At 71.0% G+C, this 54,707-nt stretch carries 46 protein-coding genes (1 of these 46 running past the window's edge); 11 read left to right on the top strand and 35 right to left on the bottom strand.

What is annotated here, in order from left to right; all coding sequences use genetic code 11:
- The 6 genes from ABD691_RS02680 to ABD691_RS02655 form a co-directional block, all read right to left on the bottom strand.
- A partial coding sequence (locus ABD691_RS02680; RefSeq protein ID WP_344677714.1) for an adenosylhomocysteinase occupies positions 1–1,031 on the bottom strand: 1,031 nt, incomplete at its 3' end.
- A 56-nt stretch (positions 1,032–1,087) separates the two neighbouring features.
- On the bottom strand, positions 1,088–4,657 hold the full coding sequence (metH, locus tag ABD691_RS02675; RefSeq protein ID WP_344677713.1) for a methionine synthase: 3,570 nt from the start codon (positions 4,655–4,657) through the stop codon (positions 1,088–1,090).
- Positions 4,658–4,705: 48 nt separating this feature from the next.
- A complete protein-coding gene (locus ABD691_RS02670) occupies positions 4,706–5,686 on the bottom strand; it encodes a carbohydrate kinase family protein (RefSeq protein ID WP_344677712.1) in 981 nt (326 codons plus the stop codon).
- 240 nt (positions 5,687–5,926) lie between these two features.
- Positions 5,927–7,126: a methionine adenosyltransferase gene (gene metK, locus ABD691_RS02665; protein ID WP_344677711.1), complete on the bottom strand. Its 1,200-nt coding sequence runs from the start codon at positions 7,124–7,126 to the stop codon at positions 5,927–5,929.
- Between the two features lie 59 nt (positions 7,127–7,185).
- A complete protein-coding gene (locus ABD691_RS02660; RefSeq protein WP_344677710.1) occupies positions 7,186–8,892 on the bottom strand; it encodes a glycine/sarcosine N-methyltransferase in 1,707 nt (568 codons plus the stop codon).
- Positions 8,893–9,762: 870 nt separating this feature from the next.
- A complete protein-coding gene (locus tag ABD691_RS02655; RefSeq protein ID WP_344677709.1) occupies positions 9,763–11,460 on the bottom strand; it encodes an AMP-binding protein in 1,698 nt (565 codons plus the stop codon).
- A 236-nt stretch (positions 11,461–11,696) separates the two neighbouring features.
- Here ABD691_RS02655 and ABD691_RS02650 point away from each other — a divergent pair, with 236 nt between their 5' ends.
- Both ABD691_RS02650 and ABD691_RS02645 read left to right on the top strand, forming a co-directional pair.
- On the top strand, positions 11,697–13,532 hold the full coding sequence (locus ABD691_RS02650) for a glycoside hydrolase family 2 protein (RefSeq protein WP_344677708.1): 1,836 nt from the start codon (positions 11,697–11,699) through the stop codon (positions 13,530–13,532).
- 59 nt (positions 13,533–13,591) lie between these two features.
- The gene (locus ABD691_RS02645) at positions 13,592–14,590 is read left to right on the top strand and encodes an aldose 1-epimerase family protein (protein WP_344677707.1); all 999 of its coding nucleotides are present in this window, start codon (positions 13,592–13,594) and stop codon (positions 14,588–14,590) included.
- On the opposite strand, the gene ABD691_RS02640 is transcribed toward ABD691_RS02645, so the two are convergent.
- Positions 14,572–15,402, bottom strand: a complete 831-nt coding sequence (locus ABD691_RS02640; protein WP_344677706.1) for an endonuclease/exonuclease/phosphatase family protein — start codon at positions 15,400–15,402, stop codon at positions 14,572–14,574. The genes ABD691_RS02645 and ABD691_RS02640 overlap by 19 nt on opposite strands.
- Before the next feature lie 85 nt (positions 15,403–15,487).
- On the opposite strand from ABD691_RS02640, the gene ABD691_RS02635 reads away from it, so the two are divergent.
- The 3 genes from ABD691_RS02635 (at position 15,488) to ABD691_RS02625 (ending at position 18,129) form a co-directional block, all read left to right on the top strand.
- Complete coding sequence (locus tag ABD691_RS02635; RefSeq protein ID WP_344677705.1) at positions 15,488–16,324, top strand: alpha/beta fold hydrolase; 837 nt, start codon at positions 15,488–15,490, stop codon at positions 16,322–16,324.
- 88 nt (positions 16,325–16,412) lie between these two features.
- Complete coding sequence (locus tag ABD691_RS02630) at positions 16,413–17,462, top strand: exonuclease domain-containing protein (RefSeq protein ID WP_344677704.1); 1,050 nt, start codon at positions 16,413–16,415, stop codon at positions 17,460–17,462.
- A gap of 13 nt (positions 17,463–17,475) precedes the next feature.
- A complete protein-coding gene (locus tag ABD691_RS02625) occupies positions 17,476–18,129 on the top strand; it encodes a DUF6218 family protein (protein WP_344677703.1) in 654 nt (217 codons plus the stop codon).
- Positions 18,130–18,132: 3 nt separating this feature from the next.
- On the opposite strand, the gene ABD691_RS02620 is transcribed toward ABD691_RS02625, so the two are convergent.
- The 16 genes from ABD691_RS02620 to ABD691_RS02545 form a co-directional block, all read right to left on the bottom strand.
- Entirely contained in the window at positions 18,133–18,978 is an 846-nt protein-coding gene (locus ABD691_RS02620) for an alpha/beta hydrolase (protein WP_344677725.1), read from the bottom strand.
- A 161-nt stretch (positions 18,979–19,139) separates the two neighbouring features.
- Positions 19,140–19,565, bottom strand: coding sequence for a protein-tyrosine phosphatase family protein (locus ABD691_RS02615; protein ID WP_425564944.1), 426 nt, complete (start codon positions 19,563–19,565; stop codon positions 19,140–19,142).
- Between the two features lie 24 nt (positions 19,566–19,589).
- Entirely contained in the window at positions 19,590–20,237 is a 648-nt protein-coding gene (locus tag ABD691_RS02610) for a LuxR C-terminal-related transcriptional regulator (RefSeq protein WP_344677702.1), read from the bottom strand.
- A 42-nt stretch (positions 20,238–20,279) separates the two neighbouring features.
- Complete coding sequence (locus ABD691_RS02605) at positions 20,280–20,888, bottom strand: sensor histidine kinase (RefSeq protein WP_344677701.1); 609 nt, start codon at positions 20,886–20,888, stop codon at positions 20,280–20,282.
- Positions 20,889–20,991: 103 nt separating this feature from the next.
- Positions 20,992–22,137 carry a glycosyltransferase gene (locus ABD691_RS02600; RefSeq protein WP_344677700.1) on the bottom strand — a complete coding sequence of 382 codons (1,146 nt, stop codon included), beginning with the start codon at positions 22,135–22,137 and terminating at the stop codon, positions 20,992–20,994.
- The gene (locus tag ABD691_RS02595; RefSeq protein WP_344677699.1) at positions 22,134–22,811 is read right to left on the bottom strand and encodes a LuxR C-terminal-related transcriptional regulator; all 678 of its coding nucleotides are present in this window, start codon (positions 22,809–22,811) and stop codon (positions 22,134–22,136) included. Before ABD691_RS02595 ends, ABD691_RS02600 begins: the two co-directional genes overlap by 4 nt.
- Positions 22,812–22,906: 95 nt before the next feature.
- Positions 22,907–24,223 (bottom strand): glycosyltransferase family 2 protein, encoded by a 1,317-nt coding sequence (locus ABD691_RS02590; protein WP_344677698.1) that lies wholly within the window; start codon positions 24,221–24,223, stop codon positions 22,907–22,909.
- Positions 24,223–25,374 (bottom strand): glycosyl hydrolase family 18 protein, encoded by a 1,152-nt coding sequence (locus tag ABD691_RS02585; RefSeq protein WP_344677697.1) that lies wholly within the window; start codon positions 25,372–25,374, stop codon positions 24,223–24,225. Before ABD691_RS02585 ends, ABD691_RS02590 begins: the two co-directional genes overlap by 1 nt.
- Before the next feature lie 9 nt (positions 25,375–25,383).
- Entirely contained in the window at positions 25,384–26,361 is a 978-nt protein-coding gene (locus ABD691_RS02580; RefSeq protein ID WP_344677696.1) for an NAD-dependent epimerase/dehydratase family protein, read from the bottom strand.
- Positions 26,358–27,446, bottom strand: a complete 1,089-nt coding sequence (locus tag ABD691_RS02575) for a glycosyltransferase (RefSeq protein WP_344677695.1) — start codon at positions 27,444–27,446, stop codon at positions 26,358–26,360. Before ABD691_RS02575 ends, ABD691_RS02580 begins: the two co-directional genes overlap by 4 nt.
- On the bottom strand, positions 27,443–28,768 hold the full coding sequence (locus ABD691_RS02570; protein WP_344677694.1) for a sugar transferase: 1,326 nt from the start codon (positions 28,766–28,768) through the stop codon (positions 27,443–27,445). The genes ABD691_RS02575 and ABD691_RS02570 overlap by 4 nt, the downstream gene beginning before the upstream one ends.
- Before the next feature lie 77 nt (positions 28,769–28,845).
- Positions 28,846–30,087 carry an NAD(P)-binding domain-containing protein gene (locus tag ABD691_RS02565; RefSeq protein WP_344677693.1) on the bottom strand — a complete coding sequence of 414 codons (1,242 nt, stop codon included), beginning with the start codon at positions 30,085–30,087 and terminating at the stop codon, positions 28,846–28,848.
- Entirely contained in the window at positions 30,087–31,319 is a 1,233-nt protein-coding gene (locus ABD691_RS02560) for a carboxylate--amine ligase (protein WP_344677692.1), read from the bottom strand. Before ABD691_RS02560 ends, ABD691_RS02565 begins: the two co-directional genes overlap by 1 nt.
- A 14-nt stretch (positions 31,320–31,333) precedes the next feature.
- The gene (locus ABD691_RS02555) at positions 31,334–32,674 is read right to left on the bottom strand and encodes a nucleotide sugar dehydrogenase (RefSeq protein ID WP_344677691.1); all 1,341 of its coding nucleotides are present in this window, start codon (positions 32,672–32,674) and stop codon (positions 31,334–31,336) included.
- A gap of 187 nt (positions 32,675–32,861) precedes the next feature.
- On the bottom strand, positions 32,862–33,584 hold the full coding sequence (locus ABD691_RS02550) for a polysaccharide deacetylase family protein (RefSeq protein WP_344677690.1): 723 nt from the start codon (positions 33,582–33,584) through the stop codon (positions 32,862–32,864).
- A 126-nt stretch (positions 33,585–33,710) separates the two neighbouring features.
- The gene (locus ABD691_RS02545; protein WP_344677689.1) at positions 33,711–34,037 is read right to left on the bottom strand and encodes a hypothetical protein; all 327 of its coding nucleotides are present in this window, start codon (positions 34,035–34,037) and stop codon (positions 33,711–33,713) included.
- A 187-nt stretch (positions 34,038–34,224) separates the two neighbouring features.
- On the opposite strand from ABD691_RS02545, the gene ABD691_RS02540 reads away from it, so the two are divergent.
- Positions 34,225–35,034 (top strand): ArsR/SmtB family transcription factor, encoded by an 810-nt coding sequence (locus ABD691_RS02540; RefSeq protein ID WP_344677688.1) that lies wholly within the window; start codon positions 34,225–34,227, stop codon positions 35,032–35,034.
- Between the two features lie 66 nt (positions 35,035–35,100).
- Here the strand turns inward: ABD691_RS02540 and ABD691_RS02535 are convergent, their stop codons facing one another.
- The 3 genes from ABD691_RS02535 to ABD691_RS02525 form a co-directional block, all read right to left on the bottom strand.
- Positions 35,101–36,165: a 2-oxoacid:ferredoxin oxidoreductase subunit beta gene (locus ABD691_RS02535; RefSeq protein WP_344677687.1), complete on the bottom strand. Its 1,065-nt coding sequence runs from the start codon at positions 36,163–36,165 to the stop codon at positions 35,101–35,103.
- Positions 36,162–37,997, bottom strand: coding sequence for a 2-oxoacid:acceptor oxidoreductase subunit alpha (locus tag ABD691_RS02530; RefSeq protein WP_425564946.1), 1,836 nt, complete (start codon positions 37,995–37,997; stop codon positions 36,162–36,164). Before ABD691_RS02530 ends, ABD691_RS02535 begins: the two co-directional genes overlap by 4 nt.
- Positions 37,998–38,193: 196 nt before the next feature.
- Positions 38,194–39,549, bottom strand: coding sequence for a cytochrome P450 (locus ABD691_RS02525; RefSeq protein ID WP_344677685.1), 1,356 nt, complete (start codon positions 39,547–39,549; stop codon positions 38,194–38,196).
- Positions 39,550–39,731: 182 nt separating this feature from the next.
- Between ABD691_RS02525 and ABD691_RS02520 the strand changes: the two genes are divergently transcribed.
- Positions 39,732–40,685, top strand: a complete 954-nt coding sequence (locus ABD691_RS02520; protein WP_344677684.1) for an alpha/beta hydrolase — start codon at positions 39,732–39,734, stop codon at positions 40,683–40,685.
- Between the two features lie 126 nt (positions 40,686–40,811).
- Complete coding sequence (locus ABD691_RS02515) at positions 40,812–41,114, top strand: YciI family protein (RefSeq protein WP_344677683.1); 303 nt, start codon at positions 40,812–40,814, stop codon at positions 41,112–41,114.
- Between the two features lie 91 nt (positions 41,115–41,205).
- Here the strand turns inward: ABD691_RS02515 and ABD691_RS02510 are convergent, their stop codons facing one another.
- Positions 41,206–41,592, bottom strand: coding sequence for a hypothetical protein (locus tag ABD691_RS02510; protein ID WP_344677682.1), 387 nt, complete (start codon positions 41,590–41,592; stop codon positions 41,206–41,208).
- 48 nt (positions 41,593–41,640) lie between these two features.
- Here ABD691_RS02510 and ABD691_RS02505 point away from each other — a divergent pair, with 48 nt between their 5' ends.
- The 3 genes from ABD691_RS02505 (at position 41,641) to ABD691_RS02495 (ending at position 46,398) form a co-directional block, all read left to right on the top strand.
- Complete coding sequence (locus tag ABD691_RS02505) at positions 41,641–42,321, top strand: nitroreductase family protein (protein ID WP_425564943.1); 681 nt, start codon at positions 41,641–41,643, stop codon at positions 42,319–42,321.
- 70 nt (positions 42,322–42,391) lie between these two features.
- Positions 42,392–43,075, top strand: coding sequence for a FadR/GntR family transcriptional regulator (locus ABD691_RS02500; protein ID WP_344677722.1), 684 nt, complete (start codon positions 42,392–42,394; stop codon positions 43,073–43,075).
- 452 nt (positions 43,076–43,527) lie between these two features.
- Positions 43,528–46,398: a M48 family metallopeptidase gene (locus ABD691_RS02495; RefSeq protein ID WP_344677681.1), complete on the top strand. Its 2,871-nt coding sequence runs from the start codon at positions 43,528–43,530 to the stop codon at positions 46,396–46,398.
- A gap of 9 nt (positions 46,399–46,407) precedes the next feature.
- Here ABD691_RS02495 and ABD691_RS02490 read toward each other — a convergent pair whose 3' ends face one another.
- From ABD691_RS02490 to ABD691_RS02455, 8 genes are all read right to left on the bottom strand, one after another.
- On the bottom strand, positions 46,408–47,385 hold the full coding sequence (locus ABD691_RS02490; RefSeq protein ID WP_344677680.1) for an aldo/keto reductase: 978 nt from the start codon (positions 47,383–47,385) through the stop codon (positions 46,408–46,410).
- A 5-nt stretch (positions 47,386–47,390) separates the two neighbouring features.
- The gene (locus ABD691_RS02485; protein ID WP_344677679.1) at positions 47,391–48,383 is read right to left on the bottom strand and encodes a pirin family protein; all 993 of its coding nucleotides are present in this window, start codon (positions 48,381–48,383) and stop codon (positions 47,391–47,393) included.
- Positions 48,384–48,453: 70 nt separating this feature from the next.
- Positions 48,454–49,650, bottom strand: a complete 1,197-nt coding sequence (fahA, locus tag ABD691_RS02480; RefSeq protein ID WP_344677678.1) for a fumarylacetoacetase — start codon at positions 49,648–49,650, stop codon at positions 48,454–48,456.
- A 3-nt stretch (positions 49,651–49,653) separates the two neighbouring features.
- On the bottom strand, positions 49,654–50,499 hold the full coding sequence (locus ABD691_RS02475; protein ID WP_344677677.1) for a hypothetical protein: 846 nt from the start codon (positions 50,497–50,499) through the stop codon (positions 49,654–49,656).
- Positions 50,496–51,695, bottom strand: coding sequence for a homogentisate 1,2-dioxygenase (locus ABD691_RS02470; protein ID WP_344677676.1), 1,200 nt, complete (start codon positions 51,693–51,695; stop codon positions 50,496–50,498). The genes ABD691_RS02475 and ABD691_RS02470 overlap by 4 nt, the downstream gene beginning before the upstream one ends.
- Positions 51,696–51,726: 31 nt before the next feature.
- Entirely contained in the window at positions 51,727–53,073 is a 1,347-nt protein-coding gene (locus ABD691_RS02465; RefSeq protein ID WP_344677675.1) for an MFS transporter, read from the bottom strand.
- A 22-nt stretch (positions 53,074–53,095) separates the two neighbouring features.
- Positions 53,096–53,254, bottom strand: coding sequence for a hypothetical protein (locus ABD691_RS02460; RefSeq protein ID WP_344677674.1), 159 nt, complete (start codon positions 53,252–53,254; stop codon positions 53,096–53,098).
- Positions 53,251–54,707, bottom strand: the 3' portion of a protein-coding gene (locus ABD691_RS02455) for an FAD-dependent oxidoreductase (protein WP_344677673.1). It continues 70 nt past the right edge of the window; the window shows 1,457 of its 1,527 coding nt (coding positions 71–1,527); its start codon lies off the right edge, out of view — the gene reads right to left on this strand; the stop codon is at positions 53,251–53,253. The genes ABD691_RS02460 and ABD691_RS02455 overlap by 4 nt, the downstream gene beginning before the upstream one ends.

The following is a 54,707-nucleotide window of genomic DNA, read 5'->3' as shown; positions in this document are numbered from 1 at the left end:
TGCTTCATCTTCGCCATGTGCTCGGCGGTGATGATGTTGAAGTTACCGGTGGTGGTCACGAAGATGTCGGCCTTGTCGACCACCTCCTCCAGGGTGGTGACCTCGTAGCCGTCCATCGCGGCCTGCAACGCGCAGATCGGGTCGATCTCGGTGATGATCACCCGCGCGCCCTGCCCCCGCAGCGACTCGGCCGAGCCCTTGCCGACATCCCCGTAGCCGGCCACCACCGCGACCTTGCCGCCGATGAGCACGTCGGTGGCCCGGTTGATGCCGTCGACCAGCGAGTGCCGGCACCCGTACTTGTTGTCGAACTTCGACTTGGTCACCGAGTCGTTGACGTTGATCGCCGGGAACAACAACTCCCCGGCCCTGGCCAGCTCATAGAGCCGGTGCACACCGGTCGTGGTCTCCTCGGTCACACCCTTGATCCCCGCGGCGATCTTGGTGAACCGGCCCGGGTTTTTCGCCAGGCTTTCCCGCAGGGTGGCCAGAACGACCTGGTACTCCTCCGGATCCTCCTCCGACGCCTGGGGCACCGCGCCGGCGGCTTCGAACTCCACACCCTTGTGCACCAGCAGCGTCGCGTCCCCACCATCATCGAGGATCATGTTCGGAGCCTGGTCCCCGAACTGGAACAGCTGATCAGTGCACCACCAGTACTCCTCGAGCGTTTCGCCCTTCCACGCAAACACCGGCACCCCCGCCGGCGCCTCCGGCGTCCCGCCCGGACCGACCACCACCGCGGCGGCGGCCTCGTCCTGGGTGGAGAAAATGTTGCACGAGACCCACCGGACCTCGGCACCCAACTCCACCAGCGTCTCGATCAGCACCGCCGTCTGCACCGTCATGTGCAGCGAACCCGCAATCCGCGCACCCCGAAGCGGCTTCGACGCCGAGTACTCCCGCCGGATCGACATCAAACCCGGCATCTCATGCTCAGCCAACCGGATCTGGTGCCGACCGGCCTCGGCCAGCTTCAGGTCGGCCACCGCGAACTCGATGCCATTGACCTGCTGCAGCTTCGCGCTCATGATTTCCTTTCTCGTTTCCCTGCACTCTCGTGGAGGTTTGGGCCGTTCGGGTTCGATCAGGTGCTGAAGTACTTGGCTTCCGGGTGGTGGCAGACGATCGCGTCGGTCGACTGCTCGGGGTGCAGCTGGAACTCCTCGGACAGCACCACCCCGATGCGCTCGCTCTCCAGCAGCTCGACGATCTTGGCACGGTCCTCGATCTCGGGGCACGCGCCGTAGCCGAAGGAGAAGCGGGCACCCCGGTAACCCAGCTTGAAGTACTCCAGCACATCGGTCGGGTCCTCATCGGCCGCCGACCCTCCACCGGAGAACTGGAGCTCCTTGCGGATCCTCCGGTGCCAGTACTCGGCGAGCGCCTCGGTGAGCTGCACGCCCATCCCGTGGATCTCCAAGTAGTCCCGATAGGCGTTCTTGGCGAACAACTCGTTGGCGTAATCAGCGATCGGCTGGCCCATGGTCACGAGCTGCATCGGCAGCACGTCCACCTGACCGGTCCGCTCCGCCCGCTCCCGCGAGCTGAAGAAGTCCGCCAGGCAGAGCCTGCGGTCCCGCTGCTGGCGCGGGAAGGTGAACCGGGTCCGCTCGGGCGCGTCCGGCTCCTCCTTGTCCAGCACGATCAGCGAGTTGCCTTCCGACACCACCGGGAAGTAGCCGTAGACGACCGCGGCGTGCTGCAGGATCCCGGCCGTGGCCAGCTCGTCGATCCAGTACCGCAGCCGCGGCCTGCCCTCGGACTCCACCAGCTCCTCGTAGGACGGACCCTCGCCCTTCTTCGCGCCGCGCAGACCCCACTGGCCGAAGAACGTCGCGCGCTCGTCCAGCAGAGCCAGGTAGTCGGCCACCGGAACGCCCTTGATGACCTTCGAGCCCCAGAACGGCGGTGTCGGCACCGGGCCTTCAGCGTCCACATCGGAGCGGGTCGTGTCGTCGTAGAGGTCCGGGATCTCGCCCTCGGCGGCCTTGCGCTTCTCGGCGATCCGCAGCGACCGCTCCCGGCGCGCCTTGCGCTCGGCCTTCTTCGCCTCCTCGGCCGCGTCCTCCTCCGGGTTCTCCCCGCGCTTGATGGACATCAGCCGGTCCATCAGGTGCAGACCCTCAAACGCGTCCTTCGCGTAGCGGACATCGCCCTGGTAGATCTCGTCCAGGTCGTTCTCCACATAGGACCTGGTGAGCGCGGCGCCGCCCAGCATCACCGGGTACTTGTCGGCGATCCCCCTGGAGTTCATCTCCTCCAGGTTCTCCTTCATGATCACCGTGGACTTCACCAGCAGGCCGGACATGCCGATCACGTCGACCTTGTGCTCCTCGGCCGCGTCCAGGATCGCGTTGATCGGCTGCTTGATCCCGATGTTCACCACGTCGTAGCCGTTGTTGGACACGATGATGTCGACCAGGTTCTTGCCGATGTCGTGGACATCGCCCTTGACCGTGGCCATCAGCAGCCTGCCCTTGCCGCCGGAGTCGTCCTTCTCCATGTGCGGCTCCAGGTGCGCCACCGCGGTCTTCATCACCTCGGCGGACTGGAGGACGAACGGCAGCTGCATCTGGCCCGAGCCGAACAGGTCACCCACGACCTTCATGCCCGCCAGCAGGTTCTCGTTGATGATCTGCAGCGGCGGCTTCTCGGCCATCGCCGCGTCGAGGTCGTCCTCCAGGCCGTTGCGCTCGCCGTCGACGATCCGCTTCTCCAGCCGCTCGAACAGCGGGAGCTTGGCCAGTTCCTCGGCGCGCGAGGCACTGCTGGACTTGGCGGTCTGACCCTCGAAGAGCTCCATGAGCTTCTGCAGCGGGTCGTAGTCCTCGGTCCGCCGGTTGTAGACCAGGTCCAGCGCGACCTTGCGGTGCTCCTCCTCGATCTTGTTCATCGGCAGGATCTTGGAGGCGTGCAGGATCGCGGTGTCCAGCCCGGCCTCCCGGCACTCGTGCAGGAAGACCGAGTTGAGGACCTGCCGCGCGGCAGGGTTCAGGCCGAACGACACGTTGGACAGGCCCAGCGTCGTCTTGACGTCGGGGTGCCGCTTCTTGAGCTCGCGGATGGCCTCGATGGTCTCGATGCCGTCCCGCCGGACCTCCTCCTGGCCGGTGGTGATCGGGAAGACCAGCGGGTCGATGATGATCGACGACTTGTCCAGGCCCCAGTCGCGGGTGATGTCGGCGATCAGCCGCTCGGCGACGTCGAGCTTCCAGTCCTTGGTCCGGGCCTGGCCCTCCTCGTCGATGCAGGTGACCACGACGGTCGCGCCGTGCTCGCGCACCATCTCCATCACCTGGGCGAACCGCGAGCCCGGGCCGCTGCCGTCCTCGTAGTTCACCGAGTTCACCGCGCACCGGCCGCCCAGCGCCTCCAGTCCGGCCTCGACCACCGCGGGCTCGGTGGAGTCCACCATGATCGGCAGCGTGGACGCGGTGGCCAGCCTGGTGGCCAGCTCGCGCATGTCGATCGTGCCGTCGCGGCCGACGTAGTCCACGCACAGGTCGAGCATGTGCGCGCCCTCGCGGGTCTGCGCCTTGGCGATCTCGACGCAGTCCTCGTAGCGGCCTTCGAGCATCGCGGTGCGGAACGCCTTCGAGCCGTTGGCGTTGGTCCGCTCGCCCACGTTGAGGATCGAGGCGTCCTGGTCGAACGGAACCGTCTGGTACATCGACGAGATCGCCGGGACGTGCTCGGGCGTGCGCTCGACCGGCGTCAGGCCGGAGACCGCCTCCGCCACGGCGCTGATGTGCCCGGTCGTCGTGCCGCAGCAACCGCCGACCAGCCGGGCGCCGAAGTTGTTGACGAAACCGACCAGAGCCTCGGCCAGTTCGTCGGCCTTGAGGGGGTACACGGCGCCGTTCGGGCCGAGTTCGGGCAGGCCGGCGTTGGGCATGACCGAGATCGGGATCCGGGAGTGCTGGGCCAGCACCCGCAGGTGCTCGCTCATCTCGGCCGGACCGGTCGCGCAGTTCATACCGATCATGTCGATGCCCAACGGCTCCAACGCCGTCAGCGCCGCACCGATCTCGGAACCCACCAGCATCGTGCCGGTCTGCTCCACCGTCACCTGCGCGATGATCGGCAACCACCGACCCGCCTGCTCCATCGCCCGCTTCGCCGCCACGATCGCGGACTTCGTCTGGAGCAGGTCCTGGGAGGTCTCCACGAGGATCACGTCGACGCCGCCGTCGAGCATGCCCAGGACCTGTTCCACGTACGCGTCGCGGAGGTCGGCGTAAGGGGCGTGGCCGAGGGTTGGGAGCTTCGTGCCCGGGCCCATCGAGCCGAGCACGAACCGCGGCCGGTCCGGCGTCGAGAACTCGTCGGCGACCTCCCGCGCCAGCCTGGTGCCCTTCTCGGCGAGGTCGCGGATCCGCTCGGGAATCCCGTACTCGCCGAGGTTGGCCAGGTTCGTGCCGAAGGTGTTGGTCTCGATCGCGTCCGAGCCCGCCTCCAGGAAGCCCCGGTACACCCCGGAGACCACGTCGGGCCGGGTCTCGTTGAGGATCTCGTTGCAGCCCTCGAGGTTCGCGAAGTCGTCCAGCGACAGGTCGTAGCCCTGCAACGCCGTACCCATGCCGCCGTCGGCGACGAGCACCCGCTCGCCCAGGGCCTTGAGGAACCCGCTGGGATCGTTCTGCCGGTCTGCCATGACGCCTCTTCTATCCTCGCCCTCTCTCCGCCAACTCTTCCGTCGCCGTCAGCTCAGCAGCGACCGGACCTCCGCCGCGGCCTCCTCGCCGTAGGCGCCGGCGAACCGCTCGACGAACCCGGAGCGCTCGACGGTGTACTCCTGCGGCCCGTCGGTCTCCAGCGAGACCGTGGCGAGCGTGCAGCCCAGCTGCACCGACCGCTCCAGGCTCAGCTCACCGGCCAGCCCGGCCAGGAAGCCCGCGCGCAGCGCGTCGCCGACGCCGGTCGGGTCGCCCTTGCGGGTCTCCTGCGGCGGGGCGACCTCGATGGTCGGCGCCGACTTCGACTCGATCTTGACACCCTTCGGGCCGAGTGAGGTCAGCCACAGGCCGACGCGGTCCAGCACCTCGTCGTGGCTCCAGCCGGTGTTCTGCAGCAGGAGGCTGTGCTCGTACTCGTTGGTGAACAGGTACTCGGCCCCCTCGACCAGCTTACGGATGCCCGCGCTGTCCCCGGTCATCCGAGCCAGCTGCTGGCCGGGGTCGGCGACGAACTTGTAGCCCCGCTCGCGGCACTCCTCGGAGTGGTTGATCATCGCCGCCGGGTCGTTCGGCGAGATGACCACGATGTCGAGTCCGCCGAGCCGGTCGGCGATCGGCTTGAGCTCGATCTCGCCTGCCTCGGCCATCGCACCCGCGTAGAACGACGCGATCTGGTTGAGGTCCTGGTCGGTCGTGCACAGGAACCGGGCGGTGTGCTTGGTGTCCGAGACCCGTACCGAGGCGGTGTCGACGCCGTGGCGCTCCAGCCAGGCGCGGTACTCGTCGAAGTCCTGGCCCACCGAGCCGACCAGCGTCGAGGTGACGCCCAGCTGTCCCAGGCCGAAGGTGATGTTGGCCGCGATGCCGCCGCGGCGCACCTGGAGGTCGTCCACCAGGAACGACAGCGAGACCTGCTCCAGCTGGTCGGCGATCAGCTGCTCGGCGAACCTACCGGGGTAGGCCATCAGGTGGTCAGTGGCGATCGAACCGGTGACCGCAATCCGCACTGCTTTACTCCTTCAGGTGTTGGTGGACGCCGCCCGCGCGGGCCGTCCTCGTCCGCTGCCCACCGTGGTCACCCCCTCCGCAAGGTGGGGTGCTCACCTCGTACCGGCAGTACTCGGCGAGCACCCCACACGTGCTCGGTCGCGGGGTCTTGCCCGTCCGCATCCGGACAGAGCAGTCAACCACTGTCGCGGGCCGTCGTGTCCAGCCTCCCGGACTGCGGGACGCGCCCGCGGACCGGGTCAGAGACCGGCTGCGCTCTTGAGAGCCTCGGCGCGGTCGGTGCGCTCCCACGGCAGGTCGACGTCGCTGCGGCCGAAGTGGCCGTAGGCGGCGGTCGGCGCGTAGATCGGCCGGAGCAGGTCCAGGTCGCGGATGATCGCGGCCGGGCGGAGGTCGAAGACCTCGTTGATCGCGGCCTGGATCTTGACCGGGTCGACGTTCTCGGTGCCGAAGGTCTCGACGAACAGGCCGACCGGGGCGGCCTTGCCGATCGCGTAGGCGACCTGCACCTCGATGCGGCTCGCCAGGCCCGCGGCCACGGCGTTCTTGGCGACCCAGCGGGTCGCGTAGGCCGCGGAGCGGTCCACCTTCGACGGGTCCTTGCCGGAGAACGCGCCACCACCGTGGCGGGCCATGCCGCCGTAGGTGTCGACGATGATCTTCCGGCCGGTCAGACCGGCGTCGCCCATCGGGCCACCGACGACGAAGCGGCCGGTCGGGTTGACCAGCAGCCGCAGGTCGGAGGTGTCCAGGCCGACTCGGCCGATCTCGGGGTCGATGACGTGCTGGCGGACGTCCTTGGCCAGCGTGTCGAGGTCGACGTCCTCGGCGTGCTGGCTGGACAGCACCACGGTGTCGAGCTTGACGGCCTGGTCGCCCGCGTACTCGATGGTCACCTGGGTCTTGCCGTCGGCCCGCAGGTACGGCAGCGTGCCGTTCTTGCGCACCTCGGTCAGCCGGCGCGACAACCGGTGCGCCAGCGTGATCGGCAACGGCGCCAGCTCGTCGGTGTCCGTGCACGCGTAGCCGAACATCAGACCCTGGTCACCAGCACCCTGCTTGGCGATCTCGTCGATGACACCCTCGACCCGGCTCTCGTGCGCCGTGTCCACGCCCTGGCCGATGTCGGGGGACTGCGCGCCGATGGCGATGTTCACGCCGCAGGACGAGCCGTCGAAGCCCTTGACCGAGGAGTCGTAGCCGATCTCCAGGATCTTCTCCCGGACGATCGTGGGGATGTCGGCGTAGGCGTCGGTGGTCACCTCGCCGGCCACGTGCACCTGGCCGGTCGTCACCATCGTCTCCACCGCGACGCGGCTGCGCGGGTCCTGCCGCAGCAGCTCGTCCAGGATGGAGTCGCTGATCGCGTCGCACATCTTGTCCGGGTGACCTTCGGTCACCGACTCACTCGTGAACAACCTGCGGTTGATCTCACTCACGGCTGAACCTCACCTCACTGCGGTATCGGGCTTCAATCCTTGCGTACGGACGGTCACTGTCAAGACTGCGCGTGGAAGATCCCCCACGCCAGGTTCCCGGCATTTCCGGCCTCGACCCAGCTGCGCAGGCCGGCCTTCATCCGGGTCCGGTAGGCCTCGCCGATGCGGTCCGCCAGCTCGTGCTCGCGGCTCTCCAGGACCTCCAGCACCCGGCCGTAGTGCACCGGCAGGTACTCGCTGAGGTCCTCGAACTGGACGGACTGGAGCCCGAGCCGGGCCAGCTCGCGGCGGTAGAAGCCGGGCGAGCCCATGGTGTCGAGGTGCAACCGGTCGAGGATCGGGCCGAGCGCGGACGGCGCGGCGCCGTCGGCGGCCATCGGGTCGGTGAAGACGAACGAACCCCCGCCCTTCAGCACGCGGGTCACCTCTTCCAGGACCCGCTCCCGGTCGCCGCTGTGCAGGATCGCATCCTGCGACCACACGACGTCGAACGCATTGTCCTGGTACGGGATGTCCTCGAACGAGCCGTCCTTGACCTCGATCAGCTCGTCGAGGCCGGCGGCGCGGTTGAACTCGACGTTGCGGGCGTTCTCCACCTCGCTGAGGTTCAGGCAGCAGACCTTGCAGCCGTAGGTCCTGGCCAGGTAGCGGGCCGCGCCGCCGTAGCCGGCGCCGATGTCGAGGATCCGGGTCTCCGGGGTGATCTCGATCTTGCCCGCCATCCGCTCGACGGTCCGCCGGGACGCGCTGTCGATGTCCTCGTCGGGCGTCTGGTAAAGGCCGACGTGAATGTCGTTGCCGCCCCAGACGTGGTAGTAGAAGTTGTCCGCGTCCTCGGAGTTGTAGTAATCCCGAGCGGTGGTCACCGCATTCGAGTACCCGGAGGCGAGCTGTTCTTCGGTGCGGTAGTTCTTCTCCGCGACGTGGATGAAGAAATCGGGCTCGGATTCCTTGTAGGTCTCCTGGAAATCGCCGTAGGTGTCGATTCGCTGGAATCCGACCTCGCGCATCAGACGACGCATGTAGTTCTTCCGCAGCGGATACATGTTGAGGAAGAACTCGGATTTGTCCGGGAACGTGTACTTGAACCGGGCGAGACCGTCGTCGATGTAGTCGGGCTCGGCCGAAACGTCCTCACCGGCGTAGTAGTACGTGTGCTTGCTGGAGAACCCGTTGTCCAGGATCGAGTCGTAGTTGCGCTGATCGATGATCAGCACGCCGTCGTGCTTGAGCATCGCGTAGAACTCGGCCAGCGCCTTGCGCCGGTCCCGTTCGGAGAACAGGTGGGTGAACGAGTTGCCGAGGCAGATGATCGCGTCGTACTCGCCGTGCACGTCGCGGTTCAGCCAGCGCCAGTCGGCGTGCACCACGCGCAGGATGTGGCCACCGTAGGTCAGCCCGTTGCTGAACGCCTTGGCCAGCATCTGGGGGCTGCCATCAGCGCTGACGGTCTCGAAGCCCTCTTCGAGCAGCCGCACCGAGTGGAATCCGGTCCCGGTGGCCACGTCCAGCACGGAGCGGACGCCGCGGGCCTTGAGCTGGTCGATGAAGAAGCTGCCCTCGCTTTCGTAGCGCTTCTTCCAGTCGATCAGTTCGTCCCACTTGTCGACGAATCCACCGACGTATTCGTGCGTGTAGTGATCGGATTCGCGCACTTCCAACGGATTGTCGCCGAACACCTGCTCTTCGCGTGCGACCAGATCGGCCGTGTCTTCGCCCGCTCCGGCGCCTTCACTTCGGGCAAGGTCGTCCACGCTCTTGGCCATACTTCACTCCCACCGTTCGCGTTGGTCATGCGCCGTGCACCGCCCGGGACCGCGCGAAATCCAGCCCCGAGCTCGTGTCGCGGTCGTGCCGGGACGCCCCCGGAATAGCGGCGTCCACCGCCGGTGTGGGCAGCCGAGAAACGCTCAGGCCGCGCGCAAACACCAGCTATCCGATCGGTCGGCACCTTTGTCGACCGGCTCCGACGCGTAATCCGTGCGTCGAGTAACCAAACTAGGCGAAGGAGATCGCAAAGCAAGCGTACGAACGTGTGACACTAATCACCGCAATGCGATGTTAGCGTGATTCCACCGATCACCCTGGGTGAATAAATGCGCTGTCACCAGCACTGATTCTCAACCATTTTGCCCGCGATAACGATCAGGCAAGTGCACGAAGTCACCGGATTGTGTATACTACGCGTACGCACTACTTACCACAAGAACTGCAAATTGCGCAACCGCGTTCGTCCACAAAAAATTTCTGCCCGGGCATCGCGGCGATCTCCGTTTTCTCTTTTTCGCCGGTTCAATCGGAACCGGGATGCCGGATGTTACGATGACCGCTCTCCGGCAGGGCCCACCGCACCCGGCGGTTCAGGGAGGCGAACCGTCCTCGCTGGTCAGCGCCTTGCGATCGGCGACGTGCGGGCCTCGGCGCACTCGTTCTGAACCGATTCGCCGCTGCCGGACCCGTTGGCCCGTTGGCACCGCACAATTCATCTCCTTCACGCCCACCGTTTACCCCGGCGGCCGGACGGTGAAACTCAGCACCCGTTCGGCCCGATCACCACGGGCCCCCGAACACGCACCCACGGCCACCACCGCGCTCACCCGGACCGGGCGCCGAGCCTCCTGGCCGGGTTGCCCGGCTCACTCCTTGAGCGACGGGAAGTCCTCTTCGCGGAACTCCGCCCCGTTCGTGGTCCCGTCCCGGCGAACCTCGCGGTGGCGCAGTTCGACCCGCCGGATCTTTCCGGAAATCGTCTTCGGCAGCTCCGCGAATTCAAGCCGCCGGACGCGCTTGTACGGCGCCAGGTGTTCCCGGGCGAACCGCAGGATCGACAGCGCCGTCTCCTCGGTGGGCGCGTGCTGCGCGGTCAGCACGACGTAGGCCTTCGGGACCGCGAGCCGGATCGGGTCCGGCGCGGGCACCACGGCCGCCTCCGCGACCGCCTCGTGTTCGAGCAGCACGCTCTCCAGCTCGAAGGGCGAGATCCGGTAGTCCGATGCCTTGAACACGTCGTCGGTGCGGCCGATGTAGGTGATGTAGCCGTCGTCGTCGCGGCTGCCGACGTCTCCGGTGTGGTAGTAGCCACCGCGCATCACCTCGGCGTTGCGCTCGGCGTCGTCGGCGTAGCCGGTCATCAGCCCGACCGGGCGGGGCAGCAGCGCCAGGCAGATCTCGCCCTCCCGGCTCGGCTCGCCGGTGACCGGGTCGAGCAGTTCGACCTCGAAGCCCGGCAGCGCGCGGCCCATCGAGCCGGGTTTGAGCGGCTGCCCCGGGGTGTTGGCCACCTGCACGCTGGTCTCGGTCTGGCCGAAGCCGTCGCGGATGGTCACCGACCACGCCCGGCGCACCTGCTCGATGATCTCCGGGTTGAGCGGCTCCCCCGCGCCGACCACCTTCGCTGGCGGGTTGCGCAGCACGGTCAGATCGGCCTGGATGAGCATCCGCCACACCGTCGGCGGCGCGCAGAAGCTGGTGATCCCGCTGCGCTGCATCTGCTCCAGCATCCGGGTCGCGTCGAAGCGCGCGTAGTTGTGGATGAACACCGTGGCCTCGGCGTTCCACGGGGCGAAGACGTTGCTCCACGCGTGCTTCGCCCATCCCGGCGAGGAGATGTTGAGGTGCACGTCGCCCGGTTCCAGCCCGATCCAGTACATCGTGGACAGATGCCCGACCGGGTAGGAGGCGTGGGTGTGCTCGACCAGCTTCGGCTGCGCGGTGGTCCCGGAGGTGAAGTACAGCAGCAGCGGATCGTCCGCCCTGGTCGGACCGTCCGGTTCGAAGTCCTCCGCCGCACCAGTGCTGTCCGAAAAGGACTCCCACCCCGGCACCGGGTCGCCGACCGCGACGCGCGTGTAGTCGCCCGCGACCTCGGCGAACTTCGCCGAGTCGGCCGAAGTGGTCACGACGTGGCGGGCGCGGCCCCGGTCGACGCGGTCGCGCAGGTCGGCGGGCGCCAGCAACGGGGTGGCCGGGATGACGACCGCGCCCAGCTTCATCGCCGCCAGGATCGTCTCCCACAGCTCGACCTGGTTGCCCAGCATCAGCACCAGCCGGTCGCCGCGCGCGACGCCGAGCCCGCGCAGCCAGTTGGCGACCTGGTTGGAGCGCCGGGTCAGGGCGCTGAACGACATCCGGGTCTCGCTGCCGTCCTCGCCGACGATCCACAGCGCGGTGCGGTCGCGGCGCTGCCCGATGGTGTCGAACCAGTCCAGGGCCCAGTTGAACCGGTCGAGGCGCGGCCACCGGAAGTCGCGGCGGGCGGTGTCGTAGTCCTCGCGGTGAGACAGCAGGAAGTCGCGGGCCTGCTGGAACGCGGCCGTGGACTCTGATGCGCTCAAGGCGGACCTCCGCGCCGAGGTGGACGTGGTGGAACAGACTCTACTTTGCGCGATGCGCGATTGCGACGCACTAGGCGCAACAGATCCGGATTCCCGTCCCGCACTGCCGGGTTGCGCCGAATGTGGGCGATGGCTTTACGTGTGAGCATGGTCACGAGTAAGCAAGTATGGATCGGTTCGCCGGCGCGGGGCGGGGTGTCCCGGCGCCGGCACGACGTCCGGTGGGAGGCCATCGCATGCGTCCGCACCCGTCCGTTCCCAGCCGGCTGACCGTCCTGCTCACCTCCTGCCTCGCGCTCGTGGCGCTGGGCCTGCCCGCCCACGCCGGGCCCGCGTGGGAACCGAAGGAGCCACCGTTGACCACGCCCTGGACCGCCGAGGTCGGCCCGGACAACGCACTTCCGGAGTACCCGCGCCCGCAGCTGGTCCGGCCGCGCTGGCAGAACCTCAACGGGCTCTGGGAGTACGCGGGCGCGGCCGAACCGCCGCAGGCCCCCACCGAGCAGATTCTCGTGCCCTACCCGCCGGAGTCCGGGCTGTCCGGGGTCCAGCGGCACGACGACCACATGCTGTACCGCCGGGAGTTCGCGGTTCCGCCGGATTGGGCCGGACAGCGGTTGCTGCTGCACTTCGGCGCCGTGGACCAGCGCGCGGAGGTCGTCGTCAACGGCGTGACCGTCGCGGTCCACGAAGGCGGCTACACCGCGTTCAGCGCGGACATCACCACCGCGCTCAAGCCCGGCGCCAGGCAGGAGCTGGTGGTGCGGGCCGAGGACCGCAACGACGCCGCCCCCTACCCCGTCGGCAAGCAGCGCAACGCACCCGGCGGGATCCTCTACACCGGCGCCTCCGGCATCTGGCAGACGGTGTGGATGGAGCCCGTTCCGGAGGAACACCTCTCGGCGCTGGACATCACCCCGGACGCCGCGACCGGGACCTTCGCGATCACGCCGCGCACCGGCAACTCCGACAAGCAGGTCGAGGTCGTCGTCAGCGACCGCGACGGCGCGGAGGTCGCCCGGCAGACCGGACCGGCCGGGCAGCAGATGCGGGTCGCCGTCCCGCAGCCGCGGTTGTGGTCCCCGTCCGATCCGCACCTCTACGACCTGCGCGTGCGGCTGCTCGACGCGGCGGGCGCGACCGTCGACGAGGTCACCAGCTACGCCGGAATGCGTTCGGTGGCGCTGGTCGGCGACGACCAGGGCAGGCCGCGCATCGCGCTCAACGGGCGGATCCTGTTCCAGCACGGCCCGCTCGACCAGGGCTACTGGCCGGACGGCATCTACACCGCACCGACCGACGAGGCGCTGCGCTTCGACATCGAGGCCGCCCAGCGGCTCGGCTTCAACATGATCCGCAAGCACGTCAAGGTCGAACCGGCCCGCTGGTACTACTGGGCCGACCGGCTCGGCCTGCTGGTGTGGCAGGACATGCCGTCGCTGCCGATCGACCTGGCCGACCCGCCCGGCTCCAACCCGCCGCCGTCGGAGGAGGCCAGGGCGCACTTCCGCACCGAGCTGACCGAGATGGTCGACCAGCTCCGCAGCGTCACCTCGATCGTGGCGTGGGTGCCGTTCAACGAGGGCTGGGGCGAGTTCGACACCGCCGAGATCGCCGCGCAGGTCCGCCGCGCGGACCCGTCCCGGCTGGTCGACGCCAACAGCGGGGTCAACTGCTGCTACTCGCTGCCCGACAGCGGCGCCGGTGACATCTACGACGACCACACCTACGTCGGTCCGGGCAAGCCCGCCGTCACCGCGCCGCGGGCGTCGGTCGACGGCGAGTACGGCGGCCTCGGGCTGGTCGAGCAGGGGCACCTGTGGCCCGGGCAGCCGCAGGCGTACGAGATGACCGACAGCCGCGAGCACCTGACCCGCCGCTACACCGAGGTCAGCCGGGAGCTGGCCGACGTGGTGCGGGCCAGCGGGCTCTCGGCGGCGATCTACACCCAGACCACCGATGTCGAGAACGAGGTCAACGGGTTCTTCACCTACGACCGCCAGATCCTCAAGCCCGACCTGGCGGCGGTGCGCGAGCACAACCTCGCCGTGATCGACGCCGGATCCCCCTGATCCGTCGTCCACAGCTCTGCCGTCCACAGCGGACGGAACACGGCCCCTGGAGGTACGCGATGGCGAAGTGGAGCAGGCGGACCGCGCTGGCGGCGGCGGCCGGTGCGACGGCGATCCCCGCGCTGCCCGCGGTCGCCGCTGCCCGGCCGGCGCGCGGCGGCGGCATCTACGAGATCTCCTCCGGACGGCACCGGGTGGTCGTCGACGGGATCGCCGCGACGCTGCTGTCCTGGCAGGTCGACGGCGCCGAGGTGCTGCTGACGCATCAGCCGGGCGAACTCGGCGAGGGCTACCAGGGCAAGACGATCCTGCCCTGGCCCAACCGCATCGAGAACGGGCAGTACACCTTCGGCGGAGAGGAGCTCCAGGTCCCGATCAACGAGCCGTCGCGCAGCGCCGCGCTGCACGGGCTGATGAGCTTCGTGGAGTGGTCACCGGTGCGGCACCGGCAGGACGGGGTGGCGCTGGAGTACCGGCTTCCGCCGCAGTACGGGTACCCGTTCTCGCTGGCCTTCCACATCGAGTACACAGTGGACAGGAACGGTGTGAGCAGCAGGCTCACCGCCCGGAACACCGGTGACACCGACGCGCCCTTCGGCACCGCCAACCACTCCTACGTCGCCGCCGCCCGGGGCACGATCGACTCGATCGGCTTCGAGCTGCCCGCCGACACCTACTACGTCACCGACGACAACCTGATCCCCACCGGAACCGAGCCGGTCGACGGGACCGACTACGACTTCCGCACCGCCCGCGAGCTCGGTTCGACCACGATGGACACGGCGTTCACCGGGCTGTCGCGCGGTTCCGACGGCAACGCGGTGGTCCGCTTCGAACGGCCCGGCGGTGCCGACGTGGAGCTCTGGGTCGACCGCACCCACGGATATCTCCAGGTCTACACCGACGACTCGCCGTCCACCGACCGACCGCCCAGAGCCGGCATCACCGTCGAGCCGATGACCTGCGCTCCCAACGCCTTCGTCACCGGTGACGGCCTGATCAGGCTGCGCCCCGGGCAGGTCCACGAGGGCGCCTGGGGCTACCGCGTCGCGAGCTGATCGGCCAGGTCGGCGACCACGGCCGCGTGGTCGGAGGGCCAGACGCCGTCGACCGGGCGGTCTCCCGCGAGCCGGACGTCCCGGACGTGGCCGAGGCCGCCGGGTCCGGGCAGGCCGACGTGGACGTAGTCGCACCGGCCGCGCGGCTCGAAGGTCTGCGCCGCGTAGGGGTTCGCCGGGTTCCAGGTCGCCCAGGGCAGCGCCGGGTCGGCGTACTCCCACGCGTCGACCAGCACCTGGCCGTGCGCGGCGGGAGCCGTCCGGTACCCGCCGAGCAGCCGCATCTCGTCGGAGTCGGGAAGCGCGTTGTAGTCGCCGGTGAGCACCGGCGGGAACGGCGTTCCGCCGGAGTGCGCGGCGACGAACCCGGCCAGCGCGCGGACCTGCTCGCACCGCACCGCGGACTCGTGCGGCACCGATGTCAGATGCGTGGTGAACAGGGGAATCCGGTGCCCGGGCGCGTCCACCGCGGCGTAGAGCGCCGTTCGCCCGTCGTCCTGGTCCCCCGGTTCCGGCAGCGGCAGGACCTCCCGGTCGGCGATCGGCCACCGGGACAGCACGGCCACCCCGACGTCGGCGTCCGGTTCGCCGCCGCGCCACCGCCACCTGTCCGGCGAGCCGAACGGCGCCCAGGTCCAGTGCATGCCGAGCCGTTCGGCGAACCATCCCGCGAGGTTCTGCCCGCCGCGGGCCCACACCTCCTGCAACCCCACCAGATCCGGGCGGAGCTCGGCCAGCACCGCCAGCATCGCGTCCCGCCGCTGCTCCCACGGACCGAACCGCCACCACGCGTTCCACGTCAGCACTCGCATCGCCGCCCCTTCCCGCCGACGCAATCGATCTTGCCAGCCGGGTGCGGGTGCTGACTTCGGCGTCGAGGGGTCATAGGGTTGCCCGGTGGCCGACTACATCCAGATCCCCACACCCGCCGGCAAGTTCGACGCGCTGACCGCCGGTCCCGAGGGCGGGCGGCCGGTGCTGCTGCTGCACGGTTTTCCGGAGGCCGGTGTCGAGTGGAGCGAGCAGCTGCCGGTGCTCGCGGGCGGCGGCTGCCACGCCGTCGCACCCGACCAGCGGGGGTACTCGCCGGGCGTGCGGCCGGAGCAGGTCGCCGACTACCGGATGGAGGAGCTGGTCGGCGACGTGCTGGCGATCGCCGAGCACTTCGGCTGGCAGCGGTTCGACCTGGTCGGCCACGACTGGGGTTCGGCGGTCGCCTGGGCGACGGCGGCGGCGCACCCCGACCGGGTCCGCACGCTGACCGCGGTGTCGGTTCCGCACCTGGACGCCTTCGGCAAGGCGCTGCGCGAGGACGAGGACCAAGCGCAGCGATCGGCCTACATGCAGGTCTTCCGCGGTTCCGGCGCGGAGAAGGCGCTGCTGGCCGACAACGCGCGCGGCCTGCGCCGGATCTACGAGCACAAGGTGCCCGACCACCACGTCGACGACTACGTGCAGCGGCTGACCGAGCCAGGCGCGCTGACCGCGGCGCTGAACTGGTACCGCGCCTCCCACCTCGGCGGGCGGATCGGTCCGGTCTCGGTGCCCACGCTCTACGTCTGGAGCACCGAGGACGTCGCGGTCGGCTCCACCGCCGCGTTCGCCACCGCCGAGCACGTCACCGGCGACTACCGGTTCGAGATGCTGGAGGACGTCTCGCACTGGATTCCCGAGGAGGCGCCGGAGATCATGAGCCGGCTCATCCTCGAACACCTGCTGGCGCACCAGGACTGAGGTAACGGATCCGCGGCGGGCGGCGAACACCACTTCGTCAAGCCCTCAACCGCCCATCCCACAACAGAATCAGCGAGGACCGGTCCCCGTGCGCCAACCACTTCCCGGGTCGCCGCGGCGCGGTCGTGCCGACGACAGCTCCTGGGTCGCGATCGACTTCGAACTGGCCAACGAGCACCACGCCAGCGCCTGTTCGGCGGGCCTCGTGGCCGTCGAGGGCGGAGTGGTGGTCGACCGCCGCTACACGACCATCCGGCCGCCGGAGGGATTGGACCACTTCAGCCCCTACGCGACGGCCAAGCACGGCATGACCTTCGCCGACGTCGCGAACGCACCGTCGCTGGCGGCAGTTCTTCCCGGGATCCTGGAGTTCATCGCCGGGAGGCCGTTGGTGGCGCACAACGCATCGGTCGAGCGCGCGGTTCTCGACAAGGGCTGCGCAGCCGTCGGGATCACCGTTCCCGATCTCGTGCTCTGCTGCACGCTCCGGATCGCCAAGCAGACCTGGCAACTTCCCGGCTACACGCTCGGCAGGGTCGCCGCGGCGGCGGGTTTAAAGCTCAAGGCCCACCACCACGCGTTGAACGATGCCGAGGCAGCCGCGCAGATCGCGTTGGCAGCGATGGAAAGCCACGGCCACAACAGCCTCGGCGAACTGGTCGCCGCGCTCGGCATCAAGTGGGACCGGACCGGCTCGCACCGGTCGGCGACCCTGCCGCGGGAGAAACCGCAGCCGCGGGCACCGCATCCGGCTGCGCGGTTCTTCCGCAAGACTCCGCGATCGGTTCCCGAACCGGACCGCACCTCCGACGCCTCGCATCCGCTTCACGGCCGGACCGTCTGCTTCACCGGACAGCTGACCGCGTTGTCCCGGGACGAGGCGTGGCGCGCGGTGGCGGCCTGCGGCGGTCAGGTCAAGGCGAATCTGACCAAGGCAACGGATTTCCTGGTGGTGGGAACGCAGGATCCGGACGTCCTGCGCGCTGGGGAGACCAAAAGCTCGACCCACCTCAGGGCCGAGCGGTACGGGACGCCGATCCTCGACGAGGCGGAGTTCCTCGCCCTCCTGCGACCGGCCACCGCTCCCGCCGAACAGCCTGGCAGCAGGCCAGCTTCCGCAACGGATCACCAACGCTGAAAAGGAGTCCCCAATGCTCGGTCATGCCGTGTTCGGGTCCGGCACCGGCAACGACGGCCGCGACAGCATCGCCGTGTGGCACGTCAGCATCGACTGCCGCAACGTCGGTGCGTGGATCTTCGCCTGCGAGGACGCGTTGCACGACAGCGCGACGGCGGCGCGGATCGTGGCCATCACCTCCGGGCGGGTCGTCGCAGGCTGGGACAACGAGGCCGCGCTCAGCAGGTTGGAGGAGATCCACCGGGTCGCCGGTGCCGCGGCCGGCACGCACGCGATCACCGTCCAGGAGCTGCTCGACGAGATCGCCGGGACCCGGGCCGAGTACCAGGCGCGGGTGCGGGAGGAGCAGGAGCGGAGCAGGACCGTGGCCGATCTCGCCTGGGCGGTGGAGCTGCCGGAAACCGCAGGCAGCGCCGGGGAACTCGCCCGGGCAGCGGGTTTGGCCGCACCGCCGGGAAGCTGCCCCGCGGCCGAGGACGCGCTGCTGACGTCGATGCTGCTGAACTGGTGCCTCCAGGCGTGGCAGGACACCACCGCCGCGCTCGGCCGCAAGTACCTCAGGGAGACCTTCGGAGAACCCCGCGAGCTGCCGGGGAAGTGGGAGGACGCCCTGCGCGCGGCGTACGCGGCCGGGCGGACGGCGCGGATGGCCGCGGTGTCCCGCTGACGGTCAGTCCAGGGCAGGGAGGTTGTCGGCGAGGAAGCCGACCATCTCCGCGCCGACGGCGTCGAACACCGACGGGTCGTGCCCACCGGGCAGGACGGTCACGACCGGGGTGTTCGAGTAGTCCTCGGCGAGCCGCATCGCGCCCTCCAGGAACGGGTCGACGTCACCGATCCACACCCCGACCGGGACGTTCCCGAGCAGGTCCAGGTGCCGCAGCGGGTCGGCGTCGTGCCAGTCCTCCTCGGTGGAGAACACGCCCTTCTCCCGCATGTGCTCCCAGTTCGCCGGGAGCGCGGGAGCCAGTTCGGCGACCGCCGCCAGCGGCTGCCCGGCCTGCTCGCGGCCGATCGCGTAGTTCAGCGCGCCGAAGCCGCCGGTCGATATCCCGGCGACGGCGAACGGGCGGCCCTCCTCGTCACCGAGACCGCGTTCCCGCAACCAGCCCGGGAGCTCGTCGGTGAGCATGCTCGACAGGTCGCCGTTGGCCGATCCGTCGTTCCAGTACGGGTTGTAACCACCGTCGACCGAGACCAGTCCGAACGGGGGAAGCACGCCGTCGCGGTGCCCGCGTTCGAGGGCGGCGAGGGTGTCGAACGGGATCGGGGTCGGTTCCACGCCGTCGCGGCCGTGCAGGTACAGCACCATCGGCAGCCGCTCGGCGGGGTCCGCGCCCGAGGGCCGGTAGGTCATCAGCCGGACGTCGGTCCCCCGGTGCTCGGAGTGCACGACCTCGTCCTGGACCACCGGCATCGCGTCGTCCACGACGGGAGCGGGCGGCGGCGGGACGGCCTCCGGAACCGCGCACCCCGCAAGCCCCAGCGCAGCCGCGGTCAGGCCGGCCGGAATCACGGTGCGCAACAGATTTCCCCAGAAAGCCACCCGGACAAGGTACCGAAAGGTCTGACCTATGCGGGCAACCTGGTTGCACAACGCACATCCGCTTCTGGAAGCGTATCCGCCCCGGGACCGCCCCACCGTGCTGGACGCGATCCCGGTACCCCAAACAACCCCTAGCCGAAGCGGGCGACGAAGCGGCGTTGCCAGGGCGTCTCGACGGCGTGCGCGGAGTAGTGCGCGCGGACGTACGCGACGGCCTCGTGCCCGGGCACGCCGTCGAGCACCGCCAGGCAGGCGAGCGCGGTGCCGGTGCGTCCGCGTCCGCCGGCGCAGGCCACCTCGACGCGCTCGTCCCCGGCCCGCTCCCACGCCTCGCGCAGCGCGGCGGCGAACGCCGGGCGGTCCTTCGGCAGCCAGAAGTCCGGCCACCGGACCCACCTGCTCTCCCACTCCACCTCCGGCGGGCGGCGGCCCAGCAGGTGGAGCGCGAACTCCGGACGTGCTCCCTCCGGGAGCGGATGCCGCAGCCCGCGCCCGCGCACGAGCCGCCCCGATGGCAGCGCCAGCACACCGGCCGCGGCCGGTTCCCAGGTCGTCACGATCCGCAACGTAGTGGATCACCTTCAGCGGACTGCCGACCGGTCCTCCGGGACCTCGATGAGGCTGTGGCGCAGCGCGAAGGACGCCGCCTCCAACCGCGAGTGCACGCCGAGCTTGGTCAGGATCGACTGCACGTGGCTGCGCACGGTCGCCGAGGACACGCCGAGGCACTTGGCCATCGAACGGGTCTGCGCTCCCTCGACGAGCAGTTCGAGGCACTGGCGCTCCCGCGCGGTCAGGTGCGATGCCAGCCTCCTGGCGTCGGTCGTGCCGCGCAGCTTCGGCGCGCGGGGGGCGGCCAGTTCGACCACCACCTCCCCGTTGAGCACCGCCCGGATCGCGGTGGCCAGCACGGTCAGCCCGCACATCTTGTTCACGTACCCGGCCGCGCCGCGGCCGAGCGCCTCGCGGATCCCGCGCACGTCGCCGTCGGCGGTCAGCACCACGACCTTGGTGCGGCAGGCGGTGAGATCACCGATCACCGACAGGCCGTCGCCGTCGGCGAAGTAGCGGTCCAGCAGGCACACGTCCGGCCGGTGGCGCCGCACGCAGTCGACCGTGCCCGCCGCGCTGGCCGCGGTGCCGACCACGTGGAAGTCGCGCTCCGGGAGCGCGCTGACCAGCGCGTCCACGAATATCTCGTGATCGTCCCCGAGCACCAGGTCGACCATCTTTCCTCCCCCTCGTCCGTGCCTCCGGTCCGGAGGCGTGTGCTAGCCGTCCGGCGCGAAGGTCAGCTCGACCCTCGTGCCTCCCCCGCGCGCCGTGCCGATGTGCAGCCGCGCACCGCACGCCCCGGCCAGGCCGCCGACGATGTCGAGCCCCAGCGAGGTCCGGCCGCGCGGACCCCGGCCGAAGCCGGGCCCGTCGTCGGTCACCGCGATGGTCACCGACTCGGTCCGCCGCACCGAGACCTCGACCGTTCCGCCGGGCCCGGCCGCCCGCGCGGCGTTGTCGACCAGGTTGGCCAGCATCCGCCACAGCGCGGTGCGGTCCGTGCGCATGGTGAACTCCTCCCCCGGCAGGAGCCGCACCCGCGCCGGTGCCGACAGGTCGGCCACCGACACCAGGTCGCCGACCAGGGCGCGCACCTCGAACACCTCCGGCAGTCCCGGCCGGACCTCGACCAGCTCGGTCAGCCGCGCCAGCTCGCGCTCCATCAGGTGCAGCCGGTCGCGGGCCGGTCCGGACAGCGGCACGTCGGCGTCCATCCCCTCCGCCAGGTAGGACAGCGTCGCCAGGCCGTGCCCGAGGTCGTGCAGCAGGCCCCGCACGTCCTGCCGTTCGAGACCGCCAGGTCTCCACACCAGTCCCCGTCGCACCCCAGCCCCCTTCCCGGACAACCCCTGTCATCCGGGATGTCGGGATGACGTTGAGTCTCGTTGCGACTCATGCACGGTGGGGATTTCGACTACTCCACGTGCATCACAGCGGCCAGCAACTTCCAGGCTCCTCGTCACGGTATGCGGCACGAAGCGTCTCCGCGAGCGCAGCCGCGTCGTGGTGGTGCTCGACCTTCGCGCGCGCCGCGGCGGCCATGCGCACGGCGTCGCCCGGCGCGTCCAGCAGGTGCCGGAGGGCGTCGGCCAGCAGTTCGGGACGCGCAGGCGGCGCGAGCAGTCCGGTCTCACCAGGAACGACGACGTCGCCCACCGCGTTGACCGCGGTCGCCACGACCGGGATGCCGCAGCGCATCGCCTCCACGACCGCCATCGGCAGTCCCTCGTAGCGGCTTGACATCGCGAAGACGTCGAAAGCTGGCAGCAGGGCGAGGGCGTCGGCCCGGTCGCCGGGGAAGACTAGGGGAACACCGGACCGCGCGGCGAATTCCCTTGCGCGGTCAGCGATCTCGCCGTCACCGATCCACACCCCGACGACGTCCGGGCGATCGACTTCCCGTAACGCCGCGACGAAGTCCTCCGGCGCCTTCTGGTACACGAGCCTGCCCACGGTGCCGATCACGGTCGCGTCCGGCGGCAGCCCCAGCGCGCGGCGGGCCGAATGCCGCGTCTGCGGGGTCAGCACCGGCGCGTCCTGCTCGACCGCGACGCCGATGGTGCGGATTCGCCGTGGTGGAAGCAGACCTCGGCGCAACGCTTCGACGGCGACGCCGGTTCCCACGCACAGCCCGACATCCGTGATGCGCCCGAGCCCGCGCTCGATGCCCACGTACGCGGCACGGCGCGGGGCGCGCTGGAACTCGTGGAACGGAAACCCGTGGTAGGTGTGGACGATCCGGGGCACCCGCGTGCGGTGCGCGGCGATTCGGCCCACCGCACCGGCTTTCGCGCAGTGCGTGTGCACGACATCGAAATTCCGTTGCGCGAAAAGGCGAATCAGGCGCCCCAGCGCCGCGAGGTCGTGGTGCGGCGCGATCGGCGCCCGCAGCCCGGGCACGACGACCGTCTCCAGCCCGGCGTCCTCGGCCTCGGCGAGCAGGCGGCCACCGCCGCCGGTGACGACGGTCGCCTCGTACCGGTCCGGATCCAGCGCGAGCGCCCCGCGCAGGGCCAGCGCCCCCGCACCGCCTTCCAGGCGGGTCACCACCGTGGCCACGCGCAGCGGCGTCACCGGCCCGACCTCGGATCCCGGACCCGCATCCCGGCGGCGGTGGCCACGCTGACCGCTTCGAGCTGGCTGTGCACGTGCAGCTTGGCCAGGATGCTGCGGGTGTGCGTGCGCACCGTTTCGGTGGAGATCTTGAGGTCCTCGGCGATCTGGCTGCCCCTGCGGCCGGACACCATGCCTTGCAGCACGTCGCGTTCGCGGTCGCTGAGCACGTCCAGCGGGCCCGAACGCTCGGTGGCCCGCACCGCGTCCTCACGAAGTTCGCCCAGGACCGCGCCGAGCAGTTCGGGCGGGAACCACGCGTGCCCCTCCCGCACCCCGCGCAACACCTCGGTGAGCTCGTCGACGCCGGACTCCTTCGACACCCACGCCGAGGCGCCCGCCCTGGCGGCCTCCACGGCCTGGTCCGGGTCGTGCTTGCCGGTCAGCACGACCACCCGCACGTCGGGGCGTTCCCGCTGGAGCCCGCGGATGAGCTCACCGGCGGCGGTGCCCGCGGGTTCCACGTCGATCGTGATGACGTCCGGCCGCAGCCTGCGCACCATCTCCGGCAGCCGCGGATCGGTGAGCTCGCAGCGCCCCACCACCCACAGATCGGGCACAGTGGACAACCGCACGCTCAGCGCTTCGGTGAGCATGAGGTGGTCGTCCACCATGAGCAGCCGCACGACGTTCACCCGTCCAACGATCCCGCCACCGATCCATCAAGTCCTCGTGCAAACGCAGGAGTTCGGCGTTCCTGCCGCCGGGGAGTTCCCGCCGCCGCGCGGGCTCAGCCCGCCCTGAGGTCGGGCCCCGGCCGCTCCAGCGCCTGCGGCGTCGCATCGACCTGCCTTCGGTCGGGGCTGCTCCACCGCCCGGTCCAGCCCCGCAGCCACGCCTGCGGCAGCGCGTAGAGCGCGATCACGGCGTCAACCACCCGCAGGAACAGGAACAGCGGAGCGAACAACAGGAATCTCGGCTGCCGCTGCATCACCGCGACCAGCACGGTGACCAGCAGGTCCGGCAGCACGATGCCGAAGCCGATCGATCCCAGCGTCAGGTACGCCGCGACCACGTCGTGGACCTCGGCCACGACCGGGAGGTCCTGCATGAACCCGAAGATCCTGGGCAGCACCAGCAGCAGCACCAGGAACGGCAGCAGCACCAGCATGATGCTGCTGGTCAGCAGTTCCAGCAGGATCAGCGCGAGCATCGCGGTGAACAGGTTCGCCCGCGGCGGGTGCAGGCGGACGGTCTGCCACAGCCCCAGCGACCAGCGCTTGCACTGCTTGACGTAGTCGCCGAAGGTGCCCGGCTCCTGGGTCTCGGCGATCGCCGACGGCGTGAACCCGACCTTGCCGAGCCGCTTCTGGTAGACCTCGAAGGTCATGTTGAAGTCCTCGATGACCAGCCCCGGCGGGTTCACCTCGATCGCGGGCAGCACCGCGGTCCGGTACAGGCTGGCGAAGCCGGGCACGATGTGGGTGGCGTTGAGCCGCCGCCAGGTCTGGCCGAACTTCAGCAGGTACTGGGTCATCGTGTAGATCCGCTGCCGGTGGAAGGCGACCGTGCGCCCCACCGGGGACTGCGCCCGCCCGCGGGTGGTCGACCGCACGCAGCCCGCGACCGCGACCACGCCGGGGTCGGCGAAAAGCGGCAGCGCCGCGCGGAAGTAACCGGGTTCGACGTGGGTGTCGGCGTCGAGCAGCATCACGACCTCGAACCGCTCCACCAGGCGGAACCGGCGGATCGCCTGCTGCAGCGCCCCGGCCTTGCCGATGTTGGTGGGCGTGGTGATCACGTGCACGCCGCACCTGCGGGCGAGCTCCACCGTCCGGTCGGTCGAACCGTCGGAGACCACGTGCACGTTCCGCCTCGGCACCAGCGAGGTGATCGCGTTGAGGCTGTCGACGATCACCTTCTCCTCGTTGTGCGCCGGGATGAGCACCGCGACGTCGTCGACGCCCAGGTGCACCGGCGCCGGTGCCGCCCGCCGCGCCCACCAGCGGCGGGTGGTGCTGTCGAGCAGCCTCAGCAGTCCTATCAGGCCCCACAGCGTGAAGTTCGCGCCGAAGACCACGATCGCCAGCACCCACCACGGAATCATCAGGCCCTCCCCCGGGATCTGCTCGCAGGCAGGCTGTTGCGCAGTTCGGGCCAGGTCCCGGCGTCCTCGTAGCCGTACATCCACAGGTAGACCCCGCGGATCCCGCTCCCGCGCGCCGCCTCGAACTTCGCCTTGGAACTCACCGAGTTCTCGAACCACACCTCGTGCGGGCGTCCCTGCGCGTCGGTGTAGCGGAACCACGGCGACTGGGTCGCCGGGTCGTAGGCGGTCTGCGCCCGGTGCTCGGTGGCCAGCCGGAACGCCTGCAACCACGTCACCGACGTCGCGTTGCCGCCGGACCAGTCGTAGCCGTAGAGCGGGATCCCGAGCACGATGCGGTCGCGGGGGATCGCGGTCGTGGCGTAGCGCAGCACGTCGCGGACCCAGCCGACCGGCGCGACCGGTCCCGGCGGCGAGGTCGCCCAGTGGTAGTCGTAGGCCATCAGCCGGACCTGGTCGGCGACCCGGCCGATCGCGACGTAGTCCTGGGCGACGTTGCGCTCGTCGTAGCCCGCGTCGGTGGTCTTGGCGAAAACCGCCACGGAGAGCCGTTTCCCGGACCCGTGCAGGGCGGTTCCCAGCTCGGTCACGAAGCGGGTGAACACCTCGCGGTCGCCCGCCTTGAGGTTCTCGTAGTCGATGTCGATGCCGTCGTAGTTCTCCCGCTTGACCAGCTCGACGATCTCGATGACGTGCCGCCGCATCTTCTCCGGGTCGTGCAGCATCCGCGCGACCGGCTCGTAGGACCACTCGCCGTTGGTGATGTTGGCCAGCGAGGGCACGATCGGGATCTTGGCCTCGCGCAGCCGTTGCAGGTGGCCCGCGACCTCGGTGGCCTGCACCGGCGAGTACTGGATGGTCAGCCTGCTGTCCTCGCCGAGCCCGTACATCCACGGCGAGACCTCGTTGACCGCCTCGTCGTTGCGCACCACGGTCGACGTGCCGTTGGCGAGGTTCCAGAACGGCAGCGACGCCACCACCAGCGGGCCCGGCGGTTCCGGGCCGCTCTGCCTGGGGATCGCCATCACCACGACCAGCAGCAGCGCCGAGGCGATCAGCACCAGGAACCAGATCGAGCCGCCCGTCCTGCCGAGCACGCCACCGGTGCGGCGCTTGCCGCGGCGGGATTCCCCCTCAGCTCTCTTCCACATCTGCCGGCCTCACTCCGCGACGGTCGCCGAGACCTGTCTGGCCCGGGTCTGCTCGATCACGACGGCACGGATGATGTCGTCGAGGGTGTGCACCGGCTCGAACCCGATCAGCTCCCGGGCCCGCGCGCAGTCCGGAACCCGGCGCTGCATGTCCTCGTAGCCCGGCCCGTAGGCGCGTTCGTAGGGCACCCGGACGATGCCGCTCGACGATCCGGTCATCGCGATGATCCGGGTGGCCAGCTCCTCGATCGACACCTGCTCGGAGCTGCCCAGGTTCACCGCCCGCCCCCGCGCCCGGTCCAGGCCGACCAGCCGGACCAGCGCGGGGACCACGTCGGCGACGTGGCAGAAGCAGCGCACCTGCCCGCCGGTGCCGAACACGGTCAGCGGCCTGCCCTGCAACGCCTGGTTGACCAGCCGCGGGATGACCATGCCGTAGCGGCCGGTCTGGCGCGGCCCCACGGTGTTGAACAGCCGCACGATCACCGCCCGCAGCCCGGACTCCCGCGCGTAGGCGTGGGTCAGGCTCTCGTCGATCGCCTTGGCCTCCGAGTAGGTCCAGCGCGACATCAGCGGCGAGCCGACCAGCCGGTCGTCGCTCTCGGTGAGCCCGACCTTCGGGTTCTTGCCGTAGATCTCGCTGGTGGAGGCGACCAGCAGCCGCGCGTCGTGCCGCACGGCCGCGGCCAGCACGTTCTCGGTGCCGTGGATGTTGGTCAGCAGGCTGTCCAGCGTCCGCTCCTGGATCACGAACGCGCCGACCGCGGCGGCCATGTGGAACACGGTGTCCACATCGGACACCAGCTCGTCCACCAGGTCGCGGTCCAGGATGGTGCCGCGCACCAGCCGGAAGCCGTCCGCGGGCAGGTTCTCCGGGCTGCCGGTGCTCAGGTCGTCGACGCCGACGACGGTGTGCCCGCCCGCCAGCAGGTGTTCGACCAGGTGCGAGCCGATGAACCCGGCCGCACCGGTGACCAGCGCTCTCATCGCCGTGCCTCCTGGAGTCGCGGGTACAGGTCGTCGATCCGCCCGGTCACCGCCTCGATCCCGTAGCGGTCCCGGACCTCGGGCACGTCGGCGCGCCCGCGGCCCTCGGCCACCTCGCGGGCGATCTCCGCGCGCAGCGCCTCGGCGTCACCCGCGACCTGGCGGGCTCGCGGGGTGCTGATCCCGTCCATCGCCGGGCAGGTCGTGTAGAGCGCGGGAATCCCGTTGGCCAGCGCCTCCAGCACCGAGAGCCCGAAGGTCTCCTGCTCGGAGGACGCCACGAACAGGTCCATCGCCGACAGCATCGCGGCCACGTCGTGGCGTTCCCCGGCGAAGACCACGTGGTCGGCCACGCCGTGCGCCTCGGCCAGCGCCTCCAGCCGCTCGCGCTCGGCGCCACCGCCGACGACCAGCAGCTTGGTCCGCTGGTCCAGCAGCGGTGCGATCGCGTCGATCACGAGGTGGAAGCGCTTGTTGGCGTCAAGCCTGCCGAGCACGCCGGCGACGAAGGCGTTGGACGGGATTCCGTGCTCGCCCCGCACCCGCAGCCGCGCGGCCGGGTCGAAGCGGACCCGGCCGAAGTCCACGCCGTTGGGGATCACGGTGATCTTGCGCGGCCGCACGCCCCAGTCCACCAGCCGCCGCGCCACGGTGTCCGACACCGCGATGGTGGCGTCCGAGCACAGGTCGGTGCCCAGGTACAGGGCGCGCACGCCCAGCGTCATGCGGCGCCGCTCCAGGTGCGTCTCGCCGATGGAGTGTTCGGTCGCCACAACGGTTTTCGTGCCCGCGAGGCGGGCGGCGAGCCGGCCGTAGACGCACGCCCGGTACAGGTGCGTGTGCACCACGTCGTAGCGGTCGTCGCGGATCAGGTCCCGCAGCCGGAGCACGGCACCGACCTGGGTGTTGCTGGTCATGCCGAGGTCGCGGACGCGGACGCCGTCATCGCGGATCATGGCCGCGACGTCGCCCGGGTTGTAGAGCGAGACCACGTCGGCGTCGTGGCGGGTGTGCTGGAGTATCGATCGCAGCTGGAGTTCGGCGCCGCCGACGCCGAGCCCGGTGATCACGTGCAGAACCTTCACCGTCGGCCTCCCATCGCCTCGGGATCTGTTTCACCAGCGGCGCCCGCCGCCCGGCGGGCGGGCCCCGGCCTGCGCCGCCGCGGGTTCCCGGGCCGCGCCCGGCCCGCTCGGACGCACTCCCCGGTCACGATCGCGGCCGTGCGGGCCACGATCACCAGGTCCATCCACAGCGACCAGTACTCGACGTACTGGTTGTCGAACCGCGCCCGGTCCGGGATCGAGGTGTCGCCGTGCAGCCCGTGCACCTGCGCCCAGCCCGTCATGCCCCCGGTCATGCGGTGCCTGTCGGCGTAGTGCGGTATCTCCTCGGCGAACCGGGCGGCGTAGCAGGGGCGTTCCGGCCGCGGGCCCACCAGCGACATCTCCCCGCGCAGCACGTTGAGCAGCTGCGGGAGCTCGTCGAGGTGGGTGGCGCGCAGCCACCGCGCCAGGGCGGTGCACTCCCCCGGCGCGACCGCCCACCGCTGCCCCGGATCGACCAGCGTGCGCAGCTTGATCACCCGCGCCCGCCGGTCGGTGCGGGTCACCCGCCACTGCCGGAACAGCGCTCCGCCGCGCGACAGACCGCCGAACACCAGCACCAGCGGGACGGCGACCAGGCCCAGCAGCAGGCACGCCGCCAGGTCGAACACCCGCTTTCCCAGTGCTGCCAGCGGATTCGCCCGCCGGAGCGGGAGCAGCGGGATCCCCCACAGGTCGTCCAGGCACCCACGCGGCAGCGCCAGCCCGAGCTCGGGCAGGTTCGGCACCACCCACACGTCGGCGCGCAGCGCCCGGACGGCGGTCACCAGCTCCGCGCTTCCGGGCGAGCAGATCAGCACCCGGTCCACCCGGTGCTCCGAGATCACCTCGGGCAGCTCGGCGACACCTCCGAGCGGCGCGGGCCCGGTCGCCGCGTCGTCGACGAAGCCCACCACCCGCAGCCCGAACTCCGGGTGTTCGCGGGTGATCCTCGCCAGCTGGTCCGCGGTTTCGCCGCCGCCGACGATCAGCGCCCGCTCGCACAGCCTGCCGCGCCGGTGCGCGATCCGCAGCAACGCGAACGCCGAACCGCGCACCACCACCAGCGCGCCGCTGGTGAGCACGCCCAGCAGCACAGCCCGCCCCGGAGGCGTCCACGGAAGCACGACCACGACCGCCGCCATCGCGGTCAGCGTCATCCGCGGCGCCTGGTCCCACACCCGCAGCGACACCCGCATCCGGTGCAGGCCCTGGCCGGACAGCAGGCACAGGACCACCGCTGCGCAGCCCAGCGCCGGGAGCAGCGCGTCCCCGGCCAGCACCGCGGCCACGACCAGCGCGACCGCGTCAGCCGCGGGCATCAGGACAGTCCGGACAGCACCACGGGGCGCCGGCACTGCGGCGGACCCGCGGTGCCCGGAAGGCAGGCTGGCCACGCTCATCTGCGCGCGCCTCCCACCGCTGCCAGCGGGCGGCGGGGCCGCGATGCGGCGATCCGCGCCGCCGCCGAGCGCACCGCGTAGTCGGCGCCGTAGACGAAGCGCATGACCGGCCCGTGCTCGGGCGCGACCACCGCTCCCATGAAGAACAGCCCCGGGACCGAGGACTGGAAGTCCCGGCCCACCCGCGGTGTTCCGGCCAGCGTCGCCACCTCCGACCGCAGCCGCGAACCCAGGAACGGCAGCCGCGCCAGGCTCGGCGGGTACCCGGTCGCGCCGATGACGTGGTCGGCGGTGAACTCGCGCGGGCCGTGCCCGTTGGCGCGCACCCCGAGCCGCGCCCGGCCGCCGTCCGGCTCGGCCCAGTCGATGCCGTGCTCCAGGTGCACCGGGAACCTGCCCTCGACCCGCTCGCGCAGCCACCACGCGCCCGCCGGGCCCAGCGCGGTGCGGGCGCGGTACACCCGGGTCTGCTCGGGCAGGTGCCGGAACCACTTCGGGTGCTCGGAGTAGAACCAGGTCGACAACCCGGACCCGAGTCCCGCTTCCGGTTCCCGCATCCGGCGCAGCAACGGCCGGTCGGGCGTCAGCGGTCGCCCGTTCCAGGCCAGTGCGGACGAACGGACCAGCAGCCGGGGCCGCGCACCCTGCTCGTGCAGCAGCGCGGCCGTTTCCAGCGCCGACTGGCCCCTGCCGACCACCAGCACGTCGCGGCCGGCGAACACCCCGAGATCGCCGTACTGCGAGCTGTGCGTGCACAGTTCCGGAGGGAGCTCGGAGAGCACGCGCGGCAGGTGCGCGAAGTGCTCCACCCCGGCCGCGACCACGACGCTGGCTGCCTCGACCAGGGACCCGTCCTCGAGGGTCACCTCGAAGTTCTCGCCGTTGCGGCGGACGTCGGACACCAGCCGCTCGTCGACCTCCAGGCCGAGGTCCTGCCGGAACCAGTCGCCGTAGGCGATGAAGTCCGCCAGCGACACCGGCACTCCGTAGTCGGCGTAGTCGCGGCCGGTGTCCCGGCAGAAGTTGCGCAGCGTGTGCGTGCGCTTCGGGTCCGACAGGTTCGACGCGAAGCCCTGCGACTTCAGGTACATGCCCTTCGGCATCGCGTTGCGCCACAGGCCCATCGGCACCCCGAACTGCCGGTAGGACACCCCGGCCGCCCGCAGGTGGGCGGCCAGCGAAAGCCCGTACGGCCCGGCGCCGACCACGGCTACCTGAACCACGTCGTGCTCGGTCATCATCGACTCTCCTTCCCCGCCCGCAGCGGCAGTTTCCGCAACGGGCGGCCCGCCGCCCGTGCGCCCATCCACAAACACATCAACGCGAACGGCACGAGGTCGTCCGCGGCGAACCAGGCGGTCTCGCCGACCGCGCGCATCGACCTCGCCCACGTCAGCGGATCGAGTTCGCCGTCACGCCAGTAGCGCAGGGCGGCGATCGGGTCGTAGTTCTCGACCAGGAAGCGCCGGCCGGGCACCGCCTCGCCCGGCGGCACCGGCTGGCCGGTCAGGTCCAGGTACGCCGCCAGCGCGACGTCCACCCCCGCCGTGTCGGTGAAAAGCCGGAACTGCGCCCCCAGACGCGGGTTGAAGTCCAGCAGCTTGTACTGGGAATCCCTTGCGTCCCAACGGAAATCCAGGTCCACGATGCCACGGAAGCCGATCCGGTGCAGCAGCTGCTCCGCCTGGCCCCGCAGCTGCGCGTTCTCCGCCCAGCGGCCGAGGCTGGTCAGCCCGGCGTGCGCCGGGTAGGAACGCTCCTTGAGCCCGACGAACGCGGCCCGGCACCGGGAGTCCCGGTCGCAGTAACCGTGGAAGAACCAGTCGTGGTCGCGCCCGCCCGGCAGGTACTCCTGGAGCAGCAGGCTCGCACCGGCGCCGAGCCGGTACACCTCGGCGAGGTCCTGTCCGTTGTGGACGATGGTGGTGCTGCGCAGCTCGCCGCCCTTGCGCCACGGCGTCGCGAGCTTGGCGACGAGCGGAAATCCCGTCCCCGCCGCGAACTCCTCGGCCTGCGCGAGGGTGTCCACCATCGCCGCCTCGGCGCACGGCACCCCGAGCTCGCGGCACATCCGGTGCATCGAGTACTTGCCCGCCACGGTTCTGGGCAGGTGCCGCGGCGGATCGGGGAAGTGGAACCACTCCCGCAGCGCCGCGCCGTGCTCGGCCAGGAAGATCGCCCCGGCGTCGTCGGTCGGGAACAGCACCGAGACCCGGCCGATCCGCTCCGCGACGCGCCGCAGCCCGCGCAGGACCTCGTCCACGTCGTCCGGGTCGGGCCGCCACACCCAGTGCCCGCGCAGGTAGCGCGAATGCGCCGCCGGCGCGTACGCGTGCTCCTGCACCGCGTAGACCGGAACGCCCACCCGGCCGAGCCCGCGGATCACCCCGAGGCCGCCGTGGTGCATGACGTTGGGGTCCAGCTTGAACACCACCGCCGGAACCGACGTGTCGAACCCGTTGCCGCCCATCGGGCACCTCCCCGTCACACGAACTTCCGGTGCGGGGCCTGGTCGAACTGGTAGGTGGCGTCGAGGACCAGCGGGCACAGGGACGCCCAGCCGTAGTCGAACCCGGGGTGCAGGGTGTGCATCAGGACGAGGTCCCAGTCCGGTCCGCCGGGCTTGCTGCGCAACGAGCTGCCGTCGGCCAGCCGGACCTCCGGGACCAGCGGGTCGTGGTAGTCCACGTCGACCCCGGCTCGCCGGAGACCGGTGATGATCGGCAGCGCCGGGGACTCCCGCAGGTCCCGCACCCCGGCCTTGTAGCTGACACCGACGACCGCGACCCGCGCGTCCCCCGGCGCGAGCCCGGCGTCGGCGAGCTCTTCGAGCACGCGGTCGACGACCCGTTCCGGGCGCTGCTCGATCGAGGTCATCGCCTGCTCGATCATCGGTGCCCGGACCTGGTGCCCGCGCAGCTGCCAGAGCAGGTAGTGCGGGTCGCACGGGATGCAGTGCCCGCCCACGCCGGGGCCGGGGAAGCTGCCGAGGAAGCCGTAGGGCTTGGTCCCGGCCGCGACGGTGACCTCGATCGGATCGAGGTCCAGGTCGTGGCACACGTCGGCGATCTCGTTGGCCAGCGCCAGGTTCACCGCGCGGAAGATGTTCTCGTAGAGCTTGGTCAGCTCGGCCGCCTCCGGCGAGCTGACCAGGTACACCGAGTCCGTCGAGCGCCGGATCACCCGGGCCGCCCGCTGCGCGCACCGGCTGGTCACCCCGCCGACCACGCGCGGGGTTTCGCGCTGGGTGTGGTCGAGGTTGCCCGGGTCGATGCGTTCCGGGCTGAAGGCCACGTGCACGTCGGTGCCGATGCGCATCCCCCGCCGCCGCAGCGGTTCGGCCAGCAGCAGCCGGGTGGTGCCGACGAACGTCGTGGACGTGAGGATGATCGTCTGTCCGGTGCGGGCCTGCTCCGCGACCGTCTCGCACGCCGCGCGCAGCGCCGAGAGGTCCGGCGTGTGGTCCTCGTCGACCGGGGTGGGCACGCAGACGATGACCGACTCCGCCGCGCCCAGCGCCGCGGGGTCGTCGGACAGCCGCAGCCGACCGGACTCCAGGACCCCGGCCAGGCCCAGGCGTTGGTCGTCGGGCAGGTCGACGTCACCGGCCCGGATCTCGCCGAGCCGCCCCCTGCTGATGTCGAAGCCGGTGACCGCGGCACCTCGCGCCGCCAGCGCGTAGGCGGTCGGCAGGCCGACGTAGCCCAGTCCGACCACGGCGATGGCCTCGCCGGTGCGCCCGTTGTGCTCGGTGAACGGCACCAGTCGTTCGAAAAGCTGGTACTCCCGTCCGTTGACGGCCAGCGCGAGTGGGTTCGCGGTCACTGTTGCCTCCCCGTTCCGGTGTGGGGCCACGGGAGCAACCGTCCCATCGCGACACCGCACGCCCCTCCTCCAGCTGGGTTAGCGCACCTACCGAAAACGCGTTACCCCGCAACGGATCTCCTCCCGCGGAGCGCAGACTTCCGCCCGCTGCCGCCGATTCGGCGGCAGCGGGCGGGTCGTTTCCGGCTCAGCGCATGGCGTGCCGCAGCCGCTTGGCGGTCAGCCGGACGTTGCCGTCGCGGTCGCCCACGTAGGTGCGCGGGAGCGCGTGGCGTCCGCTCAGCGCAGAAGGCCAGATCGCGCAGCCGTAGTCGTACCCGCTGTCGCGCACCACCTGCCGCACCCGGCGGTCCAGCCTGCCGTAGGGGTAGCAGAAACCGCTGACCTCCTGACCGGAGACCGCGCGCAGCACGTGGCGGCTGCCCGCCACCTCGTCCAGCAGCTCGCCGTCGTCCACTTCGGACAGGTGCTGGTGCAGCCTGCCGTGCGAGCCGATCTCCATGCCGAAGTCGGCCGCCAGCCGCACCTGGTCGGCGGTCATGAGCTGCTTGACCGGGCCGTCCGGGTCCCAGCGGTTGGTGCCGCCCATCCGGCCGGAGATGACGAACACGGTCGCGGTGAAACCGTGCCGCACCAGCGCGGGCAGCACCGACAGCAGGAAGTCCTCGTAGCCGTCGTCGAACGTCAGCCCGACCAGCCGCCGCCGGTCACCGGCGGCCATCAGCTCCCGCATCGCCACGCCCCGCAGACCGCGGCGCTCCAGCCAGCACAACTGCTGTTCGAACCGGGCCGGGTCCACCGTCACCTGGTACGGATCGGACGAGTACTCGGTGACCGAGTGGTACATCAGCACGTACGGGAACGCCCGCCCCGTGGTGGGCGCAACGTGCTCGTGCAAGGTCCACGCCATGATTTCCGCCGCCCCCCTCGGCCGCACATCCCCACGCAGCACGGTACGGAGCGGGCACTCCGGCCGGATCCGATTGCCGGGGTAACCCGGCTACCCCATCGGCACGAGCTTCACGGCACCCCGTTCTCACAGCGCCCCGTACTCACCGACCGGGCGCCCCGCCACCCAGGTCTGGAGGACGCCGGTGCGCCAGGCGGGTCCGTCCCGCAGCGGATCCCGGTCGAGCAGGGCCGCACCACGACTGCCCAGCGCGCCGTCGACGTAGAGCTTCACGGTCCGCACGCGGAGCATGTGCCCGTGCGCGTCGTTCAGGCCGTGGACGAGCACGCGGCCGCGGCCGTCCACGCGCCGGGCGCCGCCCGCGTTGGCCACGTCCAGCCCGGCGATCCGGTCGTCCGGGCCGATGAGCAGGTTGGCGAACTCGCGAGGGCCGGAGCCGGTGAGCGTGATCAATCAACCGCCGGGAGGCATCGCCCCCGCCCAGCCCGGCTCCTGCTTGAGCCCAGCGCCGCTTCTCCTTGAGCCCCGCGCTCCTGCTTCCTCCCAGCCCCGGCGGCCACCGAGCCACCCCGGCTTGACATGCAGCCGAAAGGCTGCCTATTTTTCATGCAGCCGATCGGCTGCCTTTTCGAGGAGGGGCATGGACGAGGTGTTCAAGGCGCTGGCCGATCCCAGCAGGCGCAGGCTGCTGGACAGCCTCAACGAGCGCAACGGCCAGAGCCTGCGCGAGCTGTGCGCGGGCCTGGACATGGCGCGGCAGTCGGTGAGCAAGCACCTGGCGGTGCTGGAGGCCGCCGGGCTGGTGACCACCGCGCGGCGCGGGCGGGAGAAGCTGCACCACCTCAACGCCGCTCCGATCACCGCCATCGCCGACCGCTGGATCGGCCGCTACCACCGCGAGCGGGCGCACGCGCTCGCCGACCTCAGGACGGCATTGGAGGCCGGACCCATGAGCAATCCCGTGTTCACCTACACGACCTACATCAACACCACCCCGGAGCGGCTCTGGCAGGCGCTGACCGACCCGGCCTTCACCCGCCGCTACTGGGGCGGCACCGAGCTGGTCTCGGACTGGGAGCCCGGTTCGCCGCTGCTGTGGAAGGACGGACCCGACGGCGAGGCCAAGGACCTCGGCCAGGTGGTCCTGGAATCCGAGCCCCACCGGCGGCTCTCCTACACCTGGCACGCCTTCCAGCCCGAGCACGCCGAGCACTTCGGCTGGACCGAGGAGGAGTTCCGCCGCCACCGGGAGGAGAAGCGCTCCAGGGTGACCTTCGAGATCGAGCCCGCCCGCTCCGGCGTGCGGCTCACCGTCACCCACGACGACTTCGAGCCCGGCAGCGTGATGCACCAGGCGATCAGCGGCGGGCTGGAGGGCAGCGGCGGCTGGCCGGAACTGCTCTCCGACCTCAAGACGCTCCTGGAGACCGGCGACCCCATGCCCGCCTGAACCCCGGTGCCGCGCGAAGGGCCCCGGCTGCCGCGGAAGCCGGGGCCCTTCGACGAGGTCACGCCGTCAGATCGTCCAGGTGTCGCGACCGGTGAGCAGGGCCTGCAGGTCCGGCGGGCTGCTCTGCTGCGCCTCGGCCACCTGCGCGCGGGCCAGGTCGTCGTAGGTCGGCCGCCTGGTCGCCCGGAAGATGCCCGTGACGGTCGGGTTCAGGTCCTGACCGCCGAGCCTCGACAGCGCGAACGCCAGCGACGGGTCCTCCCGCTCGGCGTCGTGCACCACGACGTCGCGCTCGTCGACCTCGGACAGCTTGGCGACCCGCAGGTCCCCGTCGCTGTCGCGGACCACGCCGCAGCGCTCGTCCTCCGGGCCGAACACGACCGGCTCGCCGTGGCGCAGCGGGATGATCCGGCGCTGCTTCTCGTCGTTGTCCTTGAGCACGTCGAACGCGCCGTCGTTGTAGATCGGGCAGTTCTGGTAGATCTCCACCAGGGCGCTGCCGCGGTGCTCGGCCGCCGCCCGCAGCGTCTCGGTCACGTGCTTGCGGTCGGAGTCGATGGTGCGCGCGACGAAGCTCGCCTCCGCGCCCAGCGCCAGCGACACCGGGTTGAACGGGTGGTCGAGCGAGCCCACCGGGGTGGACTTGGTGACCTTGCCGACCTCGCTGGTCGGCGAGTACTGGCCCTTGGTCAGCCCGTAGATCCGGTTGTTGAACAGCAGGATCTTGAGGTTGACGTTGCGGCGCAGCGCGTGGATCAGGTGGTTGCCGCCGATCGACAGCGCGTCCCCGTCACCGGTGACCACCCAGACCGACAGGTCGGGCCGCGAGGTCGCCAGCCCGGTGGCGATCGACGGGGCCCGGCCGTGGATCGAGTGCATGCCGTAGGTGTTCATGTAGTACGGGAACCGGCTGGAGCAGCCGATGCCCGAGATGAACACGATGTTCTCCCGCCGGAGCCCCAGCGTCGGCACGAAGCTCTGCACCGCGTTGAGCACGATGTAGTCTCCGCAGCCCGGACACCACCGGACCTCCTGGTCGGACTTGTACTCCTTGGCCGACTGCTTGCCTTCGGCGGTCGGCACCCCGGCCAGCCCGCCCAGTGCGGGAAGACCCAGATCGGTGGTCGTCACGCGGACACCCCCTGCACGACATCGGTGAGCACGTTCTGCAGCTCCTCGGCTCGGAACGGAAGACCCGCCACCTTGGTGTGGCTGACCACGTCGACCAGGTAGCGCGCCCGCAGCAGCATGGCCAGCTGCCCGAGGTTCATCTCCGGCACGATCACCCTGTCGTAACGCCGCAGGACCTCGCCGAGATTCCCGGGCATCGGATTGAGGTGGCGCAGGTGCGCCTGGGCCACCGGCATGCCGTTGTTGCGCACGCGGCGGCACGCCGCGCCGATCGGCCCGTAGGACGAGCCCCAGCCGAGCACCAGCACCCGCGCCTCGCCCGACGGGTCGTCGACCTCGACGTCCGGCACGGTGATGCCGTCGATCTTGGCCTGCCGCAGGCGGACCATCCGGTCGTGGTTGTCCGGGTCGTAGGAGATGTGCCCCGGCCCGTCGGCCTTCTCCAGGCCGCCGATGCGGTGCTCGGCGCCCGGCGTGCCCGGCACCGCCCACTCGCGGGCCAGCGTCTCCGGGTCGCGCAGGTAGGGCCAGAACTCGCCGGAGCCGTCCGGCGCGTTGGGGCCGGTGGCGAACTCGACGCCGAGGTCGGGCAGCTCGTCGACCGCCGGGATCAGCCACGGCTCCGAGCCGTTGGCGATCGCCCCGTCCGACAGCAGCAGCACCGGCGTGCGGTAGGTCAGCGCGATCCGCGCCGCCTCCAGCGCCATGTCGAAGCAGTCCGCGGGCGAGCGGGGCGCGACGACCGGCACCGGCGACTCGCCGTTGCGGCCGTAGAGCGCCTGCAGCAGGTCTGCCTGCTCGGTCTTGGTCGGCAGCCCGGTCGACGGGCCGCCGCGCTGGATGTCGCAGACCAGCAGCGGCAGCTCCAGCGTCACCGCCAGCCCCACGGTCTCCGACTTCAGCGCGAGTCCGGGGCCGGAGGTGGTGGTCACGCCCAGCGCGCCGCCGAAGGAGGCGCCCAGCGCGGCACCGATGCCGGCGATCTCGTCCTCGGCCTGGAACGAGGTGACCCCGAAGTTCTTGTGCTTGGCCAGCTCGTGCAGCACGTCGGAGGCAGGCGTGATCGGGTAGCTGCCCAGGAACAGCGGCAGCCCGCTGCGCTGCCCGGCGGCGACCAGGCCGTAGGCGAGCGCGAGGTTGCCGGTGATCTGGCGGTAGGTCCCGCCGGGCAGCGTCGCGGGCGCGACCTCGTAGGTCACCGCGAACGACTCGGTGGTCTCGCCGTAGTTCCAGCCCGCCCGGAACGCCAGCACGTTGGCCTCGGCGATCTGCGGCTTCTTGGCGAACTTCTCCCGCAGGAACCGCTCGGTGCCCTCGGTCGGCCGGTGGTACATCCACGACAGCAGGCCCAGGGCGAACATGTTCTTGGCCCGCTCGGCGTCCTTGCGGGACAGCCCGGTCGACTCCACCGCGCCCAGCGTCAGCTCCGCCATCGGCACCTCGTGCACCGTGTAGGGCTCCAGCTCCGGGCTGTCGAGCGGGCTGGACTCGTAGCCGACCTTGGTCAGGTTCCGCTTGGTGAACTCGTCGGTGTTGACGATGAGGATGCCGCCGCGCGGCAGGTCGGCGATGTTGGCCTTGAGCGCCGCCGGGTTCATCGCCACCAGCACGTCCGGCCGGTCGCCGGGGGTGAGGATGTCGTAGTCGGCGAAGTGCAGCTGGAAGCTGGAGACGCCGGGCAGCGTCCCGGCGGGGGCTCTGATCTCGGCCGGGAAGTTCGGCAGCGTCGCCAGGTCGTTGCCGAAGGCCGCCGCCTCCGAGGTGAACCGGTCGCCGGTGAGCTGCATGCCGTCGCCGGAGTCACCGGCGAATCGGATCACCACCCGGTTCACCTTGCGCGTTTCGCTGCCCTGGCCCCCAGCGGGATCCGGCCCCGTCTCGTCCGGGGGCCGGTGCCCGTTCGTCGTCACCAATTGACCTGATTCCCCTTCAGCGCGCGTGCACGACGTCCGCCAGTGTGAGCGGACACACCCTCCGGCAAAACGATACCGCCCGTCCGGGAGTTCCTACCCCCAGTAGTGGGCAGGTTCAAGCAGGGCGGCGCGCGGTGACCTTGCGGGTGTAGCGGACCCGGCAGGGGCTCTCCGGCCACTTGGTGTGGGCACCCGGAACCGGTCTCGGATTCCGGTCGAGGAGTTCCAGATCGAATTCGCGGAACAGGTGGGCGAGGGCGATGGTCATCTCCAGGTAGGCGAAATGCACTCCGAGGCAGCGGTGCACGCCTCCTCCGAATCCGACGAGGTACCTGGTGTCCTTCGGATTCTCGGCGAACCGCTCCGGCCGGAATTCGTGCGGATCGGGGTAGAGTTCGCCGAGCCGGTGGGTGACCGCGGGCGAGATCATCAGCATCGCGCCGCGCGGAATCGTGTAACCCTGGTATTCGAAGGTTTCGGCGGCGGTCCGCGCCATCGTGAAGGCGACGGGGTGCAGCCGTTCGGTTTCGTGCAGCGCGTGGTCGAGGTACTTGAGCCGCCCGACGTCGGACAGGGTCAGCTCCTCGGCGGGTTTGCCGTCGAGCACGGCGTGCGCCTCCGCCACCACCCTGGCCAGCTTGTCCGGGTGCTGGAGCAGGTCGATGACCGCCCAGCTGATGTGGCCGGTGGTGGTCTCGTGTCCCGCCCAGCTGAACAACAGGATGAGGTTGATCAGCACCTGGTCGGGCACCTCGTCGCCGTCGTCGTAGCGGGCTTCGATGAGCGTCTGCAGGAAGTCGCCCGGTTCCACCGGGTCGCGGCGGCGCTGCTCGATCAGCTCGCCCATCAGCCGGTGCAGCCGCCGCTTGGCGCGTCTGCTGCGCAGCAGGTGCGGCAGTGGCAGCCAGCCGGGCATGATCGGGTCCATGCCGGCCGAGAACCGGCGGAAGGTCTCGAAGAACCCGTTCTCCAGCCGCGCGGAGAAGTCGTGGCCGAGGAACGCGCGGGCCGCGATCCGCATGACCAGCGGGCCCATGGTGCGCACCAGGTCGAATTCCCCGGCATCGCCGAGCGCACGGTCGAGATCGACGACTTCGTCGACCATCGTGCGGACGTAGTTCTGGAGTTGCTTTCCCTGGAACCGCGGCAGCACCAGGGCGCGCTGCCTTTTGTACTCGTCGGCTCCGGCGAAGAAGTAGAAAGCCGGGTCGAACATCCGCACGAAGAACGGATAAGCGGTCCGGATCGACAGCCGCTTGTCGGTCTCGGAGAAGAAGAACCGATTGTGCTCGGGGCCGATGAACATGTACGCGGTGCGCCCCGGAATGCGGACGGAGAACGCCCTTCCGCATTCCGCGTGGCCGCGTTCGGCGATTCCGACCGGATGCCGGATGAACTCGGCCGCGTGCCCGATCACCGGCCGCGCCCCGGACAGCATCGGAGGCGAATCCGGCGGTGTGATGTCGGTCATACCGGGAGAGTAACGGGTGTTTACCGGGGGCTGTAGACGCTGACCGAGTGACCGGGCGACGGCCGCGCGTCCCGCCGCAGGAGATCGACTCCTGCTGCATCCGGGTGACGGTCGCTTCCAGGGCCGGGACGCCTCCGGTTACATCGGCCCGAGTCGCCACCACAACCCCTCAGGAGGTCCCGATGCCGCTACATCCCGACGCCGAACGCCTCCTCTCGGCCATGCGGGAGCGGATTCCCGATCTCGGCGGAGCGGTCGTCGACGCCGCGCAGGCGCGGGCGTTGTTCGCCGAACTCGCGCCCGAGCACCAGCCGGTGCCGGTGCACCGGGTCGAGGAGCGCGGGATCCCGGGGCCGGGCGGCGCGCTCCCGGTCCGCGTCTACTGGCCCGCGGTGAGCGAGGCGGAACCGCCGGTGGTCGTCTACTTCCACGGCGGCGGCTGGGTGCTCGGCGGACTCGACAGCCACGACCTGCACGCGCGCAACCTCACGAACGGAGCCCGGGCGATCGTGGTGTCGGTCGACTACCGGCTGGCGCCCGAGCACCCCTTCCCCGCTCCCGTCGAGGACGCCTGCGCCGCGCTGGCCTGGGCCGCCGAGCACGCGGCGGAGCTGGGCGGAGATCCGGCGCGGATCGCCGTCGCCGGCGACAGCGCGGGCGGCAACCTCGCCACCGCCGCCGCGCTGATCGCAGCCCGGCAGGGCGCGCCGCGGCCGGTGTTCCAGCTGCTCGTCTACCCGGTCACCGACCACGACTTCACCACGGAGTCCTATGTGGACGATGACGGCCGCGGGATGCTCGCCCCGGCGCACATGCGGTGGTTCTGGGACCTGTACGCGCCCGACGCCGCCGACCGGGACGACCCGCGGGCCTCGCCGCTGCGCGCGCCCGACCTCGCCGGCCTGCCGCCGGCGCACGTGGTGGTGGCCGAGTGCGATCCGCTCCGCACCGAGGGCGAGCGCTACGCCGAGCGCCTCCGGCTGGCTGGCGTGCGCACCAGCCTCCAGCACTGCGCGGGTGCGTTCCACGGCTTCGCCGGGTTCACCGACGTGCTGCCGTTCGCCGCGGAGGCGATGGCGGAGGCGTATTCCGCGACGGCGCGAGCGCTGGACGTCCCCGAGCCGGAGGCGAGCTGAAGCCGGGTCCGGTTTTGGTCGGTGCTTTTGACTCCTTTTACTTTCCCGGAGCTGAATCGTCTTTTCCGGTTAAATGTTATTGAGCGGTGACCCGCGACGCCCGGGAGCGGGTTCTACGCTGAAAGAATGTATGTGGTCATGCTGCATTACACCGCGCCAGCAGAAGAAGTCAACCTCGTGCTTCCCGACCACTCGAACTGGATCAACCGGCATTACCAGTCCGGGGATTTCATCATCGAAGGCCGCCGGTCACCCCGGCCCGGCTCGGTCATCATCGCCTGCGACATGGCCCGGGGCAGGCTGGACGCGATCCTGGCCACCGACCCGCTGGTCCGGGAACACCTGGTCCGGCCGGAGGTGATCACGTTCGAAGCACTGCGCACGGTACCGGAACTCGCCCGGTACGCCGACCGCCTCGCGGGCGGCTGAACCAGCAACCACATGAATCCACCCGCACTTTCCGGCCGACCGATCGCCCGCTCCGGATCCGCCATTCCGGCGACCCCCGGGGCGGGCCTGATCAACAATCCGCATCGCGAATTTGGTCCGATTTCGACCACGCATTCGCGAAAATGAGGAAAAGCACGATTCGGTCATCCCCGTTCCCCGCGGCTCGTTGTCCGGTTCGTCGTTTCCGCCCCACGGCGGCGGCTCCGTCGGGCAACATCAACTTCATGCGGGACGACGAATCCGGGGTGCTCAGCGCCAGACCATCGTCAACCTGATCTGCGGCTACCTCCGCCTGCCCTGCACCAGGCTGCGCGATCAGCGCGAGCTTCGAGGGCACCGCCAGGTTCACCGGAGCTCGGTTCGACGCCGGTGCCTCCTTCCAGGAGGCCCGCTTCGGGGCATCCTCTTGCGCCACGGATTCCGTTGCGCGACAGGCGAAATCGGTCTTGTGCGCCAACCGTCTTCCGGATCATGCTGGCCGGTGCCGTCCAGGAAGGAGAAGGTCATGGCCATGCCCCGCCCCCACTCCCACCCGTTCGTGCCGTACCGGCCGCCACGGGTTCCGGCGGAGGAAGGACTGCGACGTGGGCAGCGCCTGCACGACCTGCTCGACCAGCGGCGCAGCGTCCGGTTCTTCAGCTCCGACCCCGTTCCGCGGGAGGCGATCGAGCTGGCCGTGCGCACCGCCAACACCGCGCCCAGCGGTGCCCACCAGCAGCCCTGGACGTTCGTCGCGGTGCGCGACGCCGAGGTCAAGCACCGCATCCGGCTGGCCGCCGAGGCCGAGGAGCGGGCGTTCTACGGCCGGGACGACATCCCGGAGTGGCACGGCGCGCTGGCCCGGCTGGAAACCGGCGCGGACAAGGACTACCTCGACGTGGTGCCGTGGATCGTCGTGGTGTTCGCGCAGAAGTACTCGGTCACCGGCGCGGGCAGGCAGAAGCACTACTACGTCAACGAGAGCGTCGGCATCGCGTGCGGGATGTTCATCAGCTCCCTGCACGCGATGGGCCTGGCCACGCTGACCCACACGCCGAACCCGATGGGCTTCCTGACCAAGATCCTTGAGCGTCCGTCCAGCGAACGTCCCTACATCGTGTTCCCGATCGGCTATCCGGCGCCCGACTGCGAGGTCCCCGACCTGGCCCGCAAGCCGCTCGACCAGGCGCTCGTGCACTATCCGTGACGGGGTGGACGCACCGCGTGCTCGGTACGCTCTGCCCGAGGAGCAGGCGGGGCTGCCGGAGGAGTGCGCGTTGCCGGTCACGGACGAGGCGATCGACAGGATCAAGGCGATGATCGTCGGCGGGCAGCTGCGGCCCGGCGACCGGTTGCCGAGCGAGGCCGACCTCGCCGAGCGGCTGGGGTTGTCGCGCAACTCGCTGCGCGAGGCGGTGCGGGCGCTGTCGCTGATCCACGTGCTCGACGTCCGGCAGGGCGACGGCACCTACGTCGCCACCCTGGAACCCGCCCGGCTGCTGGACGCGCTGGCGTTCCTGGTCGACTTCCACCAGGACGACAGCCTGCTCCAGTTCTTCGAGGTGCGCCGGATCCTGGAACCGGCGGCCACCGCGATGGCCGCGACCGCGATGAGCGACCAGCGGATCGCGGAGCTGCGCGCGGTCGTCGACTCGCTCGGTTCGGACCCGCCGGTGGACGAGCTCGTCGCCAACGACGTCGAGTTCCACCGGCGGATCGCGGCCGGCGCGGGCAACACCGTGCTGTGCTCGCTGATCCAGGGGCTGTCCGGGTCGGCCACCCGCGCCCGCGTGTGGAGCGGGCTGGCGCGGGAGGGCGCGGTCGGCCGCTTCCGCGAGCAGCACGACGCGATCTGCGCGGCGATCGAGGCGCGCAGGCCCGAGGTCGCCCACGCCTGGGCGACGGTGCACGTCGCCGGTGTGGAGGACTGGCTCCGCGGCGCGCTGGGCGGACCCGGCTGATCAGGGGCGCCGCCCGTGGTGCGCAGCAGGCGCTGCCGACGGCTCTCCGGCTCGGACACCGCGGGCGGGGCGCGAGTGTCCGGGTCCAGCGGCCCTCCGCGATCCCCTTATAGAGCAGCTCGAAGTTGGCGGCCGAGCGGGTAGTCGAGCGCGCCCGGTTTCCCGAAGGCGGCGAGGCATTCCGCCGCTGCGGCGGCGAAGTCCTCGTCAGGCCGGTCGCCGAGCTGGTTCTGCTCGCGGACATCGGGAACTGCTCGCCATCACCGCCGCACAGCGGCATCCGGTAGATCACGTTGGCCCGCGCCAGGTGGCACCGCCCCTGTCTGGCGGCAATCGGCCGCCGTTGCCCGCGGGTTGATCCATTGGGGTGCATTGCCGCCCGAAATCGCCGGTCGCGGTGGGAAAACCGCACAATGATCCGGCTCAGCGGAGTCCGGCCGGGGGGAGGCGAAGTGGCCACTGACGACGCCCGGTCGCGGATCGACGAACGGGTGGTCGCGGCGGGCACGACCGTGCGGTTCGGGCTGCTGGTCGTGCTGCTGCTGGTGACCAGCGGCGTGATGGTGCTCTACGTCGCCATCGCGCTGTCCAGCTACGACGGCTACGGCTGCTCGCTCGCCGCCGGGGTGGCGCCCGGCGATCCGCCGTCGAGCGTCATCGCCCGGCGCTGGCTCCAGTGGGAGGCCTACTACGCCTGCACGGTCCGGTACGCGGCACCGCCTCCGTGGTGGGTGCTCGGCGCCTGGTTCGTCCTGCTGTCCGCCGCGGTCGGCGCGCTGTTCTGGGCGCTGCCCGCGTGGAAGGCCCGCCGCGGCCGGGTCGTCGCGCTGGAAGCCGTCGACCGGGACGGCGGGATCCGCCGCCTGATGGACGATCTGGCCGCGACCGCCGGTCTTTCCCGCACCCCGCGCATCGTCGTCGACCCGGTCCCGGCCTCCACCGGCGCCGTGGTGTTCGGCCGCAACCGCAAGCCGGTCGTGCGCTTGCACGGCGGTCTCCTCGCGCGCAGGAACACCGATCCCGACGGGTTCCGCGCGGTCCTCCTGCACGAGTTCGCCCACATCCGCAACGGCGACATCACGATCACCTACCTCACCGTCGCCCTCTGGCGAGTGTTCCTCTTCGGCGCTCTCCCGCCGTTCCTGGTGTGGTGCGCGGCCAGTTTCGCCCTCAAGTCGGGGTCCGAGGAGTGGTTCGTCGAGGCGCCGATCGTCACGCGAGGTCTGCTGCTGACCGCCGTCCTGGCCGTGCTGGTCTACCTCGCGCGTTCGGACGTGCTGCGCAGCCGCGAGATCTACGCCGACCTCGCCGCGGTGCGCTGGGGCGCGGACCCGCACGGCTGGGCGGTCGCGGCACCGCCGGTCCGGGGCCGGCTGCGGCGGGCGCTGGGCTCGTTCGCCGAGCTGTGGCAGACCCATCCGCGCTGGGACCTGCGCCGGGACGCCCTGAACGATCCGGCCGTGCTGTTCGGGGTGCCCGCGGTCCCGATGTTCCTGACCGGGGTCGCCGCGTCGGTGATCAACAGCAACGTCTGGTTCTCGCTGACGCAGTACGTCCTGCTCAGCGGGTGGACGCAGCAGGGGGCGGCGCTGGTCGTCGCCGCTCTGGTCGCCGCAGTGGTCGGGATCGCGCAGTGGCGAGCGGTGACCCACGCCGTGCTCACCTCGCGCCGGGTGCCGTCCGGCGTGCGGGTGGGGCTGTGGCTGGGTGCCGGGATGGTGACCGGCGGTCTGGTCACCGGGCAGGGCACGATCAACGAGTGGCTGCCGAGCAGGCCCGAGGTCCTGCTGCTCGTCGTCCTCGCAGCCGTCGTCTTCACCTGGTGGATCACGCAGTGCGCGCTGCTGTGGAGCAGCGTCTGGAAGCGGCGGACGTTCGGCCCGGTGCTGCTGCCGACCCTGGCAGCGGCCTGCGCGGCGCTGGCGGTGTGGTTCCTGTGGTGGCAGACCCAGGGAGTCGGGCTCGCGGCGGGCTGGTCGCCCACCGGTTTGTCGCCCGGCATCGCCGAAGCCCGCGACGCGCTCGTGTCGAGGCTCGCGGGAGACGATCTGGGGCACTCGGACGAGCTGTCGGTGCTCGACGCCGTCTACACCCTGACGATCCTGGCGCTGGCCAACGTGACCGCCACCCCGCTCAACCTGGTGGCGGTCGCCGGGCTGTGGGCGGTGCCGTTGCTGGCGTGGGCGATCCGCCCGTCCGGCACCGCTCCCCGCTGGGCCGGCGATGCCGTGCCCGGTCAACCGTTCGGCGCGGCGTTGCCTCCGCTGCGCCGGGTGCTGCTTCCCGGGCTGCTGGGCGGAGTTCTGTGCTGGGTGGGCACCGGCGGCGTGCTGGCGCACCTGCACTCGCTTTACGGGCCGGACGCGGACCTCGTCGAGTACATGTCGATCTACTTCGCCGGACCGCTGGCCGCTCTGGTCGCCGGATCCACCGTCGCGGCCGCCGTCGCCGCCGCGACGGCGAGCCGCTACCGGCTGCTCGTCGCGCTCATCTCCGGTGAGACCGCCGTGCTGGTGGGTTTCGCCGGGACCTACGTGCTCCGCGCGGCAGAAGGGTGCATCGAGCCCTTGAGCGCCACCAGTGCTTCCTGCCGATGGCAACCCGGTGTGCTGCCTCGGCTTTCCGGCCTGTTCCTCACTCCCGCCCTGCTGATCACCGTGCTGACCTCGATCGCGGTCGCAGCGCTCGTCGCCCTGATCCGCAGGTCACCGCGACCGCGCTCCTCCGCGCCAGTACGCGGTGGCGTGATCAGCCGCCGTCTCTGCACCGGGTTGCTGTGCGTCGTGGCGTTGGGGATCGGCGCGAACAGCCTCATGGTGCTGACACCTCAGAACTCCAGGGTTCTTGACCCGGCCGACGTGCAGCGGGCAGTGGCGCAGTCGGGGGTCGGTGTCGCCGATCGCCCGGTGCCGGACCGCAGCAGGGCGCTCCAGGTGCAGGCGTGGCTGCTTCGCGGGGGCGACGACCTGATGGACCAGTTCTTCCACGACCGGCGGGAGCTGTTCGACGACGTGCAGCGGCAGGTCGACTCCGGGCGGAGCGCCATCACCGAGATGCGGCACCTCCGCCCGCTCTGCGTGTCCATCTCGGGTCTCCCGGAGGCGGCGAACCACTACTTCCGCGTCCCCGACCAGCAGGTCCAGGCGGTGTGGGAAACGTTCGTCACCCAGGCCCGGGACGGCGGCCGGGGCTGCCTGGACGGTCTCGACCAGCAGAACGCGGACCTGTTCAACTCCTCGATGCAGGTGCTCGCCACGGCACAGGAAACCAGTGATTTCGTCGACACCTGGATCGACGCGATCGCCACGACCGGCGGTCTGTGAGGTCCGGGGTCAGCGCGGCAGGCCGGGACGCAGGAGACCGGCGTCGGCGAGGTCGGTCCACAACGCGTCCGGCACCGGACGTTCGAACAGCTCGGCGTTGCGGCGCACCTCGTCGGCCGACCGCATGCCCAGCACGACGCTCGCGACCGCCGGATGTCCCCCGGCGAAGGCGATGGCGGCCTGCGGCAGGCGCACCCCGCGCGCGGCGCAGACCTCGGCAATCCTGCCCGCGCGGGACCGGATCTCCGCCGACGCGGGCTCGTAGTCGTACATCGCCGCCGGGTCCGGGTCGTCGGTGGCCAGCAGCCCGCCGTTGAAGACCCCGGCCGCCAGGACCGAAACCCGCAGCCGCAGGCAGGCCGGGAGGAAGGTGTCCACAGCGGACTGTTCGAGCAGCGTCCAGCGCCCGGCCAGCATGACCACGTCGACGTCGGTCTCGGTGACGAACCGTTCGAGCAGCCGCCACTGGTTCATGCCCACGCCGATCGCGCCGACCACGCCCTGGTCCCGGAGCTCGTGCAGCGCCGGGTACGCCTCGGACACCGCCTGCTCCCAGTGGTCGTCGGGATCGTGCAGCAGCAGGACGTCCACCCGGTCCACGCCGAGCCGGTCCAGGCTCGACTCCAGCGACCGCCGCACCCCGTCGGCGCTGAAGTCCCACTGCCGGACGTGGTCGGCGGGGACCTCGAACCCGGCGTCGTCGGGCCCGGTCGTCTCGCAGGGCACCAGGATCCGGCCGACCTTGGTCGACAGCGCGTACTCGTCGCGCGGACGGCAGGCCAGCGCCCGGCCGAGCCTGCGTTCGGCCAGGCCGAGCCCGTAGTGCGGAGCGGTGTCGAAGTAGCGGATTCCCGCGTCCCACGCGGCGTCGACCGCGCCGGCCGCGGTGTCGTCGTCGACCGCCCGGTACAGGTTGCCGATCACCGCACCGCCGAACCCGAGCGCGCTGACCGGCACCCGGGACCGTCCTAACCGGACAGACCGCACGCCGGTCAGGACGGGCCGCGGGTGCGGCCGCGCGGGCGCAGCTCGACCCCGGGCAGCGCCGGGGCGCCCAGCGGCGGGCCGTCGTAGCCCCGCACCACGCCGTAGCGGCTGCCGGGATCGCCCGCGGTCCGCGCCGCCTCCCAGTCGGCGCGGGCGCGGGCGATCTCGTCGTGGTCCCGGCCCACGAAGTTCCACCACATCACGATCCGCTCCTCGAAGGGAAGCCCTCCGAGCAGCAACCCCGAACCGGGACCGCCGATCTCGGCCGCGCTCCTGCCGCGACCGAGGTAGAGCATCGTGCCGGTGGCGACCGGGCGGCCGTCGACGGTCAGCCCGTCGCGCAGCGCGAGCACCGCGTGCTCGAAGTCGGGTTCCAGCGGGAGCCGGAGCACCCGGCCGTCCGCGGCGGACACCTCGGCGCCGACGATCGGGGTGTAGGCGGCGGCCGGGGACTCGTCGTCGCCCACCCGGCCCATGAGCACCGTGACCGTTCCGTCCGCGGTGGACGAGCGCGGAAGGTCCCGGTGCTGTTCGAAGTGGGGCGCGACGGCGCGGTGGTCGCCGGGCAGCGCGACCCAGAGCTGCGCGCCGTGCAGCCAGCGCGGGTGCTCGGGCGGGGACTCCTCGGAGTGCGCGATCCCGCGGCCCGCGGTCATCAGGTTCAGCTCGCCCGGCCGCACCAGCGCGCGGCTGCCGAGGCTGTCGCGGTGCAGCACCTCGCCGTCGAGCAGCCAGCTCACGGTCTGCAGGCCGGTGTGCGGGTGCGGCGGCACCTGCATGCCCGGCTGCCCGGCGATGTCGGCGGGACCGTAGAAGTCGGCGAAGCACCAGGCCCCGACCATCCGGCGATCCCGGTTGGGCAACGTGCGGCCGACCAGCATCGCCCGCGGCCCGCCCAGCGGCACCTCGCGCGGCTCCAGCAGTTCGTACTCCGGTTCGGCGATGGTGGCCGCACCACCGCACACCGTCTCCGCCGGATCGCGCTCCACGTTGCTCATCGCGCCAAGGATAGAAGACCCGCGAGCCGCCCGGGGATCCGAACGATCCGGGCGGCTCGCGGGCCCGCGGCTACCGGGCGGGCTCGATGCGGCCGGTGACCTCGCCGAACCCGATCCGCACGCCGTCGGCGCCGGGTGCTGTCGCGGTGATGGTGACCTCGTCGCCGTCTTCCAGGAACGACCGGGTGCCGCCGCCGGGCAGTTCGAGCGGTTCCTTGCCGCCCCAGCTCAGCTCCATGAACGAGCCGCGCTGACCGGGTTCCGGGCCGCTGACCGTGCCGGAGGCGTAGAGGTCACCGGTGCGCAGGGACGCGCCGTTGACCGTCATGTGCGCCAGCTGCTGCGCCGCCGTCCAGTACATCGTGGCGAACGGCGGTTCCGACACCTGGTGGCCGTTGAGCCGGACCCGCATGGTCAGGTCCAGGCCCCAGTCCGCGCGGTCGCGCAGGTAGCCGAGCAGCTCGTGGTCCCGTTCCGGGGGCGCCACCCGAGCCGCCTCCAGCGCGTCGAGCGGGACGATCCACGGCGACACCGAGGTGGCGAAGGACTTGCCGAGGAACGGGCCCAGCGGCACGTACTCCCACGCCTGGATGTCGCGGGCCGACCAGTCGTTGACCAGGCACACCCCGAACACGTGCTCGGCGAAGTCGGCCAGCGCGACCGGTTCGCCCAGTTCGGAGCCGGTGCCGACGACGAACCCGACCTCGGCCTCGATGTCGAGCCGCTGCGACGGGCCGAAGCCGGGCGCGGTGGCCTGCGGGGGCTTGCGCTGGCCGTTGGGCCGGACGATCGGGGTGCCCGACGGGACCACCGTTCCGGCGCGGCCGTGGTAGCCGACCGGCAGGTGCTTCCAGTTCGGCATCAGCGGTTCGGAGTCCGGGCGGAACATCCGCCCGATGTTGGCCGCGTGGTGCTCCGACGAGTAGAAGTCGACGTAGTCGGCGACCTCGAACGGCATCAGCAGCCGCACGTCGGCGAGCCGGTGCAGCGCCGGTTCCGCCGACGGCCGGTGCCGCTCGTCGGTGAGCAGCTCGGTGATCCGGGCCCGCACCTCCTGCCAGCGCCGCCTGCCCTGCGCCATGAACGCGTTCAGGCTCGGCCGCGCGAACACCTCGTCGCCCAGAGCCGCCGCGAGGTCGAGGACGTGCTCACCGATGGCCACGCCGACCCGGGCCGCTCCTCCGGCGGGCTCGAAGACGCCGTAGGGCAGGTTCTGGACCGGGAAGTCCGACTCCGCGGGCACCGGAACCCAGCTTGTGAGGGTCACTGATCATCCTTCCTTTCCGGCCGATACCAGGGCTTGCGCCTCGCGGACCGGCGTGCTGGTGCTGCACGAGCCGTAGCTGACCATCGCCTCGCGCGTTCTGGTCACCGCTTCCGCGCCGAGGCCCGCGATCCGGTCGCCCAGCTCCGCGGCGTCCTCGATCTCCAGCGCCTGCCGCACCTCGTCCTCCGAACCGCCCGCGGCGGCGACCGCGGTGGCCAGCAGCAGGTTGAGGTAGCCGTGGTGGACGAACCCGGTCTCCTCGGCGCGGTGGCGCACCGCGTGGTGCAGTCCGGCCGTGGCCTTGAACGGGACCCCGCCGGTGGTGCAGGAAACGAGGAAGTGCGCGACCTCGGCCGGGGACGGGAACAGCTCCGCGCGCACACCGCCGCAGCGCAGCTTCGCACCGAGGGTGCGGCCGGTGTCGTCGCGGCGCACCGCTTCGACGACCTCGTCCACCTCGGTCGGGCTCGCCGGTTCCAGGAACGCGGGCGCCGGGTCCGGGAGCGCGTGCAGGGCCTTCAGCACCTCGTCGACCGACCTGGCCCTGGCGACCGGGATTTCCAGCAGTGCCAGCGAAGTCCGCTCGTCGTCGGCGATGGCGCCGCAGGTTTCGGCCAGCGACCCGACGCCCTGGTCGGCGATCAGGCCGATGTCGATCCGGTCGATGTCCGTAAGCTCCTCGCGCAGCTCGCCGATCCTGCTCGCTGGGCAGAGGAACCGGTGCGTGAGCATCGGTTCGCCCGCCGCGCGGTCGGCCCGGTGTCGGGTGACCGCGGCGGCCATGTCCAGCGCCGTCGGGGGGAACAGCCCCGCGTCGTCGACCAGGCCGGCCAGCAGCGGCGGGGTCACGCGGGCCCCCTTCCCGCCCAGGTCCAGGCGTACTTGCCGTCGTCGGCGGCGCGCCCGCCCTCGCCGAGCTCCAGCGGGCGGAAGGTGTCGACCATGACGGCGAGCTCGTCGAAGAACTCGACCCCGATGCTGCGCTCGTAGGCGCCGGGCTGCGGGCCGTGCGAGTGGCCGCCTGGGTGCACCGAGATCGAGCCCTGGCCGATCCCGGAACCCTTGCGGGCCTCGTAGTTCCCGCCGCAGTAGAACATGATCTCGTCGCTGTCCACGTTGGAGTGGTAGTAGGGCACCGGGATGGACAGCGGGTGGTAGTCGACCTTGCGCGGCACGAAGTTGCAGATCACGAAGTTGTTGCCCTCGAAGACCTGGTGCACCGGCGGCGGCTGGTGCACGCGGCCGGTGATCGGCTCGAAGTCGGAGATGTTGAAGGTGTGCGGGTACAGGCAGCCGTCCCAGCCCACGACGTCGAACGGGTGCTTGGGGTAGACGTAGCGGGTGCCCACGATCGTCCCGCCCGAACCGCGGTGCTTGACCAGCACCTCGACGTCGGTGCCCTCGGCCAGCAGCGGTTCGCCCGGCCCGTGCAGGTCGCGCTCGCAGTACGGCGCGTGCTCCAGCAGCTGCCCGAACTTCGACAGGTAGCGCCGGGCCGGCGTGATGTGGCTGTTGGCCTCGATGCAGTAGGTGCGCAGCGGCTCGTCGCCCCGCGGAACCCACCGGTGCGTGGTCGCGCGCGGCAGCAGCACGTAGTCGCCCTGCCTGACCTCCAGCGCCCCGAACACGGTCTCCACGACACCTTCGCCGGACTCGACGTAGACGCATTCGTCGCCGACCGCGTTGCGGTACAGCGGCGAGGTCTGCCCGGCCGCGGCGTAGGAGATGCGCACGTCGGCGTTGCCGAGCACGAGCCTGCGACCGGTCACCACGTCGGCGGACTTCCAGGTCTCGCCCGGGAACAGGTCGTGCAGCTTCAGGTGCCGGGGCTTGAGCGGGTGGTTCGGCTCGGTGGCCAGGTCCGGCAGTTCCCAGTCCGAGGCGTCGACGATCGCCGACGGGATCTCGCGGTGGTACAGCAGCGAGGAGTCCGCCGAGAAGCCCTCCTCCCCCATCAGCTCCTCGAAGTACAACCCCCCTTCGGGTGTGCGGTGCTGGGTGTGCCGCTTCGGCGGCACGTCGCCCACACTGCGGTAGTACGCCATGTCGTTCCCCTTCCTCCGGATCGGACTTCGACTACACGCTTTCCAGATCCCGCAGCGCCCGCGTGCTGGTCTCGCCCGCCAGCAGGAAGGCGACCAGCGTGCACAGCTCGGCGACCGCCAGGAACACCCCCACCGGCAGGGTCGAACCGAATCGGTGCATCAGGCCCACTCCGATGATGGGCGCGAGCGACCCGCCAAGCACGGTGGCCAGCTGGTAGCCCAGCGAGGCGCCGGTGTAGCGGACCTCGCTGGGGAACAGTTCGGCGAAGAACGCCACCTGCGCCCCGGTCATCAGGCCGTGCAGGGTGAGGCCGACGATCACCACCAGCGTGATCGTCGCGGTGTCCCCGCCGTCGACCAGCGGGAGCCCGGCGAATCCCCAGACCGCGATGAGCAGCGCGAGCCCGATGTTGAGGCCGCGGCGGCCGAAGCGGTCCGACAGCGCCCCGCCGACGAGCATCGCCGCCACCTGGAACACCGAACCGATGGCGATGGCGGTCAGGCCCACGCCCTTGGGCAGGTGCAGCTGCTCGGCGAGGTAGGACAGCAGGAAGATGCTGAACACGTAGTAGGTGGTCTTCTCGCCGACGTTGGCCAGCGTGGCCAGCGCCACCTCCCGGCGGTGGTGGCGCAGCACCACGCTGATCGGCGCCTTGCCCTCGTCGGCCCTGCCCGCCGCCTGCAACTCGGCGAACAGCGGCGACTCCTGCACCGCACGCCGCAGCCACAGCCCGACCAGCACCAGGATCGCCGAGATCACGAACGGCAGCCGCCAGCCCCACTCCACGAACGCGGCGTCGGTGATCGCCAGGCCCATCAGCGCCAGCACCCCGGTCGCGAGCAGGTTGCCCAGCGGGCCGCCGGTCTGCGGCCAGCTCGCCCAGAAGCCGCGGCGGCGGCTGTCGGCGTGCTCGGTGACGAGCAGGATCGCGCCGCCCCACTCCCCGCCAAGCGCCACGCCCTGCACCAGCCGCAGCAGCGTGAGCAGGATCGGCGCCAGCACGCCGATGGTCTGGTACGACGGGATCAGGCCGATGGCCACCGTCGCCCCGCCCATCATCAGCAGGCTCAGCGCCAGCGTCCGGCGGCGGCCCATCCGGTCGCCGAGGTGTCCGAACAGGACTCCGCCGACGGGACGGGCCAGGAAGCCGACCGCGTAGGTCACCAGCGCCAGCAGCACCCCGGTGACCGGGTCGCCCGCCGGGAAGAACACCTTGTTGAACACCAGCGCGGCGGCCGAGCCGTAGAGGAAGAAGTCGTAGAACTCGATCGTCGTGCCCGCGAGGCTGGCGGCCACGATCTTGCCGAACTCGCGGCGCGGGGCCGGGGTCCGCGGGTCCGGGGTGATCGGGTCCGGAGTCATCGGTTCTGGGCTCATGGTGCGCACGACTCCTTCGTCGTCAGGCCCGGGCTTCGGCGATGAGGCCGGTGAGCTGGTCGGTGGTGAGGTGGTCGAGCGCGGTGAGCACGACCAGCCGCACCAGGAACGCCTCCCGGTCGTCGGTGTCGTCGAGCGCGTCGCTGACCGCGCGCCACACGGCTTCGGCGTGCTCGCTCATCGAACGCCTCCTCGCAGGATGTGATCGGCCACGTCGCCGGGTGCGCTGAAGTCCGGGAAACGGCCCAGCAGCAGGCCGTCCGGGCGGACCACGAGCACGTCGTCGCTGCCCGGCTCCGGATCGAGCGCGGTGACGGCGGCGCCCAGGCGCCCGGCCATCGCCGACGCGGCCTCCGGGGTGCCGCCCAGCAGCGCGAACCCGTTGCCGCGCTTGGCGTTCAGGCTCGACGCGCCGAGCGCGCGGTCGGGCACCGGGTCACCGGGCAGGAGTCCGCCGGTGCCGGACGGCAGGGTCAGCGGCGAGTTGCGGGCGTGGGTCGCGCTGGACTGCCGGGGGTTGATCAGCTCGCGCAGGACCGGGCGGCGGTTGGCCAGCGCCAGCACCGCGTCGCGGGTCAGCTCGTAGCCGCGGGTGCCGGGGGTCATGAACAACGTGCTCTTCTCGGCCTGCTCGATGTTCTGCCGCCACGCGTCGCACCGCTCGGCGGAGTAGGCGTCCAGCAGCGCTTCGCCGGCTTCGCCGCGCAGCACCAGCGGCAGCATCCAGGCGAGCGTGTCGGCGTCTTCCAGACCGGAGTTCAGGCCGCGGACGCCGAAGATCGGCACCAGGTGCGCGGCGTCGCCCGCGAACAGCACCCGGCCGTGCCGGTAGGAGTCCAGCGACCGCGAGTGCGCCCGGTAGATGCTGGCCCACTCCAGGGTCCAGGGGCGGTCGTTGCCCAGCCAGTCCAGGTGGCGGGAGATCCGGTCCCGGATGCGGTCGTGGTCGGTCTCTGCCTCCGGGTCGTCGCCGGGCCGGAGCTGGTAGTCCACGCGCCAGATGTCGTCGGGCTGGCGGTGCAGGATGATCGTGGAGCCCGGGTTGCTCGGCGGGTCGAACCACACCCGGCGCTCGGTGGGCAGCGCCGCCCGCCAGTGGATGTCGGCGATGACGTAGCGGCCCTCGTAGCTGGTGCCGTTGAGCCGCAGCCCCAGCGCCTCCCGCACGGCACTGCGCGCGCCGTCCGCCGCCAGCACCCAGTCGGCACGGATTTCCCTTGCACCGTCCGGAGTTCCGACGCTGACCACGACGTGGTCGGCGTGCGGGGTGCAGTCCTCTACGCGGCAGTGCCAGTGCACGTCGCAGCCGTCGGTCCGCGCGACCTCGTCGACGAGGACCTGCTCGGCCACCGACTGCGAGATGTTGACCATCGGCGGCCGGACGTCCGCGGCGGAGTGCGGCATGTCGAACGCCAGCACCTCGGTGTCGCGGTAGTAGCTGCGCCCGGAGGTCCACGGCAGCGACAGCTCGGCGAACCGCTCGCCGACGCCGAGGCGTTCGAGCACTTCCAGGGAGTGCCGGGACAGGCAGATCGCGCGGCTGCCGTGGGAGACGGAGTCACCCGCCTCCAGCACGGTCACCCGGACCCCGCGCCGGGCCAGGCCCAGTGCCAGCGCGAGCCCCACCGGCCCGG

It is taken from the genome of Saccharopolyspora taberi, from assembly GCF_039534165.1.
Taxonomy (GTDB): Bacteria; Actinomycetota; Actinomycetes; order Mycobacteriales; family Pseudonocardiaceae; genus Saccharopolyspora_D; species Saccharopolyspora_D taberi.
Note: the sequence above shows the minus strand (reverse complement) of the source record. Positions and strands in the feature narration are given on the sequence as shown.

What these genes read in the sequence shown, in the direction of transcription:
- ABD691_RS02470 (WP_344677676.1), bottom strand. Translation starts at nt 51,695, where the DNA reads ATGGCGTACTACCGCAGTGTGGGCGACGTGCCGCCGAAGCGGCACACC.
- ABD691_RS02525 (WP_344677685.1), bottom strand. Translation starts at nt 39,549, where the DNA reads ATGACCGACATCACACCGCCGGATTCGCCTCCGATGCTGTCCGGGGCG.
- ABD691_RS02515 (WP_344677683.1), top strand. Translation starts at nt 40,812, where the DNA reads ATGTATGTGGTCATGCTGCATTACACCGCGCCAGCAGAAGAAGTCAAC.
- ABD691_RS02505 (WP_425564943.1), top strand. Translation starts at nt 41,641, where the DNA reads ATGGCCATGCCCCGCCCCCACTCCCACCCGTTCGTGCCGTACCGGCCG.
- ABD691_RS02640 (WP_344677706.1), bottom strand. Translation starts at nt 15,402, where the DNA reads ATGCGAGTGCTGACGTGGAACGCGTGGTGGCGGTTCGGTCCGTGGGAG.
- ABD691_RS02585 (WP_344677697.1), bottom strand. Translation starts at nt 25,374, where the DNA reads ATGTGGAAGAGAGCTGAGGGGGAATCCCGCCGCGGCAAGCGCCGCACC.
- ABD691_RS02520 (WP_344677684.1), top strand. Translation starts at nt 39,732, where the DNA reads ATGCCGCTACATCCCGACGCCGAACGCCTCCTCTCGGCCATGCGGGAG.
- ABD691_RS02560 (WP_344677692.1), bottom strand. Translation starts at nt 31,319, where the DNA reads ATGGGCGGCAACGGGTTCGACACGTCGGTTCCGGCGGTGGTGTTCAAG.
- ABD691_RS02465 (WP_344677675.1), bottom strand. Translation starts at nt 53,073, where the DNA reads ATGAGCCCAGAACCGATGACTCCGGACCCGATCACCCCGGACCCGCGG.
- ABD691_RS02660 (WP_344677710.1), bottom strand. Translation starts at nt 8,892, where the DNA reads ATGGCCAAGAGCGTGGACGACCTTGCCCGAAGTGAAGGCGCCGGAGCG.
- ABD691_RS02485 (WP_344677679.1), bottom strand. Translation starts at nt 48,383, where the DNA reads ATGAGCAACGTGGAGCGCGATCCGGCGGAGACGGTGTGCGGTGGTGCG.
- ABD691_RS02550 (WP_344677690.1), bottom strand. Translation starts at nt 33,584, where the DNA reads ATGGCGTGGACCTTGCACGAGCACGTTGCGCCCACCACGGGGCGGGCG.
- ABD691_RS02590 (WP_344677698.1), bottom strand. Translation starts at nt 24,223, where the DNA reads ATGATTCCGTGGTGGGTGCTGGCGATCGTGGTCTTCGGCGCGAACTTC.
- ABD691_RS02645 (WP_344677707.1), top strand. Translation starts at nt 13,592, where the DNA reads ATGGCGAAGTGGAGCAGGCGGACCGCGCTGGCGGCGGCGGCCGGTGCG.
- metH (WP_344677713.1), bottom strand. Translation starts at nt 4,657, where the DNA reads ATGGCAGACCGGCAGAACGATCCCAGCGGGTTCCTCAAGGCCCTGGGC.
- ABD691_RS02610 (WP_344677702.1), bottom strand. Translation starts at nt 20,237, where the DNA reads ATGGTCGACCTGGTGCTCGGGGACGATCACGAGATATTCGTGGACGCG.
- ABD691_RS02625 (WP_344677703.1), top strand. Translation starts at nt 17,476, where the DNA reads ATGCTCGGTCATGCCGTGTTCGGGTCCGGCACCGGCAACGACGGCCGC.
- ABD691_RS02570 (WP_344677694.1), bottom strand. Translation starts at nt 28,768, where the DNA reads ATGCCCGCGGCTGACGCGGTCGCGCTGGTCGTGGCCGCGGTGCTGGCC.
- ABD691_RS02580 (WP_344677696.1), bottom strand. Translation starts at nt 26,361, where the DNA reads ATGAGAGCGCTGGTCACCGGTGCGGCCGGGTTCATCGGCTCGCACCTG.
- ABD691_RS02540 (WP_344677688.1), top strand. Translation starts at nt 34,225, where the DNA reads ATGGACGAGGTGTTCAAGGCGCTGGCCGATCCCAGCAGGCGCAGGCTG.
- ABD691_RS02565 (WP_344677693.1), bottom strand. Translation starts at nt 30,087, where the DNA reads ATGACCGAGCACGACGTGGTTCAGGTAGCCGTGGTCGGCGCCGGGCCG.
- ABD691_RS02460 (WP_344677674.1), bottom strand. Translation starts at nt 53,254, where the DNA reads ATGAGCGAGCACGCCGAAGCCGTGTGGCGCGCGGTCAGCGACGCGCTC.
- ABD691_RS02650 (WP_344677708.1), top strand. Translation starts at nt 11,697, where the DNA reads ATGCGTCCGCACCCGTCCGTTCCCAGCCGGCTGACCGTCCTGCTCACC.